At 54.2% G+C, this 57,671-nt stretch carries 49 protein-coding genes (2 of these 49 cut by a window edge); 34 read left to right on the top strand and 15 right to left on the bottom strand.

The window, feature by feature from the left end; translation table 11 throughout:
* The 3 genes from AOC04_RS04745 to mnmC all read right to left on the bottom strand — a co-directional run.
* Positions 1–1,108, bottom strand: the 5' portion of a protein-coding gene (locus AOC04_RS04745; RefSeq protein ID WP_060691382.1) for an N-acetylglutaminylglutamine amidotransferase. 665 nt of this gene lie to the left of the window's left edge; only the first 1,108 of its 1,773 coding nucleotides appear in the window; it begins with the start codon at positions 1,106–1,108; its stop codon lies off the left edge, out of view.
* Between the two features lie 632 nt (positions 1,109–1,740).
* The gene (locus AOC04_RS04750; RefSeq protein WP_060691383.1) at positions 1,741–2,523 is read right to left on the bottom strand and encodes a response regulator transcription factor; all 783 of its coding nucleotides are present in this window, start codon (positions 2,521–2,523) and stop codon (positions 1,741–1,743) included.
* Between the two features lie 373 nt (positions 2,524–2,896).
* On the bottom strand, positions 2,897–4,873 hold the full coding sequence (mnmC, locus tag AOC04_RS04755) for a bifunctional tRNA (5-methylaminomethyl-2-thiouridine)(34)-methyltransferase MnmC2/FAD-dependent 5-carboxymethylaminomethyl-2-thiouridine(34) oxidoreductase MnmC1 (protein WP_060691384.1): 1,977 nt from the start codon (positions 4,871–4,873) through the stop codon (positions 2,897–2,899).
* Positions 4,874–5,012: 139 nt separating this feature from the next.
* Here mnmC and pap point away from each other — a divergent pair, with 139 nt between their 5' ends.
* On the top strand, positions 5,013–6,527 hold the full coding sequence (gene pap, locus AOC04_RS04760; protein ID WP_060691385.1) for a polyphosphate:AMP phosphotransferase: 1,515 nt from the start codon (positions 5,013–5,015) through the stop codon (positions 6,525–6,527).
* Between the two features lie 101 nt (positions 6,528–6,628).
* Here the strand turns inward: pap and AOC04_RS04765 are convergent, their stop codons facing one another.
* On the bottom strand, positions 6,629–8,020 hold the full coding sequence (locus tag AOC04_RS04765; protein ID WP_060691386.1) for a class II fumarate hydratase: 1,392 nt from the start codon (positions 8,018–8,020) through the stop codon (positions 6,629–6,631).
* A 193-nt stretch (positions 8,021–8,213) separates the two neighbouring features.
* Between AOC04_RS04765 and AOC04_RS04770 the strand changes: the two genes are divergently transcribed.
* From AOC04_RS04770 to AOC04_RS04800, 7 genes are all read left to right on the top strand, one after another.
* On the top strand, positions 8,214–8,729 hold the full coding sequence (locus tag AOC04_RS04770) for a DUF2059 domain-containing protein (RefSeq protein WP_060691387.1): 516 nt from the start codon (positions 8,214–8,216) through the stop codon (positions 8,727–8,729).
* An 11-nt stretch (positions 8,730–8,740) separates the two neighbouring features.
* Positions 8,741–9,037, top strand: a complete 297-nt coding sequence (locus AOC04_RS04775) for a BolA family protein (RefSeq protein WP_060691388.1) — start codon at positions 8,741–8,743, stop codon at positions 9,035–9,037.
* A 113-nt stretch (positions 9,038–9,150) separates the two neighbouring features.
* Positions 9,151–10,089 (top strand): oxygen-dependent tRNA uridine(34) hydroxylase TrhO, encoded by a 939-nt coding sequence (gene trhO, locus AOC04_RS04780; RefSeq protein ID WP_060691389.1) that lies wholly within the window; start codon positions 9,151–9,153, stop codon positions 10,087–10,089.
* A 1-nt stretch (position 10,090) separates the two neighbouring features.
* On the top strand, positions 10,091–10,726 hold the full coding sequence (locus AOC04_RS04785; protein WP_060691390.1) for a DsbA family protein: 636 nt from the start codon (positions 10,091–10,093) through the stop codon (positions 10,724–10,726).
* Complete coding sequence (locus AOC04_RS04790) at positions 10,656–12,536, top strand: ABC transporter ATP-binding protein (protein WP_418054940.1); 1,881 nt, start codon at positions 10,656–10,658, stop codon at positions 12,534–12,536. Before AOC04_RS04785 ends, AOC04_RS04790 begins: the two co-directional genes overlap by 71 nt.
* A gap of 132 nt (positions 12,537–12,668) precedes the next feature.
* Positions 12,669–15,128: an EAL domain-containing protein gene (locus AOC04_RS04795; RefSeq protein ID WP_060691392.1), complete on the top strand. Its 2,460-nt coding sequence runs from the start codon at positions 12,669–12,671 to the stop codon at positions 15,126–15,128.
* A gap of 45 nt (positions 15,129–15,173) precedes the next feature.
* Positions 15,174–15,959, top strand: a complete 786-nt coding sequence (locus tag AOC04_RS04800; protein ID WP_060691393.1) for a TenA family transcriptional regulator — start codon at positions 15,174–15,176, stop codon at positions 15,957–15,959.
* A gap of 87 nt (positions 15,960–16,046) precedes the next feature.
* On the opposite strand, the gene AOC04_RS04805 is transcribed toward AOC04_RS04800, so the two are convergent.
* The 4 genes from AOC04_RS04805 to AOC04_RS04820 form a co-directional block, all read right to left on the bottom strand.
* On the bottom strand, positions 16,047–16,787 hold the full coding sequence (locus AOC04_RS04805; RefSeq protein WP_060691394.1) for a YciK family oxidoreductase: 741 nt from the start codon (positions 16,785–16,787) through the stop codon (positions 16,047–16,049).
* Positions 16,788–16,829: 42 nt separating this feature from the next.
* Positions 16,830–17,501, bottom strand: coding sequence for an N-acetylmuramic acid 6-phosphate phosphatase MupP (mupP, locus tag AOC04_RS04810; protein ID WP_060691395.1), 672 nt, complete (start codon positions 17,499–17,501; stop codon positions 16,830–16,832).
* 3 nt (positions 17,502–17,504) lie between these two features.
* Positions 17,505–18,203, bottom strand: coding sequence for a bifunctional 2-polyprenyl-6-hydroxyphenol methylase/3-demethylubiquinol 3-O-methyltransferase UbiG (gene ubiG, locus AOC04_RS04815; protein ID WP_060691396.1), 699 nt, complete (start codon positions 18,201–18,203; stop codon positions 17,505–17,507).
* Between the two features lie 64 nt (positions 18,204–18,267).
* On the bottom strand, positions 18,268–19,599 hold the full coding sequence (locus AOC04_RS04820; protein ID WP_060691397.1) for a TRZ/ATZ family hydrolase: 1,332 nt from the start codon (positions 19,597–19,599) through the stop codon (positions 18,268–18,270).
* 108 nt (positions 19,600–19,707) lie between these two features.
* On the opposite strand from AOC04_RS04820, the gene mtnA reads away from it, so the two are divergent.
* From mtnA to AOC04_RS04935, 23 genes are all read left to right on the top strand, one after another.
* The gene (mtnA, locus tag AOC04_RS04825) at positions 19,708–20,784 is read left to right on the top strand and encodes an S-methyl-5-thioribose-1-phosphate isomerase (RefSeq protein WP_060691398.1); all 1,077 of its coding nucleotides are present in this window, start codon (positions 19,708–19,710) and stop codon (positions 20,782–20,784) included.
* A 389-nt stretch (positions 20,785–21,173) separates the two neighbouring features.
* Complete coding sequence (gyrA, locus tag AOC04_RS04830; RefSeq protein WP_060691399.1) at positions 21,174–23,837, top strand: DNA gyrase subunit A; 2,664 nt, start codon at positions 21,174–21,176, stop codon at positions 23,835–23,837.
* 187 nt (positions 23,838–24,024) lie between these two features.
* Positions 24,025–25,110: a 3-phosphoserine/phosphohydroxythreonine transaminase gene (gene serC / locus AOC04_RS04835; RefSeq protein WP_060696870.1), complete on the top strand. Its 1,086-nt coding sequence runs from the start codon at positions 24,025–24,027 to the stop codon at positions 25,108–25,110.
* On the top strand, positions 25,110–26,204 hold the full coding sequence (gene pheA / locus AOC04_RS04840; RefSeq protein ID WP_060691400.1) for a prephenate dehydratase: 1,095 nt from the start codon (positions 25,110–25,112) through the stop codon (positions 26,202–26,204). The genes serC and pheA overlap by 1 nt, the downstream gene beginning before the upstream one ends.
* 11 nt (positions 26,205–26,215) lie before the next feature.
* Positions 26,216–27,328, top strand: a complete 1,113-nt coding sequence (gene hisC / locus AOC04_RS04845) for a histidinol-phosphate transaminase (protein ID WP_060691401.1) — start codon at positions 26,216–26,218, stop codon at positions 27,326–27,328.
* 4 nt (positions 27,329–27,332) lie between these two features.
* Positions 27,333–29,564 carry a bifunctional prephenate dehydrogenase/3-phosphoshikimate 1-carboxyvinyltransferase gene (locus AOC04_RS04850; protein ID WP_060691402.1) on the top strand — a complete coding sequence of 744 codons (2,232 nt, stop codon included), beginning with the start codon at positions 27,333–27,335 and terminating at the stop codon, positions 29,562–29,564.
* Positions 29,561–30,250 (top strand): (d)CMP kinase, encoded by a 690-nt coding sequence (cmk, locus tag AOC04_RS04855; protein ID WP_060691403.1) that lies wholly within the window; start codon positions 29,561–29,563, stop codon positions 30,248–30,250. The genes AOC04_RS04850 and cmk overlap by 4 nt, the downstream gene beginning before the upstream one ends.
* Before the next feature lie 122 nt (positions 30,251–30,372).
* Entirely contained in the window at positions 30,373–32,067 is a 1,695-nt protein-coding gene (rpsA, locus tag AOC04_RS04860) for a 30S ribosomal protein S1 (protein ID WP_003447106.1), read from the top strand.
* 393 nt (positions 32,068–32,460) lie between these two features.
* Positions 32,461–32,757, top strand: coding sequence for an integration host factor subunit beta (gene ihfB / locus AOC04_RS04865; protein WP_048365589.1), 297 nt, complete (start codon positions 32,461–32,463; stop codon positions 32,755–32,757).
* A gap of 24 nt (positions 32,758–32,781) precedes the next feature.
* Positions 32,782–33,033 carry a lipopolysaccharide assembly protein LapA domain-containing protein gene (locus tag AOC04_RS04870; protein WP_060691404.1) on the top strand — a complete coding sequence of 84 codons (252 nt, stop codon included), beginning with the start codon at positions 32,782–32,784 and terminating at the stop codon, positions 33,031–33,033.
* A gap of 314 nt (positions 33,034–33,347) precedes the next feature.
* Positions 33,348–34,709 (top strand): Wzz/FepE/Etk N-terminal domain-containing protein, encoded by a 1,362-nt coding sequence (locus AOC04_RS04875; RefSeq protein ID WP_082363646.1) that lies wholly within the window; start codon positions 33,348–33,350, stop codon positions 34,707–34,709.
* A 1,207-nt stretch (positions 34,710–35,916) separates the two neighbouring features.
* Positions 35,917–36,444: a transcription/translation regulatory transformer protein RfaH gene (gene rfaH / locus AOC04_RS04880; RefSeq protein WP_171970603.1), complete on the top strand. Its 528-nt coding sequence runs from the start codon at positions 35,917–35,919 to the stop codon at positions 36,442–36,444.
* Between the two features lie 161 nt (positions 36,445–36,605).
* The gene (gene rfbA / locus AOC04_RS04885; protein ID WP_060691406.1) at positions 36,606–37,496 is read left to right on the top strand and encodes a glucose-1-phosphate thymidylyltransferase RfbA; all 891 of its coding nucleotides are present in this window, start codon (positions 36,606–36,608) and stop codon (positions 37,494–37,496) included.
* Positions 37,496–38,053, top strand: a complete 558-nt coding sequence (gene rfbC, locus AOC04_RS04890; RefSeq protein ID WP_060691407.1) for a dTDP-4-dehydrorhamnose 3,5-epimerase — start codon at positions 37,496–37,498, stop codon at positions 38,051–38,053. Before rfbA ends, rfbC begins: the two co-directional genes overlap by 1 nt.
* A gap of 69 nt (positions 38,054–38,122) precedes the next feature.
* A complete protein-coding gene (locus tag AOC04_RS04895; RefSeq protein ID WP_060691408.1) occupies positions 38,123–38,821 on the top strand; it encodes a hypothetical protein in 699 nt (232 codons plus the stop codon).
* A 12-nt stretch (positions 38,822–38,833) separates the two neighbouring features.
* Positions 38,834–39,868 carry a hypothetical protein gene (locus AOC04_RS04900; protein WP_060691409.1) on the top strand — a complete coding sequence of 345 codons (1,035 nt, stop codon included), beginning with the start codon at positions 38,834–38,836 and terminating at the stop codon, positions 39,866–39,868.
* 107 nt (positions 39,869–39,975) lie between these two features.
* Positions 39,976–40,878, top strand: coding sequence for a glycosyltransferase (locus tag AOC04_RS04905; RefSeq protein WP_060691410.1), 903 nt, complete (start codon positions 39,976–39,978; stop codon positions 40,876–40,878).
* A 135-nt stretch (positions 40,879–41,013) separates the two neighbouring features.
* The gene (locus AOC04_RS04910) at positions 41,014–41,607 is read left to right on the top strand and encodes a sugar transferase (RefSeq protein ID WP_060691411.1); all 594 of its coding nucleotides are present in this window, start codon (positions 41,014–41,016) and stop codon (positions 41,605–41,607) included.
* Positions 41,608–41,661: 54 nt separating this feature from the next.
* Complete coding sequence (locus AOC04_RS04915) at positions 41,662–42,318, top strand: acetyltransferase (protein WP_060691412.1); 657 nt, start codon at positions 41,662–41,664, stop codon at positions 42,316–42,318.
* Positions 42,318–43,184 (top strand): 3-hydroxyacyl-CoA dehydrogenase family protein, encoded by an 867-nt coding sequence (locus AOC04_RS04920; protein ID WP_060691413.1) that lies wholly within the window; start codon positions 42,318–42,320, stop codon positions 43,182–43,184. The genes AOC04_RS04915 and AOC04_RS04920 overlap by 1 nt, the downstream gene beginning before the upstream one ends.
* A 16-nt stretch (positions 43,185–43,200) precedes the next feature.
* The gene (locus AOC04_RS04925) at positions 43,201–44,379 is read left to right on the top strand and encodes a DegT/DnrJ/EryC1/StrS family aminotransferase (RefSeq protein ID WP_060691414.1); all 1,179 of its coding nucleotides are present in this window, start codon (positions 43,201–43,203) and stop codon (positions 44,377–44,379) included.
* 84 nt (positions 44,380–44,463) lie between these two features.
* Entirely contained in the window at positions 44,464–46,461 is a 1,998-nt protein-coding gene (locus AOC04_RS04930; RefSeq protein ID WP_060691415.1) for a polysaccharide biosynthesis protein, read from the top strand.
* A gap of 109 nt (positions 46,462–46,570) precedes the next feature.
* Positions 46,571–46,900 carry a ComEA family DNA-binding protein gene (locus tag AOC04_RS04935; protein WP_060691416.1) on the top strand — a complete coding sequence of 110 codons (330 nt, stop codon included), beginning with the start codon at positions 46,571–46,573 and terminating at the stop codon, positions 46,898–46,900.
* A gap of 51 nt (positions 46,901–46,951) precedes the next feature.
* Here the strand turns inward: AOC04_RS04935 and AOC04_RS04940 are convergent, their stop codons facing one another.
* Together AOC04_RS04940 and AOC04_RS23295 are read right to left on the bottom strand one after the other, a co-directional pair.
* The gene (locus tag AOC04_RS04940) at positions 46,952–47,515 is read right to left on the bottom strand and encodes a TetR/AcrR family transcriptional regulator (protein WP_060691417.1); all 564 of its coding nucleotides are present in this window, start codon (positions 47,513–47,515) and stop codon (positions 46,952–46,954) included.
* 135 nt (positions 47,516–47,650) lie between these two features.
* The gene (locus tag AOC04_RS23295; protein WP_073508995.1) at positions 47,651–47,818 is read right to left on the bottom strand and encodes a DUF2897 family protein; all 168 of its coding nucleotides are present in this window, start codon (positions 47,816–47,818) and stop codon (positions 47,651–47,653) included.
* A gap of 229 nt (positions 47,819–48,047) precedes the next feature.
* Between AOC04_RS23295 and pyrF the strand changes: the two genes are divergently transcribed.
* A complete protein-coding gene (pyrF, locus tag AOC04_RS04945; RefSeq protein ID WP_162232800.1) occupies positions 48,048–48,746 on the top strand; it encodes an orotidine-5'-phosphate decarboxylase in 699 nt (232 codons plus the stop codon).
* 90 nt (positions 48,747–48,836) lie between these two features.
* Here the strand turns inward: pyrF and AOC04_RS04950 are convergent, their stop codons facing one another.
* Entirely contained in the window at positions 48,837–49,841 is a 1,005-nt protein-coding gene (locus AOC04_RS04950) for an NADP-dependent oxidoreductase (RefSeq protein WP_060691419.1), read from the bottom strand.
* A gap of 205 nt (positions 49,842–50,046) precedes the next feature.
* Here AOC04_RS04950 and AOC04_RS04955 point away from each other — a divergent pair, with 205 nt between their 5' ends.
* Positions 50,047–50,808, top strand: coding sequence for an SDR family oxidoreductase (locus AOC04_RS04955; protein ID WP_060691420.1), 762 nt, complete (start codon positions 50,047–50,049; stop codon positions 50,806–50,808).
* 93 nt (positions 50,809–50,901) lie between these two features.
* On the opposite strand, the gene AOC04_RS04960 is transcribed toward AOC04_RS04955, so the two are convergent.
* Positions 50,902–52,092 (bottom strand): benzoate/H(+) symporter BenE family transporter, encoded by a 1,191-nt coding sequence (locus AOC04_RS04960; protein WP_060691421.1) that lies wholly within the window; start codon positions 52,090–52,092, stop codon positions 50,902–50,904.
* Between the two features lie 230 nt (positions 52,093–52,322).
* On the opposite strand from AOC04_RS04960, the gene AOC04_RS04965 reads away from it, so the two are divergent.
* Positions 52,323–53,090, top strand: coding sequence for a GntR family transcriptional regulator (locus AOC04_RS04965; protein WP_060691422.1), 768 nt, complete (start codon positions 52,323–52,325; stop codon positions 53,088–53,090).
* A gap of 88 nt (positions 53,091–53,178) precedes the next feature.
* On the opposite strand, the gene guaD is transcribed toward AOC04_RS04965, so the two are convergent.
* The 3 genes in view from guaD to xdhB are tightly spaced (at most 8 nt apart) and all read right to left on the bottom strand, a layout consistent with a single transcriptional unit that may run on beyond the window.
* Positions 53,179–54,477 (bottom strand): guanine deaminase, encoded by a 1,299-nt coding sequence (gene guaD, locus AOC04_RS04970; RefSeq protein WP_162232791.1) that lies wholly within the window; start codon positions 54,475–54,477, stop codon positions 53,179–53,181.
* Between the two features lie 8 nt (positions 54,478–54,485).
* The gene (xdhC, locus tag AOC04_RS04975; protein WP_060691424.1) at positions 54,486–55,343 is read right to left on the bottom strand and encodes a xanthine dehydrogenase accessory protein XdhC; all 858 of its coding nucleotides are present in this window, start codon (positions 55,341–55,343) and stop codon (positions 54,486–54,488) included.
* On the bottom strand, positions 55,336–57,671 hold the 3' portion of the coding sequence (gene xdhB / locus AOC04_RS04980; RefSeq protein WP_060691425.1) for a xanthine dehydrogenase molybdopterin binding subunit. The gene runs 40 nt beyond the window's last position; 2,336 of the gene's 2,376 nt are visible here — the last part of the coding sequence; its start codon lies off the right edge, out of view — the gene reads right to left on this strand; it ends in the stop codon at positions 55,336–55,338. The genes xdhC and xdhB overlap by 8 nt, the downstream gene beginning before the upstream one ends.

A 57,671-nucleotide genomic window follows, 5' to 3' on the forward strand; every position in this document is an offset into this window, starting at 1 on the left:
CGCTCTGTACCACCTTGCAATGTTTGGCCACTTCACGAGACAGCAAATAAAACGCGATGCAGTCATGGCTGACCATCGGCTCGCTCATGGCACGGAAGGCCGCGGGCAGTTGCTCGATGATTTCATGTTCGCCAATGCGCAGTTGGTGATGCCGGGTGCCGTAATGTCTGGCGATCAGGTCCGAGTACTGGAATTCGTCTCCGCGCTCGCCACCTGCGTCTTCAAAGCCGATGGAAAAAGTCGACAAGTCCTGTACGCCCACATCGCGCAGCAAACCCACCAGCAAGCTGGAGTCGACGCCGCCCGAGAGCAGCACGCCAACATCCACGGCCGCACGCTGGCGAATGGCTACGGCTTCGCGGGTGCTGTCCAGAACGCGGTCGCGCCAGTCTTCCAGGGTCAGGTTGACCTCATCGGCGTGCGGCCCATAGGGCAGGGTCCACCAGGTTTTTTGCTCGGTTTGGCCGTTGGCGCCGATGCGCAGCCAGGTGGCAGGCGGCAGTTTTTCGATGCCGGCTATCAGGGTGCGCGGGGCGGGCACCACGGCATGGAAATTGAGGTAGTGGTTGAGTGCAACCGGGTCGAGCATCGGGCTGATATCGCCGCCCTTGAGCAGTGCCGGCAGGGTCGAGGCAAATCGCAGGCGTTCGCCGGTCCGCGACAGGTACAGCGGCTTTACGCCCAGGCGGTCACGGGCGATGAACAGCGATTGGCTGTCACGCTCCCAGATGGCAAAGGCAAACATGCCATTGAGCTTGGGCAGTAACGCTTCGCCCCAGGCGTGATAGCCCTTGAGCAGTACTTCGGTATCGCCGTCCGAATAAAATGCGTAGCCCAGGTTTTCGAGCTCGGCACGCAGTTCGGGGAAGTTATAAATGGCACCGTTGAACGCCAGTGACAAACCCAGTTGGCTGTCGACCATTGGCTGCGATGAACCGTCTGACAGGTCCATGATTTTCAGCCTGCGGTGGCCGAGGGCTATTGGGCCCTGGCTGTGAAAGCCCCAGGCGTCGGGCCCACGAGGTGCCAGGTGATGGGTGATGCGTTCGATGGCTGCCAGGTCGGCAGGTTGATGATCAAAACGTAACTCTCCAGCTAATCCGCACATGGTGCTGTAACCCTTTTGAATCCGGGCCTGTTGCGCTACGCCAGCTACGAAATCGGTAAATGTGATCCGTTTTGCAGCTGACGGGGGTCTCAAGCTCTTCCCGGTCATCGGGAAAGTTGATCTGCCGGCATCGGTTCAAAGCAGTCTACGAATACCAGGCCCTGGCATTCACCGTGCTGAGAACCCGTAGCGTTCAGGCCCTGTTTCGGATCGGACATAGAGCTCTGACCTGTCTCCCGATCCTTCCGGCGCAAAAGCGCAGTCAGAGCGCGCCGCCGTAAGTAGTCCGGGTTTTTCGAGTCCCTGCCTGGCGCGATCGTTCAATAAACTTTACGAATGGTCGTGGTTTGTCCTTTCCCGGGGCACCCGGTTTAGCCTGATCCGGGGTCCGCATCAGCGGTGAATTGGCGTGCGTCTGCTTCGCTGCGGGCCAAAAAAATCGGGGTGGACGTTCGCCAGTCAGGCGCAGGGATCGTTAGTGAGGCGGGGCAAATAGCGGCGGTTTACGAAAGAACCGGGTACTTTACTGGCGTGACGGGTATGAAATTATGCTTGGCATATAAGATGTCGAGCGGAACATTCGGCGGAGTTAATTCTTTTAGAAAAGGCTTACATCCTCTATGCCTATTGTCTCAATAGGCAGGAGAACGCGGGTTAGTTCGCGAGTTACCCGGTGTCAGGGCCAGTGCCAATTGTGTCCGGTTTCGCGTTTCGGTCAGGCGTAATACTTGTGATACATAGAGCTTTACAGTGTTTTCTGTAATTCCCATTTCACAGGCAATCTGAAAATTTGTCTGGCCCGTACTGACGAGCTGTGCAACTTGAAGTTGGCGCGGAGAAAGTTGATTGAAAATGGGGGGGGCGGCTTCGGCAGTCGAATGTCCCCGGTTCGTAAACATCGATGTAGCGGAGTCTGCTAGATGCACTTGGCCGATATCTTGGGACAAGTCATTGATCGAATCGATCAATGTATAAAGCTTCTGGCTCAGATCTCCCAGATGCTGGGTACTTGTCTGCCGTTCGAGCAGGGCTTTCTCGCGGCGTTTCAGGCCTGCCAGAAGTTCGTTCAGATCTACCGGCTTCTGATAGTAATCACTGAACCCTTCGCGTAACGCCCGGATGACGTCCTGTTTATCGCCAAAGCCGGTCAGCATGATCGCCTCAAAGACGCGGGTCGTGCCGGCAATCAGTTTCAATGCCTGGAACAGTTCGACACCGTCGTATTCGGGCATGAGCAAATCGCACAGCACCAGGTTGATTGAAGGATCATCATGGAAAAGCTGAATGGCCTGACGGCTGGAATGACAGGGAACGCACACATAACCACTGCTTTCGAGGAACTCGCATATTTCATCGACAATGTAAGGGTGGTCATCAACCACAAGTATTTTTTTCTGGGGCGAAGAAAAAGTCACACGCTACTCCATGTTTGGCGAGTTAGAGTTTTGCAGGGGAGCCGATTGTAGTGCAGTTGGTCAGGTTGAGTATGACTCATCGGCAAAATTGAGCACTCGATGCACTGGCTGAAATATTTAAGGGTTTTTACCCGCCCCAAGTGTTAAATGAGGCGCACGCTGAACGGCCAGAACATGCCGCTGTTTAGAATTCTGGGGGTCAGGACTTTTGGCGCTGCGGGCAACTAATCGCACTAACCTTGCAAGAGACTGCAAACGTTTGCGATAGGCTTAACGGGTAATTGTGCGGGCAGTTAGTTAATGCTAAGGCTTCACTTAATAGTTGATAAAGCTGCGGCAGCGGTATTTAAACCGCTGCCCGGTTAAAAGATGACTACTGCCTTCTGATCAACGCCCGCACAGCGAAGCGGGCAGGGTGACAGGCCTCGGCGATGCTGCGAGGCACGGGCAATGGCTCGTCGTTAATCCAGGCGGCGAGCATTTCCCCGGACAGCGGTGCGGTGATCAGGCCTCGAGAGCCATGACCGCTGTTCACATACAGGCCCTCAAGCCAGGGGCAGGGGGTCGATGGAACCTGGCGCGCGTCCTTGCTTAATGCGGCATACGCCTGGGCAAACAGCTGCGGATCGGTCAGCGGGCCCACGATCGGTAAATAGTCGGGGCTGGTGCAACGGAAGGCGGCCCAGCCTTGCAGCGATTCGGGGTCCAGCTGTTCACCCAGGCGTTTCGCCAGGTCGGGGGAGATCTCGTCAAGCAGGTCCAGATTGCCCTGATGGCCTTCGGGGGTGGTGCTCAAGTCTTCATTATGAAAGTCGAAACTGGCCCCCAGGGTGTGTTCGCCGAGCCGGCCGGGTGCCACATAACCTTCGGCGCAAACCACGGTCTTGAGCACGCTGCTGTCTGTGGTTTCGGCCAGTTGGGTGATTTGCCCGCGTATCCGTTTGAGCGGCAGCCCGCTGCTGGCCGGGAAACGCTTGACCTCCGCTGCACCGGCGAGCACCACCACCGGAGCACTGGCCAGCACTTTGTCATCCTGGCATGCCTGCCACTGGTCTTCGACTTTGTGCAGTTGCAGCACGTCATGGTGAGTCAGCACCTGAACATTGCGGTGCAAAGCCTGGAACCGGCAAAGCGCAGGAGGGTGGACCCAGCCTCCTTCGGGGTAGAACAGTCCACCATGGGCCAGCTCGATCCCGGCCAGCGCCTGGGCTTGCGGCTGATCAAGCAAATGCACCAGTGCCGGAGGAAAGGCCTCTGCCAGCTGTGCCTGACGCTCGGCTTCCTTGGCGCTAAAGCCCAGTTGCAGCACGCCACAGTCGTCCCAGTCACGCCCGCGCTGCAGGTTTTCCAGCAAGCGACGGGTGTAGCCGAAGCCACTGACAATCATTTGTGACAGCGTAGTGCCGTGGGCGGAAAGCTTGAGGTAGAGCACGCCCTGGGGATTACCCGAGGCCTCTTTGGCCAGCCGCTCGTGGCGCTCGAGCAAGCATACCTGCCAGCCACGGCGGGCCAGGCTGTTGGCAGTGGCGCAACCCGACAGGCCGCCGCCAATTACCAGCGCTTTGCGCTCAGCGCTGACTTGAGGCGGGCGGGCGTACCAGGGTTTGATCTCGCAGGTCGTCGAAGGGCTTTCAGGCAAGCCCGGGAAGGTCCCGCGCAGGATTTCCCACTTGTGGCCGATTCCCGGGGTTCGACGCATCTTGAATCCGGCTTCGTTCAACGCACGCCGTACCCACCCGGTACTGGTGAAGGTACTGATCGTCGAATCGGGCGCTGCCAGACGCGCCAATTGCGCGAACAGCTCGGGAGTCCACATGTGCGGATTTTTTGCCGGAGCAAAACCGTCGAGAAACCATGCGTCAATGCGCGCATCCAGTTGCGGCAGTTGTTCCAGCACATCGCCAATCAGCAGGGTGAGAGTTACTCGCCCATTGGCCAGCGTCAGGGTTTGAAACCCGGGATGAATCGCATAATACGCAGCCAGCAATTGTTCGCTGAATGTGGCGAGTTCGGGCCACAGGGCGAGCGCGCGCTGCAAGTCGTCGCGCGTCAGCGGGTATTTTTCGACGCTGATGAAGTGCAGGCGTGCATCAGGGTGTGCGACCTGATCAAACAACTGCCAGGCGCATAAAAAATTCAATCCTGTGCCGAAGCCGGTTTCACCGATAACCAGTTGGCTGTTGGCGGGCAAGGCACTGAAGCGCTCCTGCAGGGCATTTTGTTCAATAAAGACATATCGGGTTTCTTCGAGACCGGACTTGTCCGAAAAATACACGTCATCAAACACCCGCGAATGGGGGCGACCTTGGTCATCCCAGTCAATCTGGGCATTGGGCATTTCAGTAGTCATGTGCGGCTCGGCAACGGCAAGGCGGCCATTCTAGCTGATCAGCAACAGCGGGATTGATTCATGGCAAGGTTATACGGTTTGTTCCGGCGCATTGATGAGCTATCCGCTAGTCTTGTGCCAACTGTCCTGGGAGCTTTCTATGTTCGAATCCGCTGAAATCGGCCACTTTATCGATAAAGAAACCTACGATCAGGAAGTTCCTGCCTTACGCGAAGCCTTGCTGGAGGCCCAGTACGATCTGCAACAGCAAAAGCGTTGCGCAGTTATCGTATTGATCAATGGCATTGAAGGCGCAGGGAAGGGCGAGACAGTCAAACTACTTAACGAGTGGATGGATCCGCGACGGATCGAGGTGCGTACCTTTGACCGTCAGACCGACGAAGAACTGGCGCATCCGCCTGCGTGGCGCTACTGGCGTCAATTGCCGGCCAAGGGGCGCATGGGTGTGTTCTTCGGCAATTGGTACAGCCAGATGCTCCAGGGGCGGGTTCACGGCGTGTTCAAGAATGCAGTCCTCGATCAGGCAATCAATGGCGCTGAGCGGCTGGAGAAAATGCTGTCGGATGAGGGGGCCCTGATTTTCAAATTCTGGTTTCACTTGTCCAAAAAACAGATGAAAGCACGACTTAACGCACTCAAGGATGACCCCCTGCACAGTTGGCGCATCAGCCCGCTGGACTGGCAGCAGTCGCAAACCTACGACAAGTTTGTGCGCTATGGAGAACGGGTCATTCGCCGTACCAGCCGTGACTACGCCCCGTGGAACATTGTGGAGGGTGTCGATCCCCACTACCGCAGCCTGACCGTTGGCAAGATTTTGTTGGAGGGCATGCAAGCCGTACTGAACTCTCCCAAACCCAGGGCGCGGGCAAGTAATTTCCCCCCGCTGCCTGATATCGTCGACGGCTTGAGTTTGCTTGACTGCCTGGACCTGAACAAACAACTTGAAAAAGACGATTATCAGGAACAACTGATTACCGAGCAGGCACGCTTGTCGGGGCTTATGCGCGACAAACGCATGCGCCGCCATGCGTTGATCACGGTGTTTGAAGGTAACGATGCGGCGGGTAAGGGCGGCTCTATCCGGCGGGTGGCAGCGGCACTGGACCCTCGCCAGTACAATATCGTGCCGATAGCAGCCCCCTCAGAAGACGAGCGAGCGCAGCCCTACCTCTGGCGTTTTTGGCGACAAATTCCGGCGCGGGGCAAGTTCACGATTTTTGACCGGTCATGGTATGGGCGGGTGCTGGTGGAGCGGGTTGAAGGTTTTTGTACCCAGGCTGACTGGATGCGTGCTTACGGCGAAATCAACGATTTCGAAGAGCAACTGCGCGACGCTGGCGTGATCGTGGTCAAGTTCTGGTTGGCGATCGATAAGCAGACCCAGTTGGAGCGCTTTCAGGCCCGTGAAGAGATCCCGTTCAAGCGTTTCAAGATTACCGAAGAGGATTGGCGCAACCGCGAAAAGTGGGAACTGTATCGCAGTGCGGTGTGTGACATGGTCGACCGTACCAGCACCGAGATAGCGCCCTGGACTCTGGTTGAAGCCAACGATAAGCGCTGGGCGCGGGTCAAGGTGTTGCGCACCATCAATGAGGCGCTTGAAGCCGCCTTTGAGAAGCAGGACAAACGCAACAAGAAGTCCAAAAAGTAGAAGCGGGCTTGCTCGCAATGAGTTTGCAGGCGCTGCGTATAGCCGCAAAGCTATACAGCAGCGTCAACTCGCTTCGCGAGCGAAGGTAAAGGCCTGCCGGCTCAGTGTTTACCGTTACCCAGCATGTTTTCAGGACGCACCCACTGATCGAATTCGGCATCAGTGAGGTAGCCCAGGTCCAGAGCGGCTTCGCGCAGGGTCAGATTTTCTGCATAGGCCTTTTTCGCAATTTCGGCCGACTTGTCATAACCGATATGCGGGTTCAGGGCCGTTACCAGCATCAGGCCGCGCTCCAGATGTTCAGCCATTTTCTGCGCATCGACCTCAAGCCCGGATACGCAATGTTCCTGGAAGTTGCGGCAGCCATCCGCCAGCAACTGGATCGATTGCAGCAGGTTGTGAATGATTACCGGCTTGTACACGTTCAATTGCAGGTGGCCCTGGCTGGCGGCAAAGCCGACAGTCACGTCATTGCCCATGACCTGGCATGCCAGCATCGACAGGGCTTCGCATTGGGTCGGATTGACCTTGCCCGGCATGATCGAGCTGCCAGGTTCATTGGCGGGCAGTTTGATTTCAGCTATGCCTGCCCGTGGGCCTGAGCCCAGCAAGCGGAAGTCGTTGGCCAGTTTCATCAAGGTCACGGCCAGGGTTTTAAGCGCGCCGGACAGGTTGGTCAGAGGCTCATGCCCGGACAAGGCGGCAAATTTATTGGGCGCAGTGACAAACGGCAATCCCGACAACGCTGCCAGTTCAGCGGCAATGGCTTCGCCAAAACCGTGAGGTGCGTTGAGACCGGTCCCCACCGCCGTACCGCCCTGTGCCAGTTCATATACGGCAGGTAATGCGGCGAGGATGGCGCTCTGCGCGTAATCGAGTTGCGCGATGTAGGCCGACACCTCCTGGCCGAACGTGATCGGGGTCGCATCCATCATGTGGGTGCGGCCGGTTTTCACCAGCTTCATGTGCCGCGCCGACAACTCGGCGAGGCCGCCGGACAACTCGTTGATGGCTGGCAGCAGATGCTCGTGGACCGCTTTGGCAACGGCAATATGCATGGCAGTCGGGAAGCAGTCGTTTGAACTTTGTGAACGATTGACGTGGTCGTTAGGGTGGACCGGTGACTTGCCGCCCCGACCTTTACCTGCCAGTTCGTTGGCACGCCCGGCGATCACTTCGTTGGCGTTCATGTTGCTTTGTGTGCCGCTGCCGGTTTGCCACACCGCCAGAGGAAACTGATCATCGTGTTCACCGTCAAGTACCTCATTGGCGGCCTGTTCGATCAGGCGGGCGATGTCGGCCGGCAAGTCTCCATTACGATCATTGACCCGTGCCGCCGCCTTTTTGATCAACACCAGAGCGTGAAGTACGGCCAGCGGCATTTTTTCGTTGCCGATGGCAAAGTTGATCAGCGAGCGCTGGGTCTGAGCACCCCAGTAGGCCTCATCCGGTACGTTCACTTCACCCAGGCTGTCGGTTTCGGTACGGCTCATCGGGGGCTTTCTCCATAGGGGTTGATCAGTGAGCTTAGGCGTTCAATTGCAATAGAGGTTCAAACTTTGGTTTAAGAGGCTTTCATCTGATAGTTCAGGGTCTCTATCGGACTCGGGGTTGAGTGCCGGACTTTTTTAGGCGCAGAATGGGCGCCCTTGGGGTTCGTCCTCGCTTGCTAGAAAAGGAAACTCGATGACCCGTCTTCGCGCCATCTGTACTGCGGTAGCTCTGGTTTGCGCCAGCGGCCAGGTTTTCGCCGATACCGCCAGTCACGCTGCCACTGCTGAAACATTCCTCAAGCTGGCACATGCCGACAAGCTGGGTACCCCGGTGTACATGCAAGTGCAGCAAATGTTCGCTCAGCGTTTTGAGCAGACCAAGGCTCCGGCTTCCAAGAAAGCACTGCTGGAAACCTACCAGGCCAAGGCCAACACCGCTCTGGACCAGGCTATCGGCTGGGACAAACTGAAGCCTGACATGGTCAAGCTATACACCACCAACTTCAGCGAATCCGAACTCAAGGACCTGGTTGCTTTCTATCAATCGCCCCTGGGCAAGAAAGTGCTGGAAAAAATGCCGCAGCTGACTCAGCAATCGGCACAAATGACTCAGGCCAAGCTGGAAAGTGCGGTGCCTGTGGTCAACAAACTGCTGGAAGACATGACTGCCCAGCTGGAGCCAAAAGCGGCCCCGGCCAAGAAGAAGTAAGCGGAGCCTGAATGAGCATGCAACATCGTATCGAAGCGGCGCTGGGCGCATTGCACCCCGAGCACCTGAACGTGCTGGATGAAAGCCACATGCACAGCCGTGGGTTGCAGACCCACTTCAAGGCGGTGGTGGTCAGCGAGCAGTTCAACGGGCTCAACAGCGTCAAGCGTCACCAAAAGGTCTACGCCACCCTGGGTGACTTGATGGGCGAGTTCCATGCGCTGGCTTTGCACACTTACACGCCTGAGGAATGGGCGAAGATCGGTACAGCCCCGGCCTCGCCGACCTGTGCCGGCGGTGGGCACTAAGTGGCTTGTTAAGCCTGCTTTTTGCTAGAATCCGCAACGCGCCGCTCAGTCGGCGCGTTTTTTTTTGCATCCGGTTCACCCTTTACGAGGGTAGCCACCTGGAGAAATATGCGATGACTTCGCCAATTGTGGTAGCTGCACTGTATAAATTCGTCACCCTGCAAGATTACGTCGAGCTGCGTGAGCCTTTGCTCAAGGCCATGGTCGACAATGGGGTCAAGGGCACTTTGCTGATTGCTGAAGAAGGTATCAACGGTACTGTTTCAGGCACTCGTGAAGGCATTGACGGGCTGATGGCCTGGCTCAGGTCTGACCCGCGCATGGTCGATATTGACCACAAGGAATCCTACTGCGATGACCAGCCGTTCTATCGGACCAAGGTCAAGCTCAAGAAAGAAATCGTCACCCTCGGCGTAGAAGGCGTAGACCCGAACAAAAAAGTCGGGACCTATGTCGACCCCGAGAACTGGAATGCGCTGATCAGCGATCCTGAGGTGTTGCTGATCGACACCCGCAATGATTACGAAGTTTCTATTGGTACGTTTGAAGGTGCCATCGATCCGAAAACCACCAGTTTTCGCGAATTTCCTGACTACATCAAAGCCAACTTCGACCCGGCCAAGCACAAGAAAGTCGCGATGTTCTGCACCGGTGGCATTCGTTGTGAAAAAGCGTCGAGCTACATGCTCAGCCAGGGGTTCGACGAGGTCTATCACCTCAAGGGCGGGATATTGAAGTATCTCGAAGAGGTGCCGCTGGAAGAAACCAAGTGGCAAGGCGACTGCTTCGTGTTTGATAACCGGGTTACCGTGCGTCACGACCTGAGTGAAGGTGAATACGATCAGTGCCATGCCTGCCGCACGCCGATCAGCATTGCTGACCGCGAATCGGAGCACTATCAGCCGGGCATCAGTTGCCCGCATTGCTGGGACAAACTGAGCGAAAAAACCCGTCGCAGCGCCATTGACCGGCAAAAGCAGATTGACCTGGCCAAGGCCCGCAACCAACCGCATCCGATTGGTCATAACTACCGTAAACCGGCCGAGGCCTGATATGTCCGCACGCCTGCTCTATGTAATGGATCCTATGTGTTCGTGGTGCTGGGGTTTTGCCCCCATCGTCGAGGCCCTGGTCGAGCAGGCGCAGGCTGCGGGGGTAGAGTTGCATCTGGTGGTCGGAGGCTTGCGCACCGGCGGTGCGGCTTCATTGGAGCCCGCGACCCGGCGCTACATCCTTGAACACTGGCAGGCTGTGACCGCTGCCACCGGGCAACCGTTCACGCTTGAGGGGGCCTTGCCCGATGGCTTTGTCTATGACTGCGAGCCAGCATGCCGGGCGGTAGTCGCGGCCCGCAGCCTGGCACCCGATTGCGCCTGGAAACTAGTGAAGCTGATTCAGCAGGCTTTCTATGTACAGGGGCGTGATGTGACTCAGGCCAGTGTGCTGGCCGAGCTGGCCGAGACGGCCGGGTTGCCGCGGATCGAGTTTGCTGCAGCGTTCGACAGCGCCGAACAGCACGCCGCGACCGCTGCCGACTTTACCTGGGTGCAGGATCTGGGGATTGCCGGATTTCCTACCTTGCTCGCCGAGCGTGACGGTCAGCTGGCGCTGCTGACCAATGGCTATCAGGCTCTGGGGCCGGTGTCCGACTTGCTCGGCCGCTGGCTTGAACGCGCCAAGCGTGCTTGATCCCGACCAGGCAACATCGCCGCCTGTCACTACAGATCGCCTGAGCTGGAGCGAAATCCGTCGTCTGGCCCTGCGCCATAAAAAAGCCTTGTGGCTCGCCAATGGCGTGGCGGTATTAACCACGCTGTGCAGCGTGCCGATTCCGTTGCTGTTGCCGTTACTGGTTGATGAAGTGCTGCTGGGCAATGGGGATGCTGCGCTCAAAGTCATGAATCACGGGCTGCCGGCCGCCTGGCAAAGTGCTGCGGGCTATATCGGTTTGATGCTGTTTGTGACGCTGATGCTGCGCTGTGGTGCGCTGTTGTTTAACGTCTTGCAGGCCCGCCTGTTCTCCCGACTGTCCAAAGACATCGTATATCGCATCCGGTTGCGGCTGATCGAACGCCTCAAGCGCATCTCGCTGGCGGAGTATGAAAGTCTGGGCAGTGGTACGGTAACCACGCATTTGGTCACCGACCTGGACACACTCGACAAATTTGTCGGCGAAACATTAAGCCGGTTTTTGATTGCGATGCTGACTTTGGTTGGCACCTCGGCGATTTTGTTGTGGATGCACTGGCAGTTGGCATTATTGATTCTGCTGTTCAACCCGTTGGTAATCTTCGCCACCGTGCAGTTGGGCAAGCGCGTCAAACACCTCAAAAAGCTGGAGAACGACAGCACTGCGCGTTTTACCCAGGCGCTCACGGAAACCCTGGACGCCATTCAGGAAGTGCGCGCGGGCAATCGTCAGGGCTTTTTCCTCGGTCGTTTGGGCAATCGGGCCCGGGAAGTGCGTGATTTCGCCACGTCATCCCAATGGAAAAGCGATGCCTCGAACCGGGCCAGTGGCCTGTTGTTCCAGTTCGGTATCGATATTTTCCGTGCCGCGGCAATGTTGACGGTGCTGTTCTCCGATCTGTCCATCGGCCAGATGCTCGCCGTGTTCAGCTACCTGTGGTTCATGATCGGGCCGGTCGAGCAACTGCTTAACCTGCAGTACGCCTTTTATGCCGCGGGTGGTGCGATTACCCGGATCAACCAGTTACTGGCGCGTCGTGATGAGCCGCAGTACCGCGGTGGCGTCGATCCATTCAAGGGGCGTCAGACCGTTGATATCGAAGTGCGTGACCTCAGCTTCAGCTATGGCGATGAGAAGATTCTGGATCGTTTGAATCTGACCATTGCAGCGGGTGAAAAGGTCGCCATTGTGGGCACCAGCGGGGGCGGTAAAAGTACCTTGGTGCAGCTATTGCTGGGGCTCTATACCCCGCAGTCAGGCAGCATCCATTTTGCCGGGGCCAGCCAGTCGGAGATTGGCCTGGAAACCATTCGCGAACATGTGGCCGTGGTGCTTCAGCATCCGGCGCTGTTTAACGATACGGTGCGGGCCAACCTGACCATGGGCCGTGAGCGAACGGACGACGCATGTTGGCGTGCTCTGGAAATTGCCCAGCTGGACGGTACCATTCGTTTGTTGCCCCAAGGACTGGACAGTATTGTCGGGCGTTCCGGTGTGCGCTTGTCGGGTGGACAGCGCCAGCGTCTGGCGATCGCGCGAATGGTGCTGGCCGAACCCCGGGTGGTGATCCTCGATGAGGCTACCAGCGCCCTGGATACCGCTACGGAATACAACCTGCATCACGCTTTGGGAAAATTTTTGAACGGGCGTACCACTTTAATTATTGCCCATCGTTTATCTGCGGTAAAACAAGCAGATCGTGTGCTGGTGTTTGATGGCGGGCGTATTGCGCAAGATGGCGATCACCAACAGTTAATTGCGCAAGGAGGTATTTACGCCAGGCTGTATGGGCATTTACAGCAAAACTGACGGCGAGAATTCCGGGCTTTTAAATGTGGGTTGCACCCGTGATCCTGATGGGCGGCAGAAACTAGCCTAGGCTCAACTTGATTGAGGCATTTTCTCTGGTTTTCTTTAGCCGTCTTGAAACAAAGGGAACTCATGAAGCACAACCGTCCCCTCGTTACCCCGCGCCTTTTGGGCATTGTCTGGCCCTTTATTGCGGTCGCGCTGTTTCAGGCGCTATTGGGTTGTATCAGTCTTTATATGCTCTCCGCGGTGAGGGGATACGTCGCAGGTGAAAGCTTGTGGTCTAAAGGTCAAAAAGACGCCATCTACTACCTTCATCTATATGTCGATACTCATAATCCGGCTGATTTTGAAAAATATCAGCAAGCGATGAGTGTGCCCCAAGGCGGGCACCGGCTGCGGATTGCGCTGGATCAGTCGCCTCCTGACCTGAATGCAGCGCGTGAAGGCATTCTGCAAGGCGGTAACAGTGCGCAGGATGTTCCGAGCATTATCTGGTTTTACCGTAACTTTCATAATTTCAGTTATATGCATACGGCCATTGAGAAGTGGGGCCTGGGTGACGAGTACTTGATTGAACTGGATAACCTGGCTCAAGACATTCACCGGGTTATCGCCGCCAATCAAGCCAGCGCCGCTGACGAAGAGCGCTGGGAAAAAGCCATTTCCCAAATTAACGAAGGTGTTACCCCTGCTGCTAAAGCTTTTAGCGACGCTCTGGGCGAGGGGTCGCGCTTTATTCTGCAATTGTTGATCATTACGAATGTGACCACGGCGCTAGGGCTGATTGCTTTAGCGCTTATGCGTACTCACAAGGTTTTGGCCCAGAGTCGTGAGTTTGCCGAAGCCCTGCAGGTTGAAAAAGAACGTGCGCAAATCACACTTGAATCTATTGGTGACGGGGTAATAAGTACCGATGTAAACGGCGCGATAACTTATATGAACCCGGCCGCCGAACAATTGACACACTGGAAGTCCGGACAGGCACAAGGCGTTCCTCTGGCCGCATTATTCAAATTGCTGGACGAGAACGCCCTGGATGATGGTTTCAGGTTGATTGACCGCATTCTCAGTGGTCAGTTGGGTAATAACAGTGAGCACTCAAAACTGATTCAGCGTGTGGACGGCAGTACGGTTTCGGTTGCGTTGGTAGGTGCGCCAATCCTTCATGCCGGCAAGGTGAGTGGTGCGGTACTGGTATTACACGACATGACTCGCGAGCGCCAATACATTGCCAACTTGTCCTGGCAGGCGACCCACGATGCACTCACCGGTCTGGCCAATCGCCGCGAGTTTGAATACCGTCTGGAACTGGTTTTACAGAATCTGGCCCGACAGCAGGGCCGGCATGCATTGATGTTCCTCGATCTGGATCAGTTCAAGCTGGTCAATGACACCTGCGGGCACGCTGCCGGTGACGAGTTGTTGCGCCATATTTGTGCATTGCTGCATTCCGGATTGCGTGAGGGCGATACGCTGGCACGTCTGGGGGGCGATGAGTTCGGTATCTTGCTGGAAAATTGCCCGGCCGATGCCGCTGAAAAAATTGCTGAGGGTTTGCGTCAAACCGTGCAGAGCCTGCACTTTGCATGGAAGGGTCGACCGTTTCTGAACACCATCAGCATTGGCCTGGTTCATATTCATCAAGCCCCGCAGACACTGGAAGCTTCAATGCGTGCTGCGGACATGGCGTGCTACATGGCCAAGGAAAAGGGGCGCAACAGGGTTCAGGTTTATCATGCGGATGATTCTGAACTGTCATTGCGCTTTGGTGAGATGGCATGGGTGCAGCGCTTGCATGTGGCGCTGGAGGATAATCTGTTTTGCCTCTACTCCCAGGAGATCGCCCCTCTTGGGCGTGCTGAGGAGGATGGAGGGCACATTGAAATACTGCTGCGCTTGCGGGACGGCAGTACAGATCTGATTTTGCCTGACAGCTTTATTCCGGCGGCTGAGCGGTATGGTCTGATGACTTCGATTGACCGTTGGGTGGTCGAAAACGTGTTCAAGATCATTTCCCAGTGCCCTGCTCCGAGAGCTGGGCAGTCGATGGCAATGTGTGCGATCAACCTGTCGGGTTCGACCATCGGTGATGAAGAGTTCCTGGCTTTTCTGCACGAGCAATTTGAATGTTATGGCGTGGCTCCAGGGCGGATCTGTTTTGAAATTACCGAAACCAGCGCCATTGCCAACCTGGGCAGTGCCATACGCTTTATAAATGAGCTCAAGGGCCTGGGTTGTCACTTTTCCCTGGATGACTTTTGTGCCGGCATGTCTTCCTTTGCCTACTTGAAACACTTACCCGTCGACTTTTTGAAAATTGACGGTAGTTTCGTCAGGGATATGCTGGATGACCCCATTAATCGGGCCATGGTTGAGGTGATCAATCATATAGGGCACGTTATGGGCAAGCAGACTATTGCCGAGTTTGTTGAAAGCCCTCAAATTGAGCAGGCTTTGATTGAGATCGGGGTCGACTATGCCCAAGGATATATAGTTGAGCGCCCACAATTGTTTACGTGTGACAGCTTGTGGACTCGACCCAAACGCCCCAAAGCCCTGACTTTGAAGTTGCCGGGCACTTTGCGTTGATGCGGTGCCAGGTTTTATAAGTCACCTCTGAGAAGGAACTTGATTGTGATGGATGCATTTGTACGTACCGGGCCTCTTATGGAAGCGACCAGCTATCCAGAATGGGCTCAAAAGCTGATCCGCGACTGCAGCGAGAGCAAGCGTCGGGTTGTGGAGCATGAAATCTACATACGCATGCGTGATAACACGTTGAGTCCCTCCATCATGCGGTTGTACCTCATTGGCGGATGGCCGGTGGTCGAACAGTTTTCGTTGTACATGGGGCGTAATCTTGGGAAAACCCGTTATGGGCGTCATCCTGGCGAAGACATGGCCCGCCGGTGGCTGATCCGCAATATTCGGGTTGAACTCAACCATGCGGATTACTGGGTCAACTGGGCCAATGCTCACGGAGTCAGTCTTGCCGACATGAATGGCCAGGACATACCGTCCGAGTTTCAGGCGCTGAACGACTGGTGCTGGCATACCTGCACAGCTGATTCGCTGGCGGTGTCCATGGCCGCGACCAACTATGCCATTGAAGGGGCGGTGGGTGAGTGGGCTGCAATTGTTTGCTCGCAAAATGTTTACGAGGAGTCGCTGCCGGCAGAGGGGCGCAAGCGCGCCATGAAATGGCTGAAGATGCATGCCCAGTATGATGATGAGCACCCTTGGGAGGCTTTGGAGATTATTTGCACGCTGGCGGGGATGAATCCGAGTGAAGCGTTGCAAGCCGAGCTGCGCAAAGCGGTTTGCAAGAGCTATGACTTCCAGTATCTGTTTTTGCAAAGCTGTCTGCAGTATGAAAAAAAGCCGGTCGTGCGCAAGCGGCCGGAATTGGCTGAAGGCTGATTCCTCGCGATTGATTTGCCCTGGATTATAAAAAACCGCCGGTGGCGTTTATTCGCTACCGGCGGTTTTTTTATGTGTAGCAATCGGTTATTGGGCGTTGAACGCCTGGCCGTTTACGCCAGTGCTGTCGGGCCCCATCAGGTACAGGTAAACCGGCATGATGGCTTGAGGCTCTGGATTGTTTTGCGGGTTCTCTCCCGGGTATGCCATTGCGCGCATGCTGGTGCGGGTGGCTCCCGGGTTGATGCTGTTGGAGCGTACGGCAGCCACGCCATCGACTTCGTCAGCCAGGGTCTGCATCAGGCCTTCGGTGGCAAACTTCGATACGCCGTAAGCCCCCCAGTAGGCGCGGCCTTTACGCCCGACGCTGCTGGAAGTGAAAATGACCGAGGCGTCCTGCGACAATTTAAGCAGTGGTAGCAGGGTGCTGGTGAGCATAAACATGGCGTTTACGTTCACCTGCATGACGCGCATGAAGTTCTCCCCCGACAGCTGCTCCAGAGGGGTGCGCGGGCCAATGATCGAGGCATTGTGCAATAGCCCGTCAAGATGGCCGAACTCGCTTTCGATCATGGCGGCCAGTTCATCGTATTGATGAGGCTGGGCGGTTTCGAGATTGAAAGGAATAACCGCAGGTTGCGGGTGACCGGCGGCTTCTATTGCGTCATATACCTGGCTCAGATTGGCCTCGGTTTTACCCAGCAGCAGTACGGTTGCGCCGTGCGCTGCATAGGTTTTGGCTGCTGCCGCGCCGATGCCGCGACCAGCACCGGTAACCAGAATCACCCGGCCCTGAAGCAGGTCGGGGCGGGCGGAATAATCAAACATAAAGAACCTCAACACAAATCAAAGATCGTTCTGCGCTCGCGGTCAGCAGCTGCACACCGCGTTATCCAGCACTTTGCGCAACTCGCTTGGGTGATCGACCACGACGTCGGCGCCCCAGTGGTCGGGGTTGTCGTCGGGGTGGATGTAGCCAAAGCGTACAGCGGCGGTCTTGGTGCCGGCATCGCGGCCAGACTCTATGTCGCGCAAGTCATCACCTACAAACAGAACGCTGGCCGGGTCAAGGTTGAGCATTTTGCAGGCGAGAATCATGGGTTCGGGGTCGGGTTTGCTGCGGCTCACGTGGTCCGGGCAGATCAGTACTGCCGAGCGCTCTGCCAAGCCCAGCCGTTCCATGATCGGTTGAGCAAAGCGTACTGGCTTGTTGGTTACCACACCCCACACCAGATGGGCTTTTTCAATATCGCTCAGCAGTTGTTCCATGCCATCAAACAGCTTGGTGTGTACCGCACAATCCTGCTGATAGCGTTCGAGGAACTCAAGGCGCAGTGCTTCGAACCCGGGTGCTTCAGGGTCCATGCCGAACGTTACGGCAACCATGGCGCGTGCGCCCCCGGAGATCTCGTCGCGTATCAGTTTGTCTGCAACGGGTGCCAGGCCGCGTTCTGCACGCATGGCCTGGCAGATGGCGATAAAGTCCGGAGCGGTATCGAGCAGGGTGCCGTCCATGTCAAAAAGAACTGCTCTTAAGCGCATGGGTTACTCCTCGCGTAGGGTCTGGATCATGTAGTTGACGTCGACATCGGCGGCCAGCTTGTAGTGCTTGGTGAGTGGGTTGTAGGTCAGGCCAATGATGTCCTTGACGCTCAGGCCGGCCTGGCGGCTCCAGGCACCCAGTTCGGAAGGGCGGATGAATTTCTTGAAATCATGAGTCCCGCGCGGGATCAGCTTCATGATGTATTCCGCGCCGATAATCGCGAACAGATACGATTTCGGGTTGCGGTTGATGGTCGAGAAGAACACCTGGCCGCCCGGTTTGACCATGCGGTAGCAGGCGCGGATCACCGATGCCGGATCAGGCACGTGCTCGAGCATTTCAAGGCAAGTCACAACATCGAACTGCCCGGGCATTTCGACGGACAGTTCTTCGGCAGTGATCTGGCGGTATTCAACATTCACGCCGGATTCGAGCTGATGAAGTTTGGCCACGGCCAGCGGGGCTTCGCCCATGTCAATGCCCGTTACGGTTGCGCCGCGCTGTGCCATGGACTCGCTGAGAATGCCGCCACCGCAACCGACATCGAGCACTTTTTTGCCAGCCAGTTGCACGTGCTCGTCAATCCAGTTGAGGCGCAGCGGGTTGATGTCGTGCAGGGGTTTGAACTCGCTTTCACGATCCCACCAGCGATGGGCAAGCGCTTCGAATTTAGCGATCTCGGCGTGGTCAACGTTGCTCATGGGTAAATCCTCTAAAGCTGAAAAATCCTGGTATTACTTCGGGCGCAGGCCTGAAGGTTTTGAATCAATGCGTCTGGCTGCTGATGCGCTGGCCCCAGGCCTGGGCGGTTGCGCAGAGTTGCGGCTCGTCCATTCGGGTCAGTTTGCCATCATCGAGCAATTGTTTGCCCCCGACCCACAGGTGTTTTACGCAATCGCGGCCGGTGGCGTAGATCAGTTGCGATACAGGGTCATAAATCGGTTGCTGGGCCAGCCCGCTCAGGTCGAAAGCTACCAGGTCGGCGGCTTTGCCAGGCTCGATTGAGCCGATTTCGTTATCCAGCCCCAGTGCCCGGGCCCCGTTAAGGGTTGCCATGCGCAATGCGCGATGTGCATCCAGTGCTGTGGCCGAGCCGGCTACGGCTTTGGCCAGTAAGGCGGCTGTACGGGTTTCGCCCAGCAGGTCCAGGTCATTATTGCTGGCAGCACCGTCAGTGCCAATCGCCACATTGACCCCTGCCAGCCACAAGCGCTCGACAGGGCAAAAGCCGCTGGCCAGTTTGAGATTGGATTCGGGGCAATGGATCACACTGGCGTTGCTTTCTACCAGCATGGTCAGGTCGTCATCGCTGATCTGGGTCATGTGGACGGCCTGAAAACGGGGTCCCAGCAAACCCAGGCGGGCAAGGCGAGCCAGCGGACGCTCGCCATGTTGCCCAACAGCCTGCTGCACTTCGAAGGCAGTTTCGTGTACGTGCATCTGAATTGCAGCATCAAGCTCATCGGCCATTACCCGGACTTTTTCCAGGTTCTCATCGCCTACCGTGTAGGGGGCGTGGGGGCCGAAGGCAATTTTGATTCGCGGGTGATACTTCAGGTCGCCAAACAACTCGACGGCCTGGCGCAGTGCTTCATCAGCAGAGCTGGCGCCAGGAATCGGAAAGTCGAGAATCGGAATGGCGATTTGTGCACGAATGCCGCTGTTGTGCACCCGCTCGCTGGCGGTCTTGGGGTAAAAATACATGTCACTGAAACAGGTAATGCCGCCCTTGAGTTGCTCGGCAATGGCCAGATCGGTGCCGTCGCGCACGAAGTCTTCATCTACCCACTTTGCTTCTGCGGGCCAGATATGCTGCTCCAGCCACGTCATCAGCGGCAGGTCATCGGCCATCCCGCGGAACAGGGTCATGGCCGCATGGCCATGGGCATTGATCAGGCCGGGGCTTAGCAGCATGCCAGGCAGTTCGCGGGTTTCGCTGGCGGCATGTTTCAGGGCTTCGAGGCGTGGGCCAATGAATACGATGCGTCCGTCCCTGATACCGACGCCATGTTCCTTGAGCACAACCCCGGCGGGCTCTACGGGTACCAGCCAGGTCGGCAGCAGCAGCAGATCGAGGTGCAGGGGCGGGGTGGGCATCGAAAACGGCTTCCAGTGCAATGTCAAAAGGAGGCGAAGTATACCCGAGCGTCTTAAAGGTGGGCTCGCTATAATCGGCGGCTTTGTATCTGTGTGATAGGGGAAAGCATGCGCGATCGACTGTTGGCGGCGGAAAAGGTAAAAGCCATCGATTGGCGGGGTGAGGCCCTGTATCTGCTGGATCAGCGTAGCTTGCCTTTTGATGAGACGTGGCTGGCCTGTACCGGTGCGCAAGAGGTGGCCCGGGCGATTCGCGAAATGGTTGTGTGCGGTGCTCCGGCGATCGGCATTGCCGCAGCCTATGGCGTGGTGTTGGCGGCTCGCGTGCGAAAGGCCGCAGGCGGTGATTGGGTGGCGGCGCTGGAGGAAGATTTCGCACTGTTGGCGGACTCACAGCCCACTGCAATGAATTTGCTCTGGGCGCTTAATCGTATGCGTGACCGATTGACACGTGCCAAAGGTAATGCCGATGCTCTGCAAATACTGGAGGCTGAGGCGCTAGCCATTCATGAAAGTGATCGTGAGGCCAATCTGACCATGGCCCAGTTGGGTGTCGATGTGATCCGTCGTCATCAGGGCAACGCTCAGACTGTGTTGACCCACAGCAATGCCGGTGCACTGGCCACTGGTGGTTTTGGCACGGCGCTGGGAGTGATTCGCGGTGCCTGGATGGAGGGCATGATCGAGCAGGTTTATGCCGACGAAACCCGGCCCGGGCTGGAGGGCGCGCGACTCACTGCCTGGGAGTTGGCGAACGAAGGCATTCCGGTGGTGCTCAATGTGGACTCGGCTGCGGCACACATCATGAAAACCAAGGGTGCGACCTGGGTAATAGTGGGCGCTGACCGAATCGCGGCCAATGGCGATGTGGCAAACAGGATTGGTACCTATCAGCTGGCAGTAAATGCCATGCATCACGGCGTACGCTTCATGGTGGTAGCGCCCAGTTCGACCATCGATATGGAGCTGGCCAGTGGTGACGACATCCCTGTTGAGGAGCGTGAGGGGAGTGAGTTGCTGGAGGTCGGTGGTAAGCCTGTCGCTGTGCAGGTGCAGGCATTCAACCCGGTATTTGATGTGACACCGGCCGATCTGATTGATGTGCTTGTGACCGAGAAGGGCATAGTTGAACGCCCGGATGCGGCCAAAATGGCGCAATTGATGTGTCGCAAGCGCTTGCACTGAGGCGTTCTTGTAGTTGCCGGAGAAGGGTGGCGAAGCTGCCCTGTTTTTGCAGGCTCTTCGGACTTTAACATCGCCTTCGCCAGGAGCTGCGCAATCACTCTCTTTATCCCTTCAATCGCTTCCAGAGCCTCTCTGGACACGCTCAGGCCCATCACCTGGCCAATTACTATGCTCCATGCGCGTCTGGGGGATAGGTGCGTGGCGGCGATTGTGATAACATTCGGCGGTTTCCAGGGTAGTCCGCAAGGGTTGCCCTTACTGCGCAAATCCGTGTCATAACTCGTTGATTTGTCGTAAGTCGCTGCATGACACGTGGTCAGCAGCGGCGAGCTTCGTTCGTCCCGAATGGATGTGGCGAAGTTTCACCCGAAAAAGGAATCAGGCTTCTCATGGGCGAACTGGCCAAAGAAATCCTCCCGGTCAATATCGAAGACGAGCTGAAACAGTCCTACCTCGACTACGCAATGAGCGTAATTGTCGGGCGGGCACTGCCTGATGCACGCGATGGCTTGAAGCCCGTGCACCGGCGTGTGCTGTTTGCGATGAGCGAACTGAACAACGACTGGAACAAGCCGTACAAGAAATCTGCCCGTGTGGTCGGTGACGTAATCGGTAAGTATCACCCGCATGGTGATACCGCGGTTTACGACACCATCGTTCGAATGGCTCAGCCATTCTCCCTGCGCTACCTGCTGGTAGACGGTCAAGGCAACTTCGGTTCGGTCGACGGCGACAACGCTGCGGCCATGCGATACACCGAAGTGCGCATGACCAAGCTGGCCCACGAACTACTGGCCGACTTGCACAAAGAGACCGTGGACTGGGTGCCGAACTACGACGGCACGGAAATGATCCCGGCCGTCATGCCGACCCGCATTCCCAACTTGCTGGTCAACGGCTCCAGCGGTATCGCTGTGGGCATGGCCACCAATATTCCGCCGCACAACCTCGGCGAAGTCATCGACGGTTGTCTGGCGCTTATCGACAACCCGGAGCTGAGCATCGATGAACTGATGCAGTTCATCCCGGGCCCTGACTTCCCGACAGCTGCAATCATCAACGGTCGAGCCGGCATCATTGAAGCCTATCGCACCGGTCGTGGCCGTATTTACATGCGTGCCCGCTCGATGATTGAAGACATCGACAAGGTCGGTGGTCGTCAGCAGATCGTGATCACCGAGCTGCCGTACCAGCTGAACAAGGCGCGTCTGATCGAGAAGATCGCCGAGCTGGTTAAAGAGAAGAAACTCGAAGGCATCACCGAGCTGCGTGACGAGTCCGACAAGGACGGTATGCGTGTTGTAATCGAGCTGCGTCGTGGTGAAGTGCCGGAGGTTATTCTTAATAACCTTTATGCCCAGACCCAGCTGCAAGCCGTGTTCGGTATCAACATCGTTGCGTTGATCGACGGTCGCCCGCGGATCCTGAACCTAAAGGACCTGCTGGAAGCGTTCGTTCGTCACCGTCGTGAAGTGGTTACCCGTCGTACTGTTTTCGAACTGCGCAAAGCCCGCGAACGTGGTCACATCCTTGAAGGCCAGGCGGTTGCCCTGTCCAACATCGATCCGGTTATCGCGTTGATCAAAGCCTCGCCAACCCCGTCTGAAGCCAAGGAAGCGCTGATCAGCACGCCTTGGGAGTCCAGTGCGGTAGTGGCAATGGTTGAGCGCGCCGGTGCGGATTCGTGCCGCCCTGACAACCTTGATCCGCAATACGGTCTGCGCGAGGGCAAGTACTTCCTGTCGCCAGAGCAGGCCCAAGCCATCCTTGAGCTGCGCCTGCACCGTTTGACCGGTCTTGAGCACGAGAAGCTGCTGGCTGAGTACCAGGAAATCCTCAACCAGATCGGTGAGCTGATCCGCATCCTCAATAGCGCAGTGCGCTTGATGGAAGTGATCCGCGAGGAACTGGAAGTTATTCGTGCGGAATACGGCGACGTTCGTCGTACCGAAATTCTGGATCATCGTCTCGATCTGACCCTGGGTGACATGATCCCGGAAGAAGAGCGTGTGGTGACCATCTCCCACGGTGGCTACGCCAAGACTCAGCCGCTGGCTGCGTACCAGGCCCAGCGTCGTGGCGGCAAAGGCAAGTCGGCTACTGGCGTCAAGGATGAGGACTACATTGCTCACCTGCTGGTTGCCAACAGCCACACCACGCTCTTGCTGTTCTCCAGCAAAGGCAAGGTGTACTGGCTCAAAACCTACGAAATCCCTGAGGCATCACGTGCTGCACGGGGTCGTCCGCTGGTTAACCTGCTGCCGTTGGGTGAGGGTGAATACATCACCACCATGCTGCCGGTCGAGGAGTACACCGAGGGTCACTTCATCTTTATGGCTACCGCTAACGGTACCGTGAAGAAGACCCCGCTCGAATCCTTCAGCCGCCAGCGCAGCGTGGGCTTGATTGCGCTTGAACTGGACGAAGGTGACGTGCTGATCAGTGCCGCCATTACCGATGGTGAGCGCGAAGTCATGCTGTTCTCCGATGGCGGCAAGGTGACTCGCTTTAAAGAGTCTGACGTGCGGGCCATGGGTCGTACTGCCCGCGGTGTGCGCGGCATGCGTCTGCCAGAAGGTCAGAAGCTGATTTCGATGCTGATTCCTGAAGAGGGCAGCCAGATCCTCACCGCTTCGGCGCGCGGTTATGGCAAGCGGACTGCGATCAGCGAGTTCCCTGAGTACAAGCGTGGCGGTCAGGGCGTTATTGCCATGGTCAGCAACGACCGTAACGGCCGCCTGGTCGGTGCAGTCCAGGTGCTTGATGGCGAAGAGATCATGCTGATCTCCGATCAGGGCACACTGGTGCGTACTCGTGTCGATGAGGTATCGAGCCTGGGTCGTAATACTCAGGGCGTTACCTTGATCAAGTTGGCCAGCGATGAAACGCTGGTCGGCCTGGAGCGGGTTCAGGAGCCGTCGGAAGTCGAGGGTGAAGAGCTTGAAGGTGAAGTCGATGGTGGTGCTGAACTCGATGATGAGGCCATTCACGATGGTGTCGACGACGAGCAGCCGCTAGAGGCTGGCGCTGACGAAGAGCAGCCGCAGGAATAAGCGGGCACACAGGGGGCGGATGAAGATTCGCCCCCTTGTTGTATGTGCAGGAGCGAGCTCGCTCGCGATGACTGACTAACTGTCAATGCTGACTGTTACACCGCTATCGCAAGCGCGCCCCCCGCATTGAGCACTGTGTTGATAATTGATTTATTGCGTGACCCACCAAATCAGAGCGAGAGTGGATGTGAGCAAACGAGCCTATAACTTCTGCGCAGGTCCTGCTGCGCTTCCTGAAGCTGTCCTGTTGCGTGCCCAGTCCGAGTTGCTCGACTGGCATGGCAAGGGCCTCTCGGTCATGGAGATGAGCCATCGTAGTGATGAGTTCGTGTCCATCGCGACCAAGGCTGAGCAGGATCTGCGTGACCTGCTGTCTATTCCCTCGAACTATAAAGTCCTGTTTCTGCAGGGTGGCGCAAGCCAGCAATTTGCCCAGATTCCACTGAATCTGCTGCCTGAAAATGGCAAGGCGGATTACATCGATACCGGCATCTGGTCGCAAAAAGCCATTGAAGAAGGTTCGCGCTTTGGCCACATCAACGTGGCAGCGAGCGCCAAGCCTTACGATTACTTCGCAATTCCCGGTCAGAACGAGTGGAATCTGTCGAAAGACGCGGCCTACGTTCATTACGCGCCGAATGAAACCATTGGTGGCCTGGAGTTCGACTGGATCCCGCAAACGGGTGATGTGCCGTTGGTTGCTGACATGTCCTCCGACATTTTGTCGCGTCCGGTTGATATCTCCCGCTTCGGCATGATCTACGCAGGGGCCCAGAAAAACATCGGGCCGAGCGGTATTGTGGTCAATATCATTCGTGAAGACTTGCTGGGCAGGGCGCGATCGATTTGCCCGACGATGCTCGATTACAAAGTGGCGGCAGATAACGGCTCCATGTACAACACGCCTCCGACACTGGCCTGGTATCTGTCCGGTCTGGTGTTTGAGTGGCTCAAAGAGCAGGGTGGTGTTGAAGCCATCGGCAAGCTTAACGAAGTCAAGAAACGCACCCTGTATGACTTCATCGACGCCAGCGGCTTGTACAGCAACCCGATCAACAAGTCGGATCGCTCATGGATGAACGTGCCGTTCCGTCTGGCAGACGATCGTCTGGACAAGCCATTCCTGGTGGGTGCTGAAGCTCGCGGGCTGCTGAACCTAAAAGGGCATCGCTCGGTGGGTGGCATGCGGGCTTCTATCTATAACGCTGTGGACATCACCGCGGTTAACGCGTTGGTGGCTTACATGGCAGAGTTCGAGAAGGAACACGGCTAATGTCCGAGCAAGAACTCAAGGCGCTGCGCGTGCGCATCGACAGCCTGGACGAAAAGGTTCTGGAGCTGATCAGTGAGCGTGCCCGCTGCGCCCAGGAAGTGGCGCGGGTAAAAATGGCCACCCTGGCTGAAGGCGAAGTTCCGGTATTTTATCGGCCTGAGCGTGAAGCGCAGGTGCTCAAACGTGTGATGGAGCGCAATAAAGGCCCGTTGGGCAATGAAGAAATGGCGCGTCTGTTCCGCGAAATCATGTCTTCGTGCCTGGCGCTGGAGCAGCCACTGAAAGTGGCCTACCTCGGACCTGAAGGCACCTTTACTCAAGCTGCGGCAATGAAGCACTTTGGTCATGCTGTTATCAGCAAGCCGATGGCTGCGATCGATGAGGTATTCCGCGAAGTGGCGGCGGGTGCCGTCAACTTTGGTGTGGTGCCTGTGGAGAACTCCACCGAAGGTGCCGTGAACCACACGCTGGACAGCTTTCTCGAGCACGACATGGTGATCTGTGGCGAAGTTGAGCTGCGGATCCACCATCACCTGCTGGTGGGTGAAAACACCAAGACCGACAGCATCAGCCGTATCTACTCCCATGCCCAGTCGTTGGCCCAGTGCCGCAAATGGCTGGACGCGCATTATCCGAACGTCGAGCGTGTTGCGGTTTCGAGCAATGCCGAGGCGGCCAAGCGGGTCAAGGGTGAGTGGAACTCGGCAGCGATTGCTGGCGATATGGCAGCAGGCCTCTATGGCCTGACCCGGCTGGCTGAAAAAATTGAAGATCGTCCGGACAACTCAACGCGCTTCTTGATGATCGGCAGTCAGGAAGTGCCGCCGACGGGCGATGACAAGACATCGATTATTGTATCGATGAGTAACCGTCCTGGTGCCTTGCACGAGTTGCTGGTGCCGTTCCATGAAAACGGGATCGATCTGACACGTATCGAGACGCGTCCTTCGCGTAGCGGTAAATGGACCTATGTATTCTTTATCGACTTTGCCGGCCATCACCGCGACCCACTGGTCAAAAGTGTGCTCGAGCAAATCAGCCAAGAAGCAGTGGCACTTAAAGTGTTGGGTTCCTACCCGAAAGCGGTTCTCTGAGGCGGTCATACATGAGCGGTGATTTTCTCGCCCTGGCGCAGCCGGGCGTACAACAACTTTCGCCTTACGTTCCGGGCAAGCCTGTGGACGAACTGGCGCGAGAGCTGGGCATAGATCCGGCAACCATCGTCAAACTGGCCAGCAATGAAAATCCTATGGGTGCGAGCCCGAAGGCGTTGCAAGCCATTCGTGACGAGTTGGCCGAACTGACGCGTTATCCGGATGGCAACGGTTTTGCCCTCAAGAGCTTGTTGGCTGAGCGTTGCGGCGTGCAGCTTGATCAGGTGACGCTGGGTAATGGCTCCAACGACATTCTGGAGCTGGTAGCGCGGGCCTACCTGGCGCCGGGCCTGAATGCCGTGTTCAGTGAGCATGCATTTGCGGTGTATCCGATTGTGACCCAGGCCGTAGGCGCGCAGGCCAAAGTGGTGCCGGCCAAGGACTGGGGGCACGACCTGCCAGCCATGCTTGAGGCGATTGACAGTGATACCCGTGTGGTTTTCATTGCCAATCCGAATAACCCTACGGGAACCTGGTTTGGCGTTGATGCGCTGAACGAATTTTTGCAGGATGTGCCTGAGCGGGTTTTGGTCGTGCTGGACGAGGCCTATATCGAATACGCTGAAGGCGGCGAGCTGCCGGACGGTCTCGAGTTCCTCTCGGCTTATCCTAATCTTCTGGTTTCCCGTACCTTCTCCAAAGCTTATGGTCTGGCTGCCTTGCGCGTCGGCTATGGTCTGTCGACGCCTGTGGTGGCGGACGTGTTGAATCGGGTTCGCCAGCCTTTCAATGTCAACAGCCTGGCGTTGGCGGCGGCTTGTGCCGCACTGCAGGATGCAGACTACCTGGCTGAAAGCCGCCGCCTTAACGAGGCCGGCATGCAGCAGTTGCAGGATGGCTTTCGCGAGCTGGGCCTGGATTGGATTCCGTCCCGAGGCAACTTTGTTGCGGTAGACCTGGGTCAAGTAGCCGCCCCTGTTTATCAGGGGTTGTTGCGTGAAGGCGTGATTGTGCGTCCGGTGGCCAATTACGGTATGTCGAACCATCTGCGCATCACTATTGGCCTGCCGGCGGAAAACACCCGCCTGCTTGAGGCGCTGGCCAAGGTTCTTGCTCGTGGTTGATGTAATGTTGTTGAAATCTGTAAAGCCTGTAGTGGGGCGTCTGGTTGTGGTCGGGCTGGGCCTGATTGGCGGCTCCTTCGCCAAAGGCATGCGCGAAAGCGGACTGTGCACCGAGGTGGTCGGGGTCGATCTGGACCCTGCATCGCGTGTGCTGGCTGTAGAGTTGGGTGTGGTGGATCGCTGCGAAGCTGATCTTGCAACCGCCTGCTGTGGTGCCGATGTCATTCAGTTGGCGGTGCCGATTCTGGCCATGGAGAAAATGCTCGGCTTGTTGGCGGGTATGGATCTGGGGCATGCAGTATTGACCGATGTGGGCAGCGCCAAAGGTAATGTCGTGCGTGCAGCGACTCAGGCTTTTGGTGCGATGCCGGCACGCTTTGTCCCCGGGCATCCTATTGCCGGGTCGGAGCAAAGTGGCGTCGAAGCTTCTAATGCCAGTCTGTTCGAGCGGCACAAGGTTATTTTGACGCCTGTGGCCGAGACTGATCCTGCGGCGTTGGCCCTGGTAGATACCATGTGGCGTGCCCTGGGGGCAGACGTCGAGCATATGCAGGTCGAGCGTCATGATGAGGTGCTGGCTGCAACCAGTCATTTGCCGCATCTGCTGGCGTTCGGGTTGGTGGACTCTCTTGCCAAGCGCAATGAGAATCTGGATATCTTTCGTTACGCTGCGGGAGGTTTTCGCGATTTCACAAGAATCGCCGGAAGCGACCCGGTAATGTGGCATGACATTTTTCTCGCGAACCGCGAGGCGGTGTTGCGCACATTGGATACATTTCGCAGTGATCTCGACGCCTTGCGCGACGCGGTCGACGCAGGGGACGGGCATCAATTACTGGGCGTCTTTACTCGCGCCCGGGTTGCTCGCGAGCATTTCAGTAAAATCCTGGCCCGCCGGGCATATGTGGACCCTATGAATTCAAATGATCTGATTTTCCTGGCTGAACCAGGTGGCAAAGTAAACGGCCAGATTCGTGTACCAGGTGACAAGTCGATTTCTCACCGCTCAATCATGCTTGGCTCATTGGCTGAAGGCACAACTGAGGTCGAAGGCTTCCTTGAAGGCGAAGACGCTCTGGCAACGCTGCAGGCATTCCGTGACATGGGGGTGGTGATCGAAGGTCCGCATCATGGTCGTGTCACCATTCATGGAGTAGGTCTGCACGGTTTGAAAGCTCCGCCGGGCCCGATTTACCTGGGTAACTCCGGTACTTCGATGCGTCTGTTGTCGGGCTTGTTGGCTGCGCAGGGCTTTGACACAACGTTGACCGGCGATGCCTCGCTGAGCAAGCGTCCGATGAATCGCGTGGCTAACCCGCTGCGTGAAATGGGTGCGGTGATTGAAACTGCTGCTGAAGGTCGTCCGCCGATGACTATTCGTGGCGGGCATGCGCTCAAGGGGATGGATTACACCCTGCCGATGGCCAGTGCCCAGGTTAAATCCTGTCTGCTGCTGGCCGGTTTGTATGCTGAAGGCAAAACCTCCGTTACTGAGCCAGCGCCCACTCGTGACCATACCGAGCGCATGCTGCGTGGTTTTGGCTATCCGGTCAGTGTTGAAGGGGCGACAGCCTCGGTCGAGTCGGGTCATAAGCTCACGGCAACCCACATTGAAGTGCCCGGGGATATCTCATCGTCGGCGTTCTTCCTGGTAGCAGCCTCGATCGCCGAGGGTTCCGATCTGGTGCTGGAGCATGTCGGTATCAACCCGACCCGTACCGGCGTTATCGATATCTTGCGATTGATGGGGGCGGATATCACCCTCGAGAACCAGCGCGAAGTAGGTGGTGAGCCTGTAGCTGATCTGCGTGTGCGCGCAGCCAGACTTAAAGGTATCGAGATTCCTGAAGAGCTGGTGCCGTTGGCGATTGATGAATTTCCGGTGCTGTTCGTGGCGGCAGCTGTGGCAGAAGGTCGTACGATCCTGCGCGGTGCTGAAGAGTTGCGGGTCAAGGAGTCTGATCGTATTCAGGTCATGGCTGATGGTCTGCTGACGCTGGGCGTGAAATGCGAGCCGACCCCGGATGGCATCATTATTGATGGCGGCTCCATTGGAGGCGGTGAAGTTCATGGTCATGGCGACCACCGCATTGCGATGGCATTCAGTATTGCTTCGCTGCGAGCCACGGCTCCTATCCGTATTCATGATTGTGCCAATGTCGCGACCTCGTTCCCTAACTTCCTTGCCCTGTGCAAGCAAGTAGGCATTCGAGTGGCGCAAGAGGCGCAGTCGTGATTGCCCCGGCGCCGGTTATCACCATCGACGGTCCTAGTGGTTCGGGCAAGGGTACCGTTGCCGGTATCCTGGCCAAGCGTCTGGGGTGGAATTTGCTCGATTCTGGTGCCTTGTACCGCTTGCTCGCGTTTGCCGCGACTAATCATGGTGTTGCGCTGGATAACGAGCCGCTGCTCGAAAAACTGGCGGCACATCTTGATGTGCAGTTCGTCGGAGCGACGGACGGCAAGCCCGCGCGCATTGTTCTGGAAGGTGATGACGTCACTCACGCCATTCGCAGTGAGACTGTAGCTGCGGGAGCCTCGAAAGTAGCGGCGTTACCCGCTGTACGAGAGGCTTTGCTGCAACGTCAGCGTGCATTTCAGGAGTTTCCCGGTCTGGTTGCAGATGGTCGCGATATGGGCACGGTGGTTTTTCCGGACTCGCCGCTGAAGGTATTTCTGACGGCTAGCGCCGAGGAAAGGGCCCGTCGCCGTTACTTGCAGTTGAAGGCCAAGGGCGATGATGTTAGTCTCTCGGGTCTGCTAGATGAGATACGTGCCCGTGATGAGCGTGACACGCAGCGTGCAATAGCCCCGCTTAAACCGGCGGCTGATGCGATACAGCTGGACTCCACGGAGTTGTCGATCGACCAGGTGCTTGAAAAAATCATGAGTGAAATCGCACTTCGCGATATCGCTGGATGACCAAGAAAGCGTGCAGGAGACCAGAAATAGTCCTGCGTGCCTTCTTTTATATGAACGTAACCCACATTGTCTGGAATGTGGCAGATGGGCGTATCCTTCGCCCTTGATCAACAGGAATTAAAATGAGCGAAAGCTTTGCAGAACTCTTTGAAGAAAGCCTAAAAACCCTGAATCTTCAGGCTGGCTCTATCATCACCGCTATCATCGTTGATATCGATTACCAAGCTGGTTGGGTAACCGTTCACGCTGGTTTGAAGTCTGAAGGCCTCATCCCGCTGGAACAGTTCCACAACGACGCTGGCGAACTGAACATCAACATCGGTGATGAAGTTCACGTTGCGCTGGACGCGGTCGAAGACGGCTTTGGCGAAACCAAACTGTCCCGTGAAAAAGCCAAGCGCGCTGAATGCTGGATCGTTCTGGAAGCAGCCTTCGCAGCAGAAGAAGTTGTCAAGGGCGTTATCAACGGTAAGGTTAAAGGCGGCTTCACTGTCGACGTTAACGGCATCCGTGCGTTCCTGCCAGGTTCTCTGGTTGACGTTCGTCCAGTGCGCGATACTACGCACCTGGAAGGCAAAGAGCTGGAATTCAAAGTTATCAAGTTGGACCAGAAGCGCAACAACGTTGTTGTTTCTCGTCGTAGCGTGCTTGAAGCAGAGAACTCGGCCGAGCGCGAAGCTCTGCTGGAATCCTTGCAAGAAGGTCAGCAAGTTAAAGGTATCGTCAAAAACCTCACGGATTACGGCGCATTCGTCGATCTGGGCGGTGTTGATGGCCTGTTGCACATCACTGACATGGCTTGGAAGCGTATCAAGCATCCTTCCGAAATCGTCAACGTTGGCGACGAGATCGATGTCAAGGTTCTGAAGTACGATCGCGAACGCAATCGTGTTTCCCTGGGCCTGAAGCAACTGGGCGAAGATCCATGGGTTGCTATCAAAGCCCGTTACCCAGAAGGTACTCGCGTTACCGCTCGTGTTACCAACCTGACCGACTACGGCTGCTTCGCTGAGCTGGAAGAAGGCGTTGAAGGTCTGGTACACGTTTCCGAAATGGACTGGACCAACAAAAACATCCACCCTTCGAAAGTCGTACAAGTCGGCGACGAAGTGGAAGTTATGGTTCTGGACATCGATGAAGAGCGTCGTCGTATCTCCCTCGGCATCAAGCAGTGCAAATCTAACCCATGGGAAGATTTCTCTGGCCAGTTCAACAAGGGCGATAAAATCTCCGGCACCATCAAGTCGATCACCGATTTCGGTATCTTCATTGGTCTGGACGGCGGCATCGACGGCCTGGTTCACCTGTCCGACATTTCCTGGAACGAAGTTGGCGAAGAAGCCGTACGTCGTTTCAAGAAGGGCGACGAGTTGGACACCGTTATCCTGTCTGTTGATCCAGAGCGCGAGCGCATCTCCCTGGGTATCAAGCAGCTGGAAAGCGATCCGTTCTCCGAGTACGTACAAGAGAACGACAAAGGCGCAATCGTTAAGGGCATCGTGAAAGAAGTTGACGCTAAAGGCGCCATCATCACTTTGGCTCCGGATATCGAAGCAACTCTGAAAGCCTCCGAAATCAGCCGTGACCGCATCGAAGATGCACGTAACGTTCTGAAAGAAGGCGAAGAAGTAGAAGCCAAGATCATCAGCGTTGATCGCAAAAGCCGCGTAATCCAATTGTCCATCAAGTCGAAAGACGTTGAAGACGAGAAGGAAGCAATTCAGAGCCTGCGCGACAAGCCAGCGACCTCTGAGCCTGCTGCTGGTCCGACCACTCTGGGCGACCTGCTGCGTGCACAAATGGAAAAACAGAACTAAGTTCTGAATTACCATAAAAAAAGGGCGACTTAGGTCGCCCTTTTTTGTGCCTTTAATTTGAGCTCGTTTGCACAATGTCCCGCTATCTCGACGACGAAGTCTGGCTGCCTGGTCTGTGATGACGTGCTAGGGCTTGTCGGTGCAAGTACTGCTATCGTGCACAGCTTGAAGTGTCTTATTGCGCAAGCCTGCTGGGAAGAGCGGCTGTAACGCCTGTGGCGGGGGTAATGGCTCATACGCTTGCGTCTCTAGCCTGTTTTTGTAATCTGCTGGAGGTTTGGCATAGCGGTGCTGTCGGTAGAGATAAGTCAATCCCTGGGCTGTTCAAATTCTTTCGATCATGCTAAAACCTTTGAAGCGCTGATCTAGCTGCTTGAAAAAGAAGGGAAAAATATGACGAAGTCGGAGTTGATCGAACGAATTGTCACCCATCAAGGGCTACTTTCATCCAAGGATGTAGAGTTGGCTATCAAGACCATGCTTGAACAAATGTCCCAGTGCCTCGCAACCGGAGATCGAATCGAAATCCGTGGTTTTGGCAGCTTCTCGCTACACTATCGAGCACCGCGAGTTGGGCGTAATCCAAAGACCGGTCAGTCAGTCAGTCTCGATGGTAAATTTGTTCCTCATTTCAAGCCGGGCAAAGAGCTCCGGGATCGCGTTAATGAAGATGAGGAAGACGACCTTTAACCCTTAAGGATATAGGAGCCTCATATGCGTGACTTTAAGCGTGTGGTGCTGGTGGTTTTTGGGCTAGTGGTAGTTCTGGGGACGGTAATGTTCATCCTTGAAAACCAGCAGCCAACTTCGCTGATGTTTCTCGTATGGCGATCTGCAGAACTGCCAGTCTCGTTGATTTTTATAGCCGGGCTGCTATTGGGAATGGCTATAGGTCCCGTAATGGGCTTTGTAGCCTATAAACGAAAAGCTGCGAAGCTAAAACGCAGCTTATTGGCCCATTCCTAGGTATTTCGGATTTCAAACGGTAGGTGTTAATAGTCTGTTTTCACGGCAATGTGGCTGGGCGAGTGTTCAGCTATTGGTTGATCGGTCCAATGGCAACCGTAAAAATTTTGTAGATGCCAGAAAGCTCTTTCAGTTTGTTAGGCTTGTATAGTTTCGAGATGCTGACAAAATGCTTTTAATTCTCGATTTCCAGCTATTTTTATGCTCCTTCAGGTGCGCATGATGCTTAAGCCTGAAGTTAAACAGCCATGTCCACGTGCATGAAAATCGCTGCATAACGAGCCCGCAGTTTCTTTTGAAGGCAGGTCTTGGTTGTGAGTAGTATTTCCCGTATCCCTAATGCTCATTCGCCAAATGAGGTTGATTTATTCGCCTTGTTTCAAGCGATTTGGCAGCAGAAAAAAATCATCATCTCTACTACTGTTCTGTGTGGTCTGGTCGCTTTGGGCTATGCCTATCTGAGTACGCCTGAATATCAGGTGAGTAGCGTGCTACGCCCAGCAGCCATTAATGAGCTGGATGCACTCAATCGGTCGGGGGTATACACCTTGCCGCCAAGTGAGGCTCTATTAAAAGTGGGCTCCTCGCTCGAGTCCTATGACAATCGGCTGGCATTCTTCAGGGACAACCAAAGCCTTTTTTCGCAGTTCAAGCGCCCCGGTCGCACCTTGGAGCAAAGCTTCGAAGACTTTAATCGCGATTCTCTGAAGCTGATACTTCCTGATCCTAAAAAAGCCGATTCTCTCAGTGCTGTGATTGGTCTGGAGCTGAGATACCCCAAGGGCGTGGACGGTGTAAAGATCCTCAATGGCTTTGTCGACTACGCCATAAATGCTGAGCGTGAGCAAATCGCCGCGGACCTCAAGGTAATCGTCAATAACCGTCTGGCTGAGCTTAAAGGCCAAATAGACGCTGCGCGCTCAAGCTATGAGATGGACAAGGAAGCGCGTATAGCCACCCTGATAGAAACAGACAATATTAAGCGTGCGCAACTGCAGGACGAACTTAAGGCATTGCGTCAGCAACTCAAAGTTGGGCGTACTGATCGTATGGCGCAACTGAGCGAGGCTATTGGCATCGCCAGGTCCTTGAACATTCAAAAGCCTACGACCCCCTCGGCGTTGGGTGACTCAGGCCGCACTGGCGAAGCCAGCGGCATGCGGACCGAAATCAACAATCAGCAAATTCCCTTATATTTCATGGGTACAGATGCACTTGAAGCAGAACGAGCAGCCCTGCAGCAGCGAAAAACTGACGATTTCACCGAGGGGCGCATAGCCCAAATTGCCCGTGAGCTGCAACTGCTGCAAAGCAACCGTGAAGTTGAAGTGCTTAAGCAGCGCCAAAATGAAGACCTGTTCTTAAGTGGTGTAGAGCCGTTGCGTGCCGAGATCGTACGTTTGGGGAATTTGAGTAACCTCGATAGCAGCAACATGAAATTAGTCTCAATCGACCGCAAAGCCCTGGAGCCAATGCAGCCAATTAAACCTAAGAAGGCCTTGGTCATACTGTTAGGTTTGTTGCTGGGTGGCATGCTTGGCGTATTGATTGTTTTGGTCAGGTACTTTGTAGCTATACGTCAGGGGGCAGTACAAATTACGACTGCACCGGGAGTTGTAGATACATGGACGGGCACAGCAACCAGTGGGAAAGCCCTGCCAAACGATAAGAGCTGATGTGGTTTTGGGCGGATGATCGTCCGCCCGGTTTTATGGGGTGGTCGCCGATACTTAAAGCAGCTACTTAAGCTATTACGGTTGTTTTAGCGCATGAGCAAAGCGCAAAAGTTCATGCTGGCATCCAACGCACGAGACCGGCTTTCTACTGAGTGCGTTGAGGTCCTGAAAATTACTCAGACTAACGTTTATCGTGCCGGTTGAGTCCCAACTTACGGGGAGCTGTCTTTGGATATCCGGTTCTATGTAGCGACCGGATCTTCAGAAAGTTACTGCTCTAGTCCTGGAAAATGCTTTCAAGATTGAAGTGAGTTCTGATCCACAATACTGCAGTTTAACCGCGACGTCTGCAGTAACCACTCATCGCACTGCCTTTCGAAGCCGGGGAGGGCATTGGCGATGCTTACCCTATCTGTACGTGTCAGCCTGTGGAGGGAGAGGCATAAACTTTATTTGTCCAGCGTGGAGCCGGACGTTGGTTGCTCCAAGATATTATTCATCGAAAAGGGTGTCTGGATAATTTTTGAACCAAGGCGCAGTTACCAGTCATTGTGGTTGCCTCTTAGCCTGTCCGGCGACAACAGTGTATTGCCAAGACATGGATGGACCGCTAAATGGCCCCGTCAATCACTGCCAATCAAGCGGCAGGCCATAATCGTTGGCCGTAAGGTGGGCTGTCTGGCCGATACTTCCTATCGATGATTGGGAATTCTGCGGGTGAAATGTGCGCCAGTGGTCGTATTGTCCATTCCTTGAAAGCCATGCTGGTACCTCGAAGGCATAATGTATCTCTTTACCGGTTGCCAGCTAAGCCGCCTTGGGCGCAGTGATACAAAACCAAGGTCCTCAGCGCGGTAATGTTGAATTGAGAGGTGAGAGCTGTATCATCCGCGCAGGTTTGTAAATTTTGGCGATTATCCGGCCTATGCAATTCATAAGAATTCGCATTAATGGGTTTCAGGTATGGTTCTGTAGCCTGATCAGATACGTTAGATGCTTGACCATATAGTGGAAAAATGAGCATCGGCAAAGGAACTGTTGACGCTGTGCCGAACTCATAACTGACGTCGTCGACGTTCCAATGCAGACGGGTTGAACTCGTAGCGGTTATTCTATTTAGCCGCTATGGAAAAGAAACAAGCCAGATACGAGTCACTGGCGATTGCACCATACAATGGTAAACGGAAGACCCATTAATGAAATGCCCATGTCCATAACAACCCCCGCAGCAGCCTGCGAAACCAGGACGTCCAAGCCAGGCGACTGGTACTTGGTGCAGTGCAAACCCAGACAAGACGAGCGGGCTGAGGAGAACCTTCAGCGTCAGGGTTATGGTTGCTCGCGCCCATCCTGCCGGCGCGAAAAGCTCGTACGTGGCCAATTGCAATTCACTCAAGAGTCCTTATTTCCGGGCTATCTCTTTATTCATATGCCCCAAGGTGCTAACTGGGCTCCATTGCGCTCAACGCGGGGCGTAGCTCGCATTGTGGCTTTTGGCGGTCGGCCTCTGGCTGTAAGCCATGACCTCATTGTTCAACTGCAAGATCGTGCAAGCACGCACACCATTGCGGCCTACAACCCCGGCGATAAAGTCACCATTCTTGATCAGAGCTTCGCAGGTATTGAGTCCATATTCATGGCAATGGACGGCGAAGAAAGAGTCATTCTGCTCATCAATTTAATGAATCGACAGCAACAGATCAGTTTACCGGTGACGAGTATCGCCAATCGCTAAGTGAAATTTAGGCCTTAGCCTGGACAATGAAAGCAGCCCGTTCTCAGGAAATCGACGATCAATCCTGGGGCGGTAGCGTGTTTTTGAAAAATAAAATTCAAACCTATCACCTGTTAGCGTCATAGGTGATTTAGCCGAATAGTTAAGGAAGAGCTAGAAACATGACCACCATTAAGCGCAAAGGCATCATTCTTGCTGGCGGTTCAGGCACACGTCTGCACCCGTTGACGTTAGGCGTCTCTAAACAGATGTTGCCTATCTACGATAAACCGATGATTTTCTATCCTCTATCGGTCTTGATGCTGGCGGGCATGCGAGAAATTTTGATCATATCGACCCCTGAAGATCTACCGTGTTTCAAAAAATTGCTGGGTGACGGCAACCGATACGGTATCGAACTGAGTTACGCCGAGCAGCCTAGTCCTGATGGATTGGCGCAAGCATTCATCATAGGTGAAGAGTTCATTGGTGCAGATCCGGTGTGTTTGATTCTCGGCGATAACATTTTTTACGGTCAGCACTTCTCTGATAACTTGCGCTCTGCGATGACCCAAGAGACAGGTGCAACTGTCTTCGGCTATCACGTATCGGACCCTGAGCGATTTGGTGTGGTTGAGTTTGACAGTAGAGGGCGTGCATTGAGTATTGAAGAAAAGCCGTCCAAACCAAAATCTAACTATGCAGTAACGGGTTTGTATTTCTATGACAATCAGGTTGTAGAAATCGCGAAAAAAATGAAGCCATCACCACGGGGCGAACTTGAAATCACTGACGTTAACCGTGCTTATCTTGAACAGAACAGTTTGACGGTTGAAATGCTGGGCCGTGGATTCGCCTGGCTGGATACCGGTACACATGACTCTTTACTGGAAGCTAGTCACTTTGTGCATACCATAGAGCAGCGCCAAGGGTTAAAAGTAGCTTGTCTGGAAGAGATTGCTTTTAACAGCGGCTGGATTACCCCTGATATGCTGGCTGTTCAAGCTGAACGGTTTAAGAAGACAGGGTATGGGCAATACCTTCTACGGCTTTTGATGGAGGCCGGAAGGTAATGAAAATTACACGGACTGAAATACCTGATGTACTCATCATTGAGCCCACTGTGTTCAGTGATGATCGTGGCTGGTTTATGGAAAGTTTTAATGAAGAGCGTTTCAGCAATGAAGTGCAAAAGTTAGGTTTTCCTAAGCCGCGACCTTTTGTACAGGATAATCACTCCTGTTCCAGGCGTGGTGTCCTTCGCGGGTTGCATTATCAGGCTGCGCCACATGCTCAAGGAAAGTTGGTGAGGGTCGTTGAGGGGGCTGTCTTCGATGTGGCCGTGGATATCCGGAAAGACTCACCAACTTTTTTGAAGTGGGTAGGTGTAGAGCTAAATAGCAGTAGTAAGAAAATGCTATGGATACCAGAAGGTTTTGCTCATGGTTTCCTTGCGTTAGAGGATAATACTCAATTTTTGTATAAAACAACTGATTATTACGACAAGAATTCAGAAGGCTCTTTGTTGTGGAGTGATCGCGATATAAATATCTCCTGGCCAAAGATCGAAGAAGTAATCATAAGCGAGAAAGATCAAGATGCTATTTCGGTGGTCGACTCTTCTTTTTAGATGTGGTTGGTCGGGTTCGGATGGGCGAATGGTTTTTTAAAAAAAGTGGTCTTGGGTTAAGAGTGGCTAATGGACAATAATTTAGTATCTCTGTTTGAAGTATTAGTGATTTTGACTTTGATTGGTGCCCAGGTTTTCGATGTCTATGCTGTCATGGTCAGAGCCAGAGTAAACGTGGATGGCACTACACAAGTTTTAGCCGTAGCAAACTGGGTGCAATACCTGGCGCGAATTATGAATATGGTCTCTGTTTTCAGTATCTCATTATTACTAGAGAAGAAAATAACCACCATAGGCGTTCCGGCCATGTTTGGTTATTCAATGTGTGCTGGATTGTTGTTTATAATTTTTGTGTGCCGCTCAAAATACGCGACTCAGCCGCTTAAGTATCTTCAGATTCTTGGCTTTACAGGGATTTTTGGTGCGTTGGGGAAGAAGCAATACTGGTGGCGGGTAGAATGGGATGTTTTCTCTAAAGTTACAATGTACTCAATACTTGTCAGCTTGCTAATAAATTTAGCAATAATTATGCCTTTCGTGTTGAGTATTAAATATCCGGAAATTAGAATGACCTTGGCTTATACAGGGCAGTTACTGAATTTTTGCGCATCAATAATTATGTTTACTTATATCGATAGGGTTTTCTTCAAAGCTTTAGATGTGGGTAATGAAATAAATTGCGCTGCACGTATTATAACCGGAAAATTAATTGGTCAGATGATTTTGGTTGCAGGCGTAGTGGTTACTTACTATGTGTTGAAAGTGTGAGGTCTGTATACTATGTCTGAATCACTTGAGCAATACAGTGGGAAGTGGACATTTTTTGTAAATACCAACAGGCTATTGTTTTTGTTGGTTGTTTCTACTGTACTTCTGGTTTATTACTTTGTGGGTGGCTACGGCTTTCCTGATTATCGCAATTATATCGCTCTGGCTGAAAATAATGGTTATATTACATCGGCCAATGAGTATGCGGCAGAGTGGGTAGCACGATTTTTTTTACGTAATGGCTTTGGAGTTGCTGATAGCGCTGCAGGGACAGTTGATTTTTTTGCTGCGTTCGTACAGATTTTTTATATAGTATTTATTTTGATATTAATGAGAGGTGATGATTTACAGCAGCAGCAACGTGGTTGGTTGTTTTTTACGCTCGCGCTATCTCCTTTGTTATTGACGACGGCACTGAGGGCGACACCTGCGTATCTAATAATTGCATATCTATGTTCGTATGGGAAGATCTCTACTTTTCGGTTTTTTATTTTGGCTGTAGTTGCTATTTCTTTTCACGATTCGGCAATTGTAATGATTGCTTTGTATGTGATGTCGTGTGTGTTCTGCAATGTGTTCTATAATGTTAGGGAAAGTTTTCTCCGTTGGGGTATGTGGGGGGCATTTACTTTAATTTTGTTGTCGCAACAAGTTTCATTTTTGTTTGTGAGTTTGGTGAGTCATTTTGATTTGGGAATAAGGGCGGTTTATTTTCAGGGGGGTGAAAGCGCCTCCGTAGTTAAGAAAATATTTCTGCTATTTATATGGGTTGTTGCATACACCGGGTTGTCTGGTGAGGCAGTCAGTATACGATCGAAGGTTTTTTTGTGTGCAAGCACATTGGTAATGGCGCTTTCTTTCTCGCTTAGTGAAGTTGCGGGTATTAGATTTTCTGTATATGTTTTAGGTGCTGCTGTGGTAGCGAAGGGCGCATTTTTATTTAGCGGGAATGAAGATAGTAAATTCAAACAAGTTGATCTTGTTTTAGGTTTTATGTATTTCGTTATAATGTTCTATGATATTTTTAGGAATGTAAAAGCGTCCTGAGTTATATGCAGCGCTTATCTATTGGCTTATGTTATTTGTAATGCGTATTGGTTGTGGGTGATTCCACATTGAGTGGTAGTTTCAGTCCTGATTTTGGTGCGTAATTTATGAAAGAGAAGATAGCTGTTTTGATGGCTACCTATAATGGTAGTAAGTATTTGGAAGAGCAGTTGATATCTATAATTGCCCAGGCAAATATAGAATGGCATTTATTTGTTCGTGATGATGGTTCTACAGATAATACAGTCAGCCTGTTAAGGCTTTATGCTGATAAGTATGAAAATATAACAATTGTCGATAATTTTGGTGAGTTCACAGGTTCTGCAGCTGGGAATTTCTTCAAACTAGTGCACTTTTCTGACTATTCGGGTTTCACTCATATCAGCTTTGCTGATCAAGACGATATTTGGTCTCCTGGTAAACTACGTACTGCGTTGGACTGTATGGCATTAGAGGGGGCGGGAGGCTATTCTTCAAATTTGGTATCCTATGATAATGTCATGAGGCGCGCTAGTTACATTGATAAAAGTCAAGCCCAGAAAGACTTTGACTACCTTTTCCAAGGTGCTTCTGCAGGATGTACTTACGTCATTACTCAACAAGTTTGTGCTCTCATAAAAGCCAAAACACTGGCTATTGATTCTTTTAAAGGTAGATCGCATGATTGGCTTATTTATGCGATTTGCAGGGTGAATGAAGTCAAGTGGGCCCTAGATCGTGAAGCCCATATTTTTTATCGGCAGCATGCAACTAATGTATATGGTTCAATGAGCGCTTTTCAAGGGCTTGTTAGTAGGATAAAGCTTTTGCGGAGTGGATGGTATCGTAACAATATTTTGTGGGTTGCAGATAAGTCCGGTTCGAAAGAAAGCGCTGCTAAAATTGTCGAACTGATTGAGCGCAATGGCTTACTAGATAAGCTGAAGCTGTTACAAATGACTTGTCTTTTTCGTCGCGGGAAAAAAGAGAGTTACTTCCTGAAGTTTATTATTTTGTTTTTATTTAAATAATCTGAATATGCAGGTGTCTGAATTAAAATCGGATGTGTGGGCGTTGATATAGTTGGATTTTTGTGTCATGTGTCACGTGTAAGATGCTAGGGTCTAGGAATGTCTGGATTTAACATCGATTTTTAGAGGATTTTTATGAAGCGTTTATTCGATATTGTTCTTTCATTTCTAGGGTTGGTGGTCTTATCGCCTGTGATGTTAGTAGTCTATTTTTTGGTTAAAAAAAGACTAGGCTCTCCTGTGTTTTTTAAACAGCTGCGCCCGGGCTTACATGGTGAGCCGTTCGAAATGATTAAGTTTAGAACCATGCGAGATGCAGTGGGTAGCTCTGGAGATCCTTTGCCTGACAATTTGCGCATGACTAAATTTGGCAGTTTTCTGCGCTCCAGCAGTCTCGATGAACTACCAGGTCTTTGGAATGTCCTTAAAGGCGATATGAGTCTGGTAGGGCCTAGACCATTACTGATGGAGTATCTGCCTTTATATACGCCCGAGCAGTATAGGCGCCATGACGTACGCCCTGGAATAACGGGCTGGGCGCAGGTGAATGGTCGGAACTCGTTGAGTTGGGAAGATAAGTTTAGACTAGATACGTGGTACGTTGATAATAAAACCATGCATTTAGACGTTAAAATATTATTTCTTACGGTTAAAAAAGTCATTGTAAGGGACGGTATAAGTGCAGATGGAGAGGCGACCATGAGCAAGTTTACAGGTGGGAAATCTTGAGTGTTATGAAAGATTACATGTTCTGTTCATTAATTACTGCTGAGGTTTGATTTTGTGAATTCGTCTAAAAAGTTAATAATTATTGGTTTTAGCGGTTTCGCCAAAGAAGTGTATTGGCTTGCTTCCCGCCTGGGCGTAACGGTCGCCGGTTTTTTAGACGATAATGACAGTGTTCTCGGTGCATCGTTTGGGACGGCAAAGGTTCTCGGTAAAATCGAGGGCTGGGAGCGTTATGATGACTGCCAATTTGTTATTGCAATTGGCAATCCACGAATCAGGCAGAAAGTTTTCAAAAAGATGACAGGCACTGGTTTTCCAGATTTTGCCACGCTCATTGACCCGGCCGCGGTTGCTTCTGCTTCTGATGTTAGTGTCGGTCCAGGCAGTATTATTTGTGCCGGTACTGTTTGTACCGTCGATATAAAAATTGGCGCTCACGTTATTGTTAATTTGAATGGTACTATCGGTCATGATGTAGTTATCGATGATTTTGTAACTATTGCTCCCATGGTTGCCATTTCAGGAAATGTTCATGTTCAGTCGCTTGTGGAGGTGGGTACGGGAGCATGTATCCGCCAAGGACTAGTTTTGGAATCCGGTTCGATGTTAGGCATGGGCAGTGTTTTGACCAAAAATGTAAAGCAGAATGTTGTTTTTTTTGGTAATCCTGCCAAAGCCTTTAAAGTCATACCCGCCGACGAGGCTCAATAATGGTTATTCCGACTGATAATCTATGCATCGGCATCGTGGGTACCGGCACGATGGGCAGCGGTATAGTGCAAGTTCTGGCACGATCAGCCTGCATTGAGACTATTTTATGGTACGGCCGTACACCGCAGTCAACAAACGCTTCTAGAGATGAAGTGGGGGCAAGATTTTTAAATTTAGTCAAAAAAAACCGTCTCTCTCCAGAGGAACAACACCGGTTTCGTGAAAAAATAAAGGTGGTCTCGAGTATCGATGATCTTTGCAACTGTCACTGTATTATCGAGGCTGTTTCAGAAGAGTTTGATGCTAAGCGCACAGTTTTTCTAGAACTTGCCAAGGTATGTAAACCTGAAACTATTTTAGCCTCCAATACCTCCAGCTTATCTATTACCGCATTGGCAGCATTAACGCCGTATCCAGAGAACGTAGTTGGATTACATTTCTTCAACCCAGCTCCTGTTATGAAGTTGGCTGAAGTGATTGCTGGTTTAACAACAGCGCAAACCTCTCTGGATTGGGCATTGTCGTTCGCTGCTCTGTTGGGCAAAGATCCAGTGCTGGTAAATGAAGCCCCTGGCTTTATTGTCAACCGTATGTTGATTCCGATGGTCAACGAAGCGATTGGGATTCTTGCCGAAGACGTTGCCTGTGCCGAAGAAATCGATAAGGCAATGCGTCTGGGGGCGAATCACCCGATAGGTCCTTTGGCATTAGCTGATTTGATCGGACTGGATGTGTGTCTTTCAATCATGGAAACACTCCACAATGAAACGGGCGATCCGAAATACCGCGCGCACCCGCTGATGCGAAAAATGGTGCGAGGTAATAGATTGGGTCGTAAAACGGGTTGCGGATTTTTTACATACTGATTGGGGGTGCACCTTTATGCTGAATACGTCTTTTTCTCCTTGGCCTTCCTTCACAGTAGAAGAGGCTGATGCTGTCCGCGATGTCATATTATCCAACAAGGTCAACTACTGGACCGGTCAAGAAACACGCTCCTTTGAAAAAGAATTCGCAGCTTGGTCAGGCACTGAATATGCAGTTGCCTTGGCCAACGGTACTGTAGCCTTGGACCTGGCATTGAAAGCGCTTGGTATCGGTGCTGGAGATGAGGTGATTGTTACCTCTCGTACGTTCCTTGCTTCGGTTTCAAGCATCGTCAATGCCGGTGCGGTGCCGGTTTTCGCAGATGTCGATCTGGACTCGCAAAATTTTACAGTTGAAACCATCAGTGCGGTTTTGACTCCACGTACCAAAGCGCTTATCTGCGTTCATTTGGCCGGATGGCCATGTGATATGGATCCAATCATGGCGTTAGCCAATGAACATGGCCTGAAAGTCATAGAAGACTGCGCGCAGGCCCATGGAGCCCATTACAAAGGTCGCCCGGTTGGTTCTATCGGCCATGTCGGTGCCTGGTCATTCTGTCAGGACAAAATCATGACCACTGGCGGCGAAGGAGGCATGGTTACCACTAATGATCGCCAGCTTTGGGCTGATATGTGGGCTTACAAAGATCACGGCAAGAGTTGGGAAGCTGTCTATGAGCGAGAGCATGCTCCGGGCTTCCGTTGGCTGCATGAAAGTTTTGGCACTAACTGGCGCATGCTCGAGGTGCAGGCAGTTATAGGCCGTATCCAATTGCGCCGTATGCAGGACTGGCAAGCTGATCGCCTGAAAAATGCTATGTGTATTTGGGAAACGGCTCGACAGTTACCATCACTGCGGGTTCCAGTGGTGCCTGTCGATGATGTTCATGCAGCCTATAAGTGTTACGTATTTGTACGTCCCGAACAGCTAAGGGCTGACTGGTCGCGTGATCGCATCCTGAATGAAATTATTTCTCGAGGCGTACCGGCCTTTTCTGGCTCATGCTCTGAGGTTTACCTTGAAAAGGCGTTTGACAACACAGGATGGCGACCGGAGCAACGGCTAGAGCATGCGAAAGAACTGGGCGAAACGAGCATGATGTTCTTGGTCCATCCAACACTGACCGAGGCGGAAATCAACTTGACCTGTAGGGTGTTGAGTGAAGTTGTTCAGGAAGCATCATTTGTGTGAGGTCTAACCTTGCAATAAATGTATGACCTTATGAGCAATAGAGTGTTGATGGTATTTCAGAGCAGCATAGGTGCTTAAAGGGTTATGGATAAAATTCGAGCGTACTTACTCAACCTTTCACGTCGACAAAAGCGGATTCTTCAAGTAGCCACAGACGTATTTCTCGTCTGGATAGCGTTATGGCTCGCTTTTGTCGTGCGTCTGGGCATGGACGATATGGTTAACCCAGTTAACTTACACCTGTGGTTATTTATCTGTGCTCCTTTGATAGCCATCCCCCTATTTCTTCGCTTCGGAATGTACCGTGCGGTGATGCGCTATTTCGGCAACGATGCGCTGATTGCAATCATCAAGGCCGTCAGCCTTTCTTCATTGATCCTGGCGGTAGTGGTGTACTGGTACAGCAATCATGAAAATGTTGTGCCGCGCTCGATTATTTTTAACTACTGGTGGTTGAGTCTGATCATGCTGGGCGGTTTGCGCCTGGTCATGCGGCAATACTTCCTGGGTGACTGGTTCTCTGCTGCTCAGCATGTACCTTTCACCAGCAGGGACGATGGTTTGCCTCGCGTTGCTATTTACGGTGCCGGCGCAGCGGGTAATCAACTTGTCGCCGCCTTGCGTATGGGCAGAATCATGCGGCCGGTAGCTTTCATTGATGATGATGAAAGTATTGCTGATCGTGTTATCTCCGGTTTGCAGGTGTTCAAGCCTGAAAACATGCAGCAGATGATTGACCGCACAGGTGCACAAGAGCTCTTGTTGGCAATCCCGTCTTCGTCACGCGGTCGACGTCGTGAAATTCTGGGGCTGCTTGAAGGCTTCCCGCTTCATGTGCGTAGCGTTCCAGGTTTCATGGATCTGGCCAGCGGCAGGGTCAAGGTCGACGATATTCAGGAAGTGGATATTGCCGATTTGCTGGGGCGCGATGCGGTGCCTGCCCAGGGTGAGTTGCTGGAACACTGCATCAAAGGGCAGTGTGTGCTGGTGACGGGGGCGGGCGGTTCTATTGGTTCGGAGCTTTGCCGGCAGATCCTGGCACTTCGGCCAACGACGTTGCTGCTTTTTGAGCACAGCGAATTCAACCTTTACAGCATTTGTTCCGAGCTTGAGCAGCGAGTTATTCGTGAGTCCCTTTCGGTGAAGGTATTACCGATTTTGGGTTCGGTGCGTAATGCGCAGAAGTTGCTGGAGGTGATGAAGACCTGGCATGTGGACACCGTGTATCACGCAGCCGCGTACAAGCATGTGCCGATGGTTGAACACAACATTGCTGAAGGTGTTTTGAACAATGTTATTGGCACCCTGAATACTGCTCAGGCGGCTTTGCAGGCTGGTGTCGCTAACTTTGTGCTGATTTCCACTGACAAGGCCGTTCGGCCGACCAATGTGATGGGTAGCACCAAGCGTTTGGCTGAAATGACGCTTCAGGCGCTCAGCCGGGAAGTGGCTCCGGTTCTCTTTGGCGACAAGGCTAATGTTTCACGGGTTAATAAAACCCGGTTCACTATGGTTCGCTTTGGAAATGTACTGGGTTCTTCGGGGTCGGTGATTCCGTTGTTCCACAAACAGATCAAAACCGGGGGGCCACTGACGGTGACTCATCCCAAAATCACCCGCTACTTCATGACTATCCCGGAGGCTGCACAGCTGGTGATTCAGGCCGGTTCCATGGGGTTGGGCGGGGATGTGTTTGTACTCGATATGGGTGAGCCAGTACGTATTGTCGAGCTGGCCGAAAAAATGATTCACCTTTCCGGCCTCAGTGTTCGCTCCGAGAAGAATCTGCACGGCGATATCGAGATCGAGTTTACGGGCCTGCGCCCCGGGGAAAAGCTTTACGAAGAGTTGCTGATTGGTGACAACGTAGTAGCGACCCGGCACCCGATGATCATGAGTGCCAATGAAGATTTGTTGCCTTGGGATGAACTTAAGCAGCGGTTGACGCAACTGCTTGATGCGGTAGATCAGGACGACTATCCGCGGGTACGGCAGCTATTGCGCGAAACCGTCAGTGGCTACGCCCCTGAGGGCGAAATTGTTGACTGGATCCACCAACAGCGGCGTGCCGAGCCGTTGTGATTACATACCCTGCAACGCACTGATTTTTGACACTCCCCACTCATCACCTACGTTTGGAGTACAGCTCAGGAAAGCTGTTTCTACTTAACGATGTAAAGGAGTGTCATTAATGCGTATCACCTTTCTGTCTTCGATGTTTTTGGCCCTGATGGTGGGTATTTCCGGCGTGGCTCATGCTGCGCCCCAGGCGGAGGTACCCAAGCCGGCTGTAAGTGCGCATGCAGAGCCAGAAGCACAGCTGGTAACGGTCAACCTCAATACTGCCGATGAGGCGACTCTGCAGCGTGAACTCTCTGGCATTGGGGCTGCCAAAGCCAAGGCGATAGTGGCTTACCGTGAAGCTAACGGGAACTTCGCTTCGGCCGATGAGCTTCTGGAAGTGAACGGGATAGGCAAAGCCATTTATGACAAGAATCGCGACAGGGTCGCGGTTAACTAAGTCAGACACAAGAAGAGGCCAGTCATTGACTGGCCTTTTTGCGTCAGGTGCTTAAGTTTTATCGTTCGATTGCTTCAATGCGTTTCGCGTTACAGACAGGATCTTTTCTCTTAGTGCATCACTTTCTGCGCCGCGAGACAGAACCAGCGCCCCAACCAGAATTGCAAATATCACGATGCTCTGTTCCTGAGCGTCAGGCTCCTGGAGGGTGGCCTCAATCTGTTTAAGTCTGGCGTTGATTACATAGTCGGTGGTTGCGCTGGGACACCCTTGTTGGGCCACCTCAGCGGACATTGTCGGGATCGGACAGCCTTCATGCGGCGACGTGACGTGCCATTCAGATAAATACGTGTCGATGAAGGCATTGAGCGGCTGCGGTTGGCTGAAGAGTTCGTCACAGAGGGTGTCCACTTCCCCGGCCGCATGCTGCAGGGCTTTTTCTACCAGCTCAGTTTTAGAGGAAAAATGAGCATAAAAGCCACCGTGGGTGAGGCCCAGCGATTTCATGAGGGGCTGCAGCCCCGTCGCACCAATCCCGTCTCGCCGGAAGAGCCCTGAGGCTTCCTCAATGATGCGCTTGTGGGTTTGGGCTTTATGACCTTGTGAGTACCGCATGGCTGCTGTCTCTTATGCAATTAAGCATCATGGCCTTGAGTGTCAGGGAGATGCACAGGCGTTCCACTGTAGGGCAAGTCGGTACCGGGCGTCGAGAACCCAGTCTATGGACTGGGTAAGAAACGTCGGGCTGTTTCAGCCGTCTTTCGAATCCTTCGCATCCATCTCTGCGTTACGTTCCGCGACACGTTTGCGCTGTTCATCGGTCAGTTCAACTTTGTTGGCCGTTTCACGTAATGTCATGAGTGCGCCGACGATGGCGCCGATGGCAACGATCAGAATTAACCAGGCATACCAGGGCATAGTGCTCTCCTTGTTGAGTAAACGCTGTGCAAGGCGTTCGCAAAGCGTGTTGCAGTCTGTCCATTTGAGTCCAGGACTGCACAGTGGTTTCATTGTAGGCCGGTTAATTCGATGCGGGTCTTATAACTGTTCAGTTGACTAAAATTGTGAAATTACGATCATCGGGTGCCGGTGGGCGGCTGGTTCCGCTACAATGCGCGCCGATTTCGACCAGCCTGAGAACCCGCTAATGTCCGACTGCCAGACTCCTATTATCGTCGCCCTGGATTTCCCAACGCGTGACGCCGCACTGAAACTGGCTGATCAGTTGGACCCAAAGCTGTGCCGGGTGAAAGTGGGCAAAGAGCTGTTTACCAGCTGTGCTGCGGAAATTGTCGGCACTTTGCGCGACAAAGGTTTTGAGGTGTTCCTGGATCTCAAATTCCACGATATTCCCAATACCACGGCAATGGCAGTCAAAGCCGCCGCCGAGATGGGCGTGTGGATGGTAAACGTTCATTGCTCCGGCGGGCTGCGCATGATGGCCGCGTGCCGTGAAGTGCTCGACAAACGCACAGGTCCGCAACCGTTGCTGATCGGCGTAACGGTGTTGACCAGCATGGAACGCGAAGACCTTGCAGGGATTGGCCTGGATATTGAGCCTCAAGAGCAGGTTTTGCGTCTGGCAGCTCTGGCGGAAAAAGCCGGAATGGATGGTCTGGTTTGCTCGGCCCTGGAAGCACAAGCACTGAAGGCTGCGCATCCAAGCCTGCAACTGGTGACCCCGGGTATTCGTCCTGCCGGGAGCGCACTGGATGATCAGCGTCGAATCCTGACTCCGCGTCAGGCCCTGGAGGCTGGTTCGGACTATCTGGTAATTGGCCGTCCCATCAGCCAGGCTGCTGACCCGGCCAAGGCTTTGGCTGCGGTGGTCGCCGAGTTGGCTTAACTAGTTCAGGTTCTGTGACAGCCAGGGTGCTCGCGATGCAATTGCGGACACCCCGGCTGTCACAGCAGAACTTTACAACTCTGGCGCGGCTTAAACCTTCAAGATCAACTTGCCGAAGTTTTCCCCGCTGAACAGTTTCATCAGGGTTTCGGGAAATGTTTCCAGCCCTTCAACAATATGTTCCTTGCTTTTGAGTTGGCCTTTGGCCAGCCATCCCGCCATTTCTTGCCCTGCCCCTGTATAGCGGTCGGCATAGTCCATCACCACAAAGCCCTCCATCCGTGCGCGATTCACCAGTAGCGACAGATAATTAGCCGGCCCTTTTACGGCCTCCTTGTTGTTGTACTGGCTGATGGCGCCACAAATCACCACTCGGGCCTTGAAGTTCAGGCGGCTCAGCACCGCATCCAGAATATCGCCGCCCACGTTATCGAAAAACACATCAACACCTTTAGGGCATTCGCGCTTAAGGCCTGCGATAACGTCTTCGCTCTTGTAGTCGATTGCTCCGTCGAAGCCCAACTCTTCGATCAGTAACTTGCATTTGTGTTCGCCCCCCGCAATACCCACTACGCGGCAGCCTTTTAACTTGGCGATTTGCCCGGCAATGCTGCCGACGGCACCGGCGGCGCCAGAAATCACTACTGTGTCACCCGCTTTAGGCGCGCCTACTTCGAGTAAGGCGAAGTAGGCGGTCATCCCGGTCATACCCAGTGCGGATAAATACACCGGTAAAGGTGCGAGTTTTGGATCGACTTTATAGAAACCTCGTGGTTCGCCCACGAAGTAATCCTGCACGCCCAGTGCGCCATTCACATAGTCACCGACCGCAAAACCGGGATGTTCAGAGGCAATGACCTGGCCGACACCCAGGGCGCGCATCACTTCGCCCAGACCTACCGGCGCAATGTAGGATTTGCCTTCGTTCATCCAGCCGCGCATGGCCGGATCGAGCGACAGATATTGATTCTTGACCACTATCTGGCCTTTGCCCGGTTTGGCCACAGGCACTTGCTGAAACGTAAAGGTGTCGCGTGTTGCGGCGCCGACGGGGCGTTTGGCGAGAAGAAACTGGCGGTTGGTCTCGGCGGTCATGGTATGCACTCAGCTAAAAGACAAAGTCTGTTGATAGCCCTTCCTGATTGGGACAGCAAGCGAATGTCGGCTCACGAATGGTTTTTCATCACCTTGGGTGATGGTGGTGGGCGCAGATTTATCATTTCGATAAATAAGGGGCTGGTCTTTATGTGCGTTAGCTCGTGCCTAAACTGTGCAGAATTCCCCTTCGAGGATAAAAATAATGAGCATGAGATTTTCCGGAAAAGTCGTGGTGGTCACCGGGGCAGGGGCTGGAATCGGCCGGGCTACCGCGATGGCTTTTGCCGCTGAGGGCTTGAAAGTGGTCGTAGCCGATCTGGATGTTTCAGGCGGTGAAGGCACGGTTGAGCTCATCAGAGCCGCGGGTGGCACGTCCGTGTTCGTACCCTGCAATGTGACCCTCGAAGCTCAAGTTAGGCAGTTGATGGCGCAGACGATCAGCACTTACGGGCGGTTGGACTATGCCTTCAACAATGCCGGGATAGAGATTGAACACGGGCGTCTGGCGGACGGTACACAGGATGAGTTTGACGCAATCATGGGGGTTAACGTCAAAGGCGTCTGGCTATGTATGAAATATCAGTTGCCGTTGCTGTTGGCCCAGGGCGGCGGTGCAATCGTCAATACCGCGTCCGTAGCCGGCCTTGGTGCAGCGCCGAAAATGAGTATTTATTCGGCATCCAAGCATGCGGTGATTGGTTTGACCAAGTCAGCGGCCATTGAGTATGCAAAAAAAGGGATTCGGGTGAATGCGGTGTGCCCGGCAGTTATTGATACCGATATGTTTCGCCGTGCCTATGAAGCTGATCCGAAGAAGGCCGAATATGCCGCAGCCATTCATCCGGTGGGCCGTATAGGCAAAGTGGAAGAGGTGGCCAGTGCTGTTCTGTATCTGTGTTCTGACGATGCCGCGTTTACGACGGGCCATGCCTTGGCCGTGGATGGCGGGGCGTTGGCGATCTGATCCTGCGCAACCCAATCCTGTAGGAGTCGAGCTTGCTCGCGAGCTCTTTAAACATCGCGAGCAAACCTGGCGCCTACAGGGTTGCAGTGTCGGTCAGCGCGTTTTCCAGTTCAGAATCATCAAGGTCAACACGCCCGCTACAATGCCCCAGAAGGCCGAGCCAACCGAGTACAGGGTCATACCGGATGCTGTGACCATGAAGGTGATGAGGGCGGCCTCACGTTCTTTCGCTTCACTCATGGCGACAGTCAGGCCATTGCTGATCGAACCGAACAGTGCCAGTGCCGCAATCGACATTACCAATTCTTTGGGAAAGGCTGCGAACAATGCAGCCAGCGTTGCTCCAAATGTCCCGGCGATGCCATAAAAAATGCCACACCACATTGCCGCCGTGTAACGCTTTTTAGGGTCTTCGTGAGCGTGCGGGCCAGTGCAAATGGCAGCACTGATCGCGGCCAGGTTAACCCCGTGGGAGCCAAAAGGAGCCAGCAGCAACGAGGCGACACCGGTAGTGGTGATCAGCGGTGAAGCGGGGACGTTGTACCCGTCGGCACGTAGTACGGCGATGCCCGGCATGTTTTGTGAGGTCATGGCGACCACAAACAGGGGAATGCCGATACTGATGGTTGCGGCCATCGAGAATGAGGGCGTAGTCCATACCGGAACCGCGACCTCGAGGGCGAAACCGCTGAAATCCAGGAGCCCGAGCAAACCCGAGATCAAGGTCCCGATCAGCAAGGCCGCCAGCACGGCATAGCGCGGCATCAGGCGCTTGATGATCAAGTAGGTGACGAGCATTCCGACCACAAGCCCGGTGCGATGCTGCGCTGCGACAAAGATTTCGCTGCCGATCTTGAACAGAATGCCCGCCAGCAAAGCCGCTGCCAGGGATCCGGGGATCCGTTTGACCAGGCGCTCGAAGCTGCCAGTCATGCCGCAGATAATGACCAGCACCGCACAGGTGATATAAGCACCGATTGCCTCGCCATAACTGACTCCGCCCAGGCTTGTGATCAGCAATGCGGCTCCGGGCGTTGACCAGGCGATGGTAATGGGGGTGCGGTAACGCAAGGACAGTCCGATGCTGCAAACTGCCATGCCGATTGACAAAGCCCATATCCACGAGGAAATTTGTCCGCTGGTCAGTCCTGCTGCCTGTCCGGCCTGGAACATCAGCACCAGGGAGCTGGTGTAGCCAGTCATCATTGCGATAAACCCGGCGACCACGGCTGAAGGCGATGTGTCGGACAGCGGATGTAACCGCGGCAAAGGGGCGTCGGACATGGTGAGCAATTCCTTGTTCTTGAAGAGAGTTCAAACAGCACGCAAGCCTAAACGTAAAGCTCACCTGTTATTGCGATACAGCCGGGATCACAAATGACCGTACAGTCGTACTGGCACTCTGGCTTGTGTACAATGCGCTCTTATTTTCTGCATTAATTCTTTGCCAGCGACGCCCGTTACCGTACTGACGTAACGTCTATTTCCGCCGCCGCTTTCCCACTCGAGTGCCCATGAACGAACAGTTGCAGCCTCTCAAGAAACAACCCCGCGCAGGCAAGGCCGGCCGCAGTGGAACCCAGGACGATATCGTCTATGCGCATATATTCGAGGCGATTCTCGAACAGCGCCTGGCGCCTGGCACCAAGCTGAGTGAAGAAGCACTGGGTGAAATCTTTGGTGTGAGCCGTACGATCATTCGTCGTGCCTTGTCGCGTCTGGCCCACGAAGGGGTCGTACTGCTGCGGCCAAACCGTGGCGCGGTGGTGGCAAGCCCCAGTATTGAAGAAGCGCGTCAGGTTTTTTTTGCCCGGCGGCTGGTAGAAAAGGCCATCACCGAACTGGCTGTGGTGCATGCCTGCGCTGAAGACCTGGCGCAGTTGCGCAAAATGGTGCAGGACGAGCGCGACAGCTTTTCGCGGGGCGATCGCGGGGCCGGGATCCGCTTGTCAGGCGAGTTTCACCTGAAACTGGCAGAGGCTGCCAAAAATGCGCCCCTGATCAGTTTCCAGCGCAGCCTGGTCTCGCAAACGTCTCTGATTATTGCCCAATACGAGAGCGGCAACCGCTCGCACTGCTCCTACGACGAGCACATGCAATTGATCGATGCGATTGAAGCGCGTGATGTCGCGCTGGCGGTGGACCTGATGATGCACCACATGGATCACATCGACAGCAAACTCAACCTTGACGAAGAGAGCGCCTCGGACGATCTGCATGCCGTGTTCTCGCACTTGCTGCAAACCAAGGGTAAAAGTCCACGGCCTTCAGCCAAGCTGTAAATCCGCCATTGATCCCTTGCAGGAGCGAGCTTGCTCGCGATGTTATCGCCGGCAAGCTGGCTCCCACAAAGTGGCGGAGTATCAGGATTTAGCGCTGATGCACCAGATTGCCCGCCGCATAGGTCTGTTGCACGGTGCGGTCATCACCCAGGGTCATCAATACAAACAATGTTTCGGCAATGCTTTTTGACTGTTTGAGGCGATAGCTCATCAACGGCGTGGCGTTGTAGTCGAGGACTACGAAGTCCGCGTCGCTGCCCGCTTGCAAGTTGCCGATACGGTCTTCCAGGCGCAGGGCCCGCGCGCCGCCCAATGTGGCCAGATACAGCGACTTGAACGGATCGAGGCGTGCGCCCTGCAACTGCATGACCTTGTAGGCTTCGTTCAGGGTGTTGAGCAGCGAGAAGCTGGTGCCTGCACCGACATCCGTTCCCAGCCCGACGTTGAGTTTGTGCTTCTCTGCCATCGGCAAGTTGAACAGGCCGCTGCCAAGGAACAGGTTGGACGTCGGGCAGAAAGCCACAGCCGAGCCTGTTTCGGCCAGTCGGGCACATTCCTCGTCACACAAATGTACGCCGTGGGCAAATACCGAGCGCTCTCCCAGCAGTTGGTAGTGGTCGTACACGTCCAGATAACCTTTACGCTCCGGGAACAGCGATTTTACCCACTCAATTTCTTGAAGGTTCTCGCTGATATGGGTGTGCAGGTACAGATCCGGGTATTCACCCAGCAACTTGCCTGCCAGGGTTAATTGCTCTGGAGTGCTGGTCGGTGCGAAGCGTGGGGTAACCGCGTAATGCAGGCGGCCTTTACCGTGCCAGCGCTCGATCAGCGCCTTGCTTTCGCTGTAGCCGGTTTCGGCGGTGTCAGTCAGATACTCCGGCGCGTTGCGGTCCATCATCACTTTGCCGGCAATCAGGCGCAGGTCCAGACCCTGGGCCGCTTCGAACAGGGCGTCCACTGACTGCGGATGCACGCTGCCAAATACCAGAGCTGTGGTGGTGCCGTTGCGCAGCAGTTCCTTGAGGAAAATTCCGGCTACTTCGTCGGCATGGGCTTTATTGGCGAACTGGTTTTCGCACGGGAAGGTGTAGGTGTTGAGCCAGTCGAGTAACTGCTCGCCGTAGGCACCAATCATCCCGGTTTGCGGAAAGTGGATATGGGTGTCGATAAAACCGGGAGTGATCAGTGCATCGGTGTATTCAGTGATTTCGGTGTCGGCGGTCAGTGTCGCGAGCAGTTCGCTGGCGGGTCCGACGGCTTTGATCAGGCCGTTGTCGACCACCAGCAAGCCATCCTCGAAATACTCATAGGAGGCTTCGATTCCGACTTCAGCGGGGTCGTCAATGCTGTGCAGGATGGCGGCGCGATAGGCTTTACAGGTCATGACAATTCTCAGTGCGTGGCTTGGCTGCGTCGTGAAGACGGCAGCAATTGTTTAATGGGTTCAGATGACGCGGTGTTGGCACTGGCCGTGTGCTGGCCAAAGTGAGCGTTATAGGTGGCGATGATTTCGCCGGCGATGGAAATCGCGATTTCGACAGGCAGTTTGCCTTTGACTTCTCTCAAGCCCATCGGGCAGCGCAAGCGCTGCAAATGTTGCGGGCTGAAACCGCGGTCGCGCAGGCGATGCTCGAACTTCACGCGTTTGGTTTTTGAACCAATCAAGCCGAAGTAGGTGAAGTCGTTACGTTTGAGCAATGCGGCGCTGAGTTCCAGATCCAGGGCGTGATTATGCGTCATGACGATGCAGTAGCAACCTGTTGGCAGCGCATCCACCTCGTCGACGGGTTCGTCGGTGACGATTTTTCGCACACCTGAGGGTATATGCACAGGGAACTCCTGTTCCCGTGAGTCGATCCAGCGCACCCGGCACGGCAGGCCGGCAAGCAGCGGCACCAGTGCACGTGCCACATGGCCGGCGCCAAATACGGCGATATGCGCCTGCACCTGGCCCATGGGCTCGAACAGCAACACGGTTACGCCGCCACAACACTGGCCCAGGCTGGCGCCGAGGCTGAAACGCTGCAAATGGGTGTCGTGCCTGCCGCTGTCGAGCATCTGGCGGGCGATCTCCATCGCCTTGTATTCCAGATGGCCACCACCAATGGTGTCGAAGGTCTGCGCGGCACTGATGACCATCTTTGAGCCAGCATTGCGCGGGGTCGAGCCTTGCTCCTCGATAATGGTCACCAGGACGCAAGGTTCGCCTTGCTGCTGCAGGTCGGCCAGGGCGCTGATCCAGTTATTCATGCTGTTTTTCCTGCGCTGCCTGACGCATCTGCTCACACCCCCATAACACCCGTTCCGGCGTTGCCGGTGCATCGATGTCGGGTTGCACGCGATAATCGGCAAGGCTGGCCACAGCATCCTTGATCGCGCACCAGGCGGCGATGCCGAGCATAAAGGGTGGCTCGCCCACGGCCTTGGAGTGAAACACCGTGTCTTCCGGGTTTTTGCGGTTTTCGACCAGGGTTACACGCAGGTCCAGAGGCATGTCTGCCACAGCCGGGATCTTGTAGCTGGCCGGGCCATTGGTCATGAGTTTGCCTTTGGCATTCCATACCAGCTCCTCCATGGTCAGCCACCCGGCCCCTTGTATGTAGCCGCCTTCGACCTGACCGATATCAATGGCCGGGTTCAGGGAGGCGCCCACATCGTGGAGGATGTCTGTGCGCAACATTTTGTATTCGCCGGTCAGGGTGTCGACGATGACTTCGGCGCAGGCGGCGCCAAAGGCAAAGTAGTAAAACGGTCTTCCGCGTGCCTGGGTGCGGTCATAAAAGATCTTTGGCGTTTTGTAGTAGCCGGTGCTCGACAGTGACACCTGGCCGAAATACGCCTGCTGGATCAGGGTTTCAAAACTGATGATCTGCTCGCCAACGCGGACCTGACCGTTGTGGAATATCACATCCTGTTGCCCGACCTGATACTTGCCTGCCGCAAACTCGATCAGCCGTTGCTTGATGGTTTGCGCGGCATTTTGCGCGGCTTTGCCATTCAGGTCGGCACCGCTGGAGGCGGCAGTCGGTGAGGTGTTTGGCACTTTGTCAGTGTTAGTTGCGGTGATCTGCACGCGGCCGATCTCTACTTGAAACACCTCTGCCACCACTTGCGCCACCTTGGTGTTCAAGCCCTGGCCCATCTCGGTGCCACCGTGGTTGAGGTGGATGCTGCCGTCCGTGTAGATATGGATCAGCGCCCCGGCCTGGTTGAGGAAGCTGGCGGTAAAGGAAATGCCGAATTTAACCGGGGTCAGTGCCAGACCTTTTTTCAGGATCGGGCTGTTGGCGTTAAACGCCTTGATCGCTTCGCGTCGCTCGCAGTATTGGCTGCTGGCCTCAAGATCCGCGGTCATTTCCTCAAGCAGGTTGTGCTCCACGGTCTGGTAATAGTGGGTCACGTTGCGTTCAGTCTTGCCGTAGTAGTTGGCTTTGCGCACGGCCAGCGGATCGAGGGCCAGGTGGCGGGCGATACGGTCCATGACCTCTTCGATGGCGACCATCCCTTGGGGCCCGCCAAAACCGCGATAGGCGGTGTTTGAGGCGGTGTTGGTTTTGCAACGATGGCCATTGATCGTTGCGTCGCCCAGGTAATAGGCGTTGTCGGCGTGGAACATGGCGCGGTCGACGATGGAGTTGGACAGGTCCGGCGAGCACCCGCAGTTGCCGGCCAGATCAAGCTGTATGCCTTGTAGTTGACCTTTGGCATCGAATCCTACGTCGTACTCGATATAAAACGGATGGCGCTTGCCGGTCATCAGCATGTCTTCGACCCGTGGCAGACGCATTTTGCAGGGCTGGCCGGTCAGGCGCGCGACCACTGCACACAGGCAGGCGGGGCTGGCAGCCTGGGTCTCTTTGCCGCCAAATCCGCCACCCATGCGGCGCATGTCGACGACGATTTTGTTCATCGATACGTCGAGGACTTCGGCGACCAGTTTCTGCACTTCGGTCGGATTTTGCGTCGAGCAGTAAACGATCATGCCGCCATCTTCGGTAGGCATTACCGAGGAGATCTGGGTTTCGAGATAGAAGTGTTCTTGCCCGCCGATATGCAGGCTGCCCTGCAGCCGGTGAGTCGCCTTGGCCAGTGCCCCGGTCGAATCGCCGCGTTGATGGGTGTGGCTTTCGAGCACGAAGTGCTTGTTGCGCAGCGCCTGAACCACATCGAGCACGGGTTCCAGGTCTTCATATTCAATAATCGCCGCCATTGCGGCCTTGCGGGCGGTATCCAGGTCCCGTGCGGCCACGACCAGCACCGGTTGGCCAACAAATTCCACCTTGTCGATGGCCAGTAACGGGTCGCCGGGCAGTAGCGGGCCAATGTCCTTGAGGCCCGGAATATCCTCATGGGTGATTGCCAGGCGTACCCCGTCAAAGCCATAGCAAGGCGATGTATCGACGCGATTGATTCTGGCGTGAGCCCGGTCGGACAAACGTGCATATAGATGTAGCTGATTGGGGAATTCAAGCCGGTCATCAATGTACTGTGCTTCACCCGATACGTGCTTTTCGGCACTGTCATGTTTGACACTGCGACCAACGCCGGTCTTCAGGTCTTGCTGGAAGAGGGCGGTCA

It is taken from the genome of Pseudomonas versuta (assembly GCF_001294575.1).
GTDB classification, from domain to species: domain Bacteria; phylum Pseudomonadota; class Gammaproteobacteria; order Pseudomonadales; family Pseudomonadaceae; genus Aquipseudomonas; species Aquipseudomonas versuta.

Coding starts and splice junctions, on each gene's coding strand:
- AOC04_RS04775 (WP_060691388.1), top strand. CDS start 8,741: ATGAGCATGCAACATCGTATCGAAGCGGCGCTGGGCGCATTGCACCCC.
- guaD (WP_162232791.1), bottom strand. CDS start 54,477: ATGACCTGTAAAGCCTATCGCGCCGCCATCCTGCACAGCATTGACGAC.
- AOC04_RS04785 (WP_060691390.1), top strand. CDS start 10,091: ATGTCCGCACGCCTGCTCTATGTAATGGATCCTATGTGTTCGTGGTGC.
- AOC04_RS04930 (WP_060691415.1), top strand. CDS start 44,464: ATGGATAAAATTCGAGCGTACTTACTCAACCTTTCACGTCGACAAAAG.
- xdhC (WP_060691424.1), bottom strand. CDS start 55,343: ATGAATAACTGGATCAGCGCCCTGGCCGACCTGCAGCAGCAAGGCGAA.
- ihfB (WP_048365589.1), top strand. CDS start 32,461: ATGACGAAGTCGGAGTTGATCGAACGAATTGTCACCCATCAAGGGCTA.
- AOC04_RS04940 (WP_060691417.1), bottom strand. CDS start 47,515: ATGCGGTACTCACAAGGTCATAAAGCCCAAACCCACAAGCGCATCATT.
- pap (WP_060691385.1), top strand. CDS start 5,013: ATGTTCGAATCCGCTGAAATCGGCCACTTTATCGATAAAGAAACCTAC.
- AOC04_RS04920 (WP_060691413.1), top strand. CDS start 42,318: ATGGTTATTCCGACTGATAATCTATGCATCGGCATCGTGGGTACCGGC.
- rpsA (WP_003447106.1), top strand. CDS start 30,373: ATGAGCGAAAGCTTTGCAGAACTCTTTGAAGAAAGCCTAAAAACCCTG.
- pyrF (WP_162232800.1), top strand. CDS start 48,048: ATGTCCGACTGCCAGACTCCTATTATCGTCGCCCTGGATTTCCCAACG.
- AOC04_RS04850 (WP_060691402.1), top strand. CDS start 27,333: ATGTTGTTGAAATCTGTAAAGCCTGTAGTGGGGCGTCTGGTTGTGGTC.
- AOC04_RS04955 (WP_060691420.1), top strand. CDS start 50,047: ATGAGCATGAGATTTTCCGGAAAAGTCGTGGTGGTCACCGGGGCAGGG.
- AOC04_RS04950 (WP_060691419.1), bottom strand. CDS start 49,841: ATGACCGCCGAGACCAACCGCCAGTTTCTTCTCGCCAAACGCCCCGTC.
- mnmC (WP_060691384.1), bottom strand. CDS start 4,873: ATGACTACTGAAATGCCCAATGCCCAGATTGACTGGGATGACCAAGGT.
- hisC (WP_060691401.1), top strand. CDS start 26,216: ATGAGCGGTGATTTTCTCGCCCTGGCGCAGCCGGGCGTACAACAACTT.
- rfbC (WP_060691407.1), top strand. CDS start 37,496: ATGAAAATTACACGGACTGAAATACCTGATGTACTCATCATTGAGCCC.
- AOC04_RS04795 (WP_060691392.1), top strand. CDS start 12,669: ATGAAGCACAACCGTCCCCTCGTTACCCCGCGCCTTTTGGGCATTGTC.
- AOC04_RS04895 (WP_060691408.1), top strand. CDS start 38,123: ATGGACAATAATTTAGTATCTCTGTTTGAAGTATTAGTGATTTTGACT.
- trhO (WP_060691389.1), top strand. CDS start 9,151: ATGACTTCGCCAATTGTGGTAGCTGCACTGTATAAATTCGTCACCCTG.
- rfbA (WP_060691406.1), top strand. CDS start 36,606: ATGACCACCATTAAGCGCAAAGGCATCATTCTTGCTGGCGGTTCAGGC.
- AOC04_RS04910 (WP_060691411.1), top strand. CDS start 41,014: ATGAAGCGTTTATTCGATATTGTTCTTTCATTTCTAGGGTTGGTGGTC.
- rfaH (WP_171970603.1), top strand. CDS start 35,917: ATGTCCATAACAACCCCCGCAGCAGCCTGCGAAACCAGGACGTCCAAG.
- AOC04_RS04765 (WP_060691386.1), bottom strand. CDS start 8,020: ATGAGCCGTACCGAAACCGACAGCCTGGGTGAAGTGAACGTACCGGAT.
- AOC04_RS04805 (WP_060691394.1), bottom strand. CDS start 16,787: ATGTTTGATTATTCCGCCCGCCCCGACCTGCTTCAGGGCCGGGTGATT.
- ubiG (WP_060691396.1), bottom strand. CDS start 18,203: ATGAGCAACGTTGACCACGCCGAGATCGCTAAATTCGAAGCGCTTGCC.
- AOC04_RS04925 (WP_060691414.1), top strand. CDS start 43,201: ATGCTGAATACGTCTTTTTCTCCTTGGCCTTCCTTCACAGTAGAAGAG.
- AOC04_RS04900 (WP_060691409.1), top strand. CDS start 38,834: ATGTCTGAATCACTTGAGCAATACAGTGGGAAGTGGACATTTTTTGTA.
- AOC04_RS04935 (WP_060691416.1), top strand. CDS start 46,571: ATGCGTATCACCTTTCTGTCTTCGATGTTTTTGGCCCTGATGGTGGGT.
- mtnA (WP_060691398.1), top strand. CDS start 19,708: ATGCGCGATCGACTGTTGGCGGCGGAAAAGGTAAAAGCCATCGATTGG.
- AOC04_RS04770 (WP_060691387.1), top strand. CDS start 8,214: ATGACCCGTCTTCGCGCCATCTGTACTGCGGTAGCTCTGGTTTGCGCC.
- AOC04_RS04905 (WP_060691410.1), top strand. CDS start 39,976: ATGAAAGAGAAGATAGCTGTTTTGATGGCTACCTATAATGGTAGTAAG.
- AOC04_RS04870 (WP_060691404.1), top strand. CDS start 32,782: ATGCGTGACTTTAAGCGTGTGGTGCTGGTGGTTTTTGGGCTAGTGGTA.
- AOC04_RS04790 (WP_418054940.1), top strand. CDS start 10,656: ATGGCTATCAGGCTCTGGGGCCGGTGTCCGACTTGCTCGGCCGCTGGC.
- AOC04_RS04820 (WP_060691397.1), bottom strand. CDS start 19,599: ATGCCCACCCCGCCCCTGCACCTCGATCTGCTGCTGCTGCCGACCTGG.
- gyrA (WP_060691399.1), top strand. CDS start 21,174: ATGGGCGAACTGGCCAAAGAAATCCTCCCGGTCAATATCGAAGACGAG.
- AOC04_RS04960 (WP_060691421.1), bottom strand. CDS start 52,092: ATGTCCGACGCCCCTTTGCCGCGGTTACATCCGCTGTCCGACACATCG.
- mupP (WP_060691395.1), bottom strand. CDS start 17,501: ATGCGCTTAAGAGCAGTTCTTTTTGACATGGACGGCACCCTGCTCGAT.
- AOC04_RS04965 (WP_060691422.1), top strand. CDS start 52,323: ATGAACGAACAGTTGCAGCCTCTCAAGAAACAACCCCGCGCAGGCAAG.
- AOC04_RS23295 (WP_073508995.1), bottom strand. CDS start 47,818: ATGCCCTGGTATGCCTGGTTAATTCTGATCGTTGCCATCGGCGCCATC.
- pheA (WP_060691400.1), top strand. CDS start 25,110: ATGTCCGAGCAAGAACTCAAGGCGCTGCGCGTGCGCATCGACAGCCTG.